Annotated in this window: 58 protein-coding genes (1 of these 58 running past the window's edge); 23 read left to right on the forward strand and 35 right to left on the reverse strand. The window is 59.1% G+C overall.

Annotated elements, in window-relative coordinates; genetic code table 11:
* A partial coding sequence (locus ACO0LO_RS17925) for a helix-turn-helix domain-containing protein (protein WP_422965912.1) occupies positions 1–420 on the forward strand: 420 nt, incomplete at its 5' end.
* On the opposite strand, the gene ACO0LO_RS17930 is transcribed toward ACO0LO_RS17925, so the two are convergent.
* Both ACO0LO_RS17930 and ACO0LO_RS17935 read right to left on the reverse strand, forming a co-directional pair.
* Entirely contained in the window at positions 333–863 is a 531-nt protein-coding gene (locus tag ACO0LO_RS17930) for a phospholipase D-like domain-containing protein (RefSeq protein WP_422965914.1), read from the reverse strand. The genes ACO0LO_RS17925 and ACO0LO_RS17930 overlap by 88 nt on opposite strands.
* A 60-nt stretch (positions 864–923) precedes the next feature.
* Entirely contained in the window at positions 924–1,856 is a 933-nt protein-coding gene (locus ACO0LO_RS17935) for an AraC family transcriptional regulator (RefSeq protein ID WP_422965916.1), read from the reverse strand.
* A 139-nt stretch (positions 1,857–1,995) separates the two neighbouring features.
* On the opposite strand from ACO0LO_RS17935, the gene ACO0LO_RS17940 reads away from it, so the two are divergent.
* Positions 1,996–3,018 carry an SDR family oxidoreductase gene (locus ACO0LO_RS17940; RefSeq protein WP_422965918.1) on the forward strand — a complete coding sequence of 341 codons (1,023 nt, stop codon included), beginning with the start codon at positions 1,996–1,998 and terminating at the stop codon, positions 3,016–3,018.
* Between the two features lie 69 nt (positions 3,019–3,087).
* On the opposite strand, the gene ACO0LO_RS17945 is transcribed toward ACO0LO_RS17940, so the two are convergent.
* The 4 genes from ACO0LO_RS17945 to ACO0LO_RS17960 form a co-directional block, all read right to left on the reverse strand.
* Positions 3,088–3,573: a hypothetical protein gene (locus ACO0LO_RS17945; protein WP_422965920.1), complete on the reverse strand. Its 486-nt coding sequence runs from the start codon at positions 3,571–3,573 to the stop codon at positions 3,088–3,090.
* A 126-nt stretch (positions 3,574–3,699) separates the two neighbouring features.
* Positions 3,700–4,278: a TetR/AcrR family transcriptional regulator gene (locus tag ACO0LO_RS17950; protein WP_422965922.1), complete on the reverse strand. Its 579-nt coding sequence runs from the start codon at positions 4,276–4,278 to the stop codon at positions 3,700–3,702.
* A gap of 144 nt (positions 4,279–4,422) precedes the next feature.
* On the reverse strand, positions 4,423–4,791 hold the full coding sequence (locus tag ACO0LO_RS17955; RefSeq protein ID WP_422965924.1) for a VOC family protein: 369 nt from the start codon (positions 4,789–4,791) through the stop codon (positions 4,423–4,425).
* Between the two features lie 135 nt (positions 4,792–4,926).
* Positions 4,927–5,673, reverse strand: coding sequence for a GntR family transcriptional regulator (locus ACO0LO_RS17960; RefSeq protein ID WP_422965926.1), 747 nt, complete (start codon positions 5,671–5,673; stop codon positions 4,927–4,929).
* A 155-nt stretch (positions 5,674–5,828) separates the two neighbouring features.
* On the opposite strand from ACO0LO_RS17960, the gene ACO0LO_RS17965 reads away from it, so the two are divergent.
* The 4 genes from ACO0LO_RS17965 (at position 5,829) to ACO0LO_RS17980 (ending at position 9,543) form a co-directional block, all read left to right on the forward strand.
* Positions 5,829–7,007 (forward strand): mandelate racemase/muconate lactonizing enzyme family protein, encoded by a 1,179-nt coding sequence (locus ACO0LO_RS17965; RefSeq protein WP_422965928.1) that lies wholly within the window; start codon positions 5,829–5,831, stop codon positions 7,005–7,007.
* 17 nt (positions 7,008–7,024) lie between these two features.
* Positions 7,025–7,387, forward strand: a complete 363-nt coding sequence (locus ACO0LO_RS17970) for a 5-carboxymethyl-2-hydroxymuconate Delta-isomerase (RefSeq protein ID WP_422965930.1) — start codon at positions 7,025–7,027, stop codon at positions 7,385–7,387.
* Between the two features lie 171 nt (positions 7,388–7,558).
* Positions 7,559–8,854: an MFS transporter gene (locus ACO0LO_RS17975; RefSeq protein ID WP_422965932.1), complete on the forward strand. Its 1,296-nt coding sequence runs from the start codon at positions 7,559–7,561 to the stop codon at positions 8,852–8,854.
* Positions 8,855–9,132: 278 nt separating this feature from the next.
* Entirely contained in the window at positions 9,133–9,543 is a 411-nt protein-coding gene (locus ACO0LO_RS17980; RefSeq protein ID WP_422965934.1) for a rhodanese-like domain-containing protein, read from the forward strand.
* A 64-nt stretch (positions 9,544–9,607) separates the two neighbouring features.
* Here ACO0LO_RS17980 and ACO0LO_RS17985 read toward each other — a convergent pair whose 3' ends face one another.
* The 4 genes from ACO0LO_RS17985 to gcvA form a co-directional block, all read right to left on the reverse strand.
* Complete coding sequence (locus ACO0LO_RS17985) at positions 9,608–10,759, reverse strand: acyltransferase family protein (RefSeq protein ID WP_422965936.1); 1,152 nt, start codon at positions 10,757–10,759, stop codon at positions 9,608–9,610.
* 44 nt (positions 10,760–10,803) lie between these two features.
* Entirely contained in the window at positions 10,804–11,178 is a 375-nt protein-coding gene (locus ACO0LO_RS17990) for a hypothetical protein (RefSeq protein WP_422965938.1), read from the reverse strand.
* A gap of 98 nt (positions 11,179–11,276) precedes the next feature.
* Positions 11,277–12,263, reverse strand: a complete 987-nt coding sequence (locus ACO0LO_RS17995; RefSeq protein ID WP_422965940.1) for an MBL fold metallo-hydrolase — start codon at positions 12,261–12,263, stop codon at positions 11,277–11,279.
* A 75-nt stretch (positions 12,264–12,338) separates the two neighbouring features.
* Positions 12,339–13,241, reverse strand: coding sequence for a transcriptional regulator GcvA (gcvA, locus tag ACO0LO_RS18000; RefSeq protein WP_422965942.1), 903 nt, complete (start codon positions 13,239–13,241; stop codon positions 12,339–12,341).
* 193 nt (positions 13,242–13,434) lie between these two features.
* Here gcvA and ACO0LO_RS18005 point away from each other — a divergent pair, with 193 nt between their 5' ends.
* Positions 13,435–14,181 (forward strand): SDR family oxidoreductase, encoded by a 747-nt coding sequence (locus ACO0LO_RS18005; RefSeq protein WP_422965944.1) that lies wholly within the window; start codon positions 13,435–13,437, stop codon positions 14,179–14,181.
* Between the two features lie 139 nt (positions 14,182–14,320).
* Here ACO0LO_RS18005 and ACO0LO_RS18010 read toward each other — a convergent pair whose 3' ends face one another.
* From ACO0LO_RS18010 to ACO0LO_RS18040, 7 genes are all read right to left on the reverse strand, one after another.
* Complete coding sequence (locus ACO0LO_RS18010; protein WP_422965945.1) at positions 14,321–14,689, reverse strand: hypothetical protein; 369 nt, start codon at positions 14,687–14,689, stop codon at positions 14,321–14,323.
* 234 nt (positions 14,690–14,923) lie between these two features.
* Positions 14,924–15,394 carry a response regulator gene (locus ACO0LO_RS18015; RefSeq protein WP_422965947.1) on the reverse strand — a complete coding sequence of 157 codons (471 nt, stop codon included), beginning with the start codon at positions 15,392–15,394 and terminating at the stop codon, positions 14,924–14,926.
* 169 nt (positions 15,395–15,563) lie between these two features.
* Complete coding sequence (locus ACO0LO_RS18020; protein WP_422965948.1) at positions 15,564–15,866, reverse strand: hypothetical protein; 303 nt, start codon at positions 15,864–15,866, stop codon at positions 15,564–15,566.
* 163 nt (positions 15,867–16,029) lie between these two features.
* Complete coding sequence (locus ACO0LO_RS18025) at positions 16,030–16,317, reverse strand: hypothetical protein (RefSeq protein WP_422965950.1); 288 nt, start codon at positions 16,315–16,317, stop codon at positions 16,030–16,032.
* A gap of 82 nt (positions 16,318–16,399) precedes the next feature.
* Positions 16,400–16,801, reverse strand: a complete 402-nt coding sequence (locus ACO0LO_RS18030) for a PRC-barrel domain-containing protein (protein ID WP_422965952.1) — start codon at positions 16,799–16,801, stop codon at positions 16,400–16,402.
* 248 nt (positions 16,802–17,049) lie between these two features.
* On the reverse strand, positions 17,050–17,703 hold the full coding sequence (locus ACO0LO_RS18035; RefSeq protein ID WP_422965954.1) for a CPBP family intramembrane glutamic endopeptidase: 654 nt from the start codon (positions 17,701–17,703) through the stop codon (positions 17,050–17,052).
* Between the two features lie 204 nt (positions 17,704–17,907).
* The gene (locus tag ACO0LO_RS18040; protein ID WP_422965956.1) at positions 17,908–20,064 is read right to left on the reverse strand and encodes a DUF6351 family protein; all 2,157 of its coding nucleotides are present in this window, start codon (positions 20,062–20,064) and stop codon (positions 17,908–17,910) included.
* Positions 20,065–20,288: 224 nt separating this feature from the next.
* Here ACO0LO_RS18040 and ACO0LO_RS18045 point away from each other — a divergent pair, with 224 nt between their 5' ends.
* Positions 20,289–21,182, forward strand: coding sequence for a helix-turn-helix transcriptional regulator (locus ACO0LO_RS18045; protein WP_422965958.1), 894 nt, complete (start codon positions 20,289–20,291; stop codon positions 21,180–21,182).
* Positions 21,183–21,313: 131 nt separating this feature from the next.
* Here ACO0LO_RS18045 and ACO0LO_RS18050 read toward each other — a convergent pair whose 3' ends face one another.
* Complete coding sequence (locus ACO0LO_RS18050) at positions 21,314–21,652, reverse strand: DUF805 domain-containing protein (protein WP_422965960.1); 339 nt, start codon at positions 21,650–21,652, stop codon at positions 21,314–21,316.
* A gap of 42 nt (positions 21,653–21,694) precedes the next feature.
* Positions 21,695–22,510, reverse strand: coding sequence for a PaaX family transcriptional regulator (locus tag ACO0LO_RS18055; RefSeq protein ID WP_422965962.1), 816 nt, complete (start codon positions 22,508–22,510; stop codon positions 21,695–21,697).
* A gap of 172 nt (positions 22,511–22,682) precedes the next feature.
* Between ACO0LO_RS18055 and ACO0LO_RS18060 the strand changes: the two genes are divergently transcribed.
* Together ACO0LO_RS18060 and ACO0LO_RS18065 are read left to right on the forward strand one after the other, a co-directional pair.
* A complete protein-coding gene (locus tag ACO0LO_RS18060; RefSeq protein WP_422965964.1) occupies positions 22,683–23,465 on the forward strand; it encodes a crotonase/enoyl-CoA hydratase family protein in 783 nt (260 codons plus the stop codon).
* A 103-nt stretch (positions 23,466–23,568) separates the two neighbouring features.
* Positions 23,569–25,110: a class I adenylate-forming enzyme family protein gene (locus ACO0LO_RS18065; protein WP_422965965.1), complete on the forward strand. Its 1,542-nt coding sequence runs from the start codon at positions 23,569–23,571 to the stop codon at positions 25,108–25,110.
* A gap of 285 nt (positions 25,111–25,395) precedes the next feature.
* Here ACO0LO_RS18065 and ACO0LO_RS18070 read toward each other — a convergent pair whose 3' ends face one another.
* From ACO0LO_RS18070 to ACO0LO_RS18095, 6 genes are all read right to left on the reverse strand, one after another.
* Positions 25,396–25,887 carry a hypothetical protein gene (locus tag ACO0LO_RS18070; protein WP_422965967.1) on the reverse strand — a complete coding sequence of 164 codons (492 nt, stop codon included), beginning with the start codon at positions 25,885–25,887 and terminating at the stop codon, positions 25,396–25,398.
* A gap of 20 nt (positions 25,888–25,907) precedes the next feature.
* A complete protein-coding gene (locus ACO0LO_RS18075; protein WP_422965969.1) occupies positions 25,908–27,329 on the reverse strand; it encodes a hypothetical protein in 1,422 nt (473 codons plus the stop codon).
* The gene (locus ACO0LO_RS18080; protein WP_422965971.1) at positions 27,326–28,201 is read right to left on the reverse strand and encodes an ABC transporter ATP-binding protein; all 876 of its coding nucleotides are present in this window, start codon (positions 28,199–28,201) and stop codon (positions 27,326–27,328) included. Before ACO0LO_RS18080 ends, ACO0LO_RS18075 begins: the two co-directional genes overlap by 4 nt.
* Complete coding sequence (locus tag ACO0LO_RS18085) at positions 28,198–28,617, reverse strand: GntR family transcriptional regulator (RefSeq protein ID WP_422965973.1); 420 nt, start codon at positions 28,615–28,617, stop codon at positions 28,198–28,200. Before ACO0LO_RS18085 ends, ACO0LO_RS18080 begins: the two co-directional genes overlap by 4 nt.
* A gap of 159 nt (positions 28,618–28,776) precedes the next feature.
* Positions 28,777–30,549, reverse strand: coding sequence for a S41 family peptidase (locus ACO0LO_RS18090; RefSeq protein ID WP_422965975.1), 1,773 nt, complete (start codon positions 30,547–30,549; stop codon positions 28,777–28,779).
* Between the two features lie 167 nt (positions 30,550–30,716).
* Positions 30,717–31,883, reverse strand: a complete 1,167-nt coding sequence (locus tag ACO0LO_RS18095) for a sensor histidine kinase (RefSeq protein ID WP_422965977.1) — start codon at positions 31,881–31,883, stop codon at positions 30,717–30,719.
* A 332-nt stretch (positions 31,884–32,215) separates the two neighbouring features.
* On the opposite strand from ACO0LO_RS18095, the gene ACO0LO_RS18100 reads away from it, so the two are divergent.
* Entirely contained in the window at positions 32,216–35,023 is a 2,808-nt protein-coding gene (locus ACO0LO_RS18100) for a M16 family metallopeptidase (RefSeq protein WP_422965978.1), read from the forward strand.
* Positions 35,024–35,274: 251 nt separating this feature from the next.
* On the opposite strand, the gene ACO0LO_RS18105 is transcribed toward ACO0LO_RS18100, so the two are convergent.
* The 4 genes from ACO0LO_RS18105 to ACO0LO_RS18120 all read right to left on the reverse strand — a co-directional run bounded on the left by ACO0LO_RS18105 (position 35,275) and on the right by ACO0LO_RS18120 (position 38,981).
* Complete coding sequence (locus ACO0LO_RS18105) at positions 35,275–35,895, reverse strand: MlaC/ttg2D family ABC transporter substrate-binding protein (protein WP_422965980.1); 621 nt, start codon at positions 35,893–35,895, stop codon at positions 35,275–35,277.
* 181 nt (positions 35,896–36,076) lie between these two features.
* Positions 36,077–36,880, reverse strand: a complete 804-nt coding sequence (locus ACO0LO_RS18110; protein WP_422965982.1) for a hypothetical protein — start codon at positions 36,878–36,880, stop codon at positions 36,077–36,079.
* Positions 36,881–37,061: 181 nt separating this feature from the next.
* Positions 37,062–38,333, reverse strand: a complete 1,272-nt coding sequence (locus ACO0LO_RS18115) for an ectonucleotide pyrophosphatase/phosphodiesterase (RefSeq protein WP_422965984.1) — start codon at positions 38,331–38,333, stop codon at positions 37,062–37,064.
* A 336-nt stretch (positions 38,334–38,669) separates the two neighbouring features.
* Positions 38,670–38,981 carry a BON domain-containing protein gene (locus tag ACO0LO_RS18120; RefSeq protein ID WP_422965986.1) on the reverse strand — a complete coding sequence of 104 codons (312 nt, stop codon included), beginning with the start codon at positions 38,979–38,981 and terminating at the stop codon, positions 38,670–38,672.
* Between the two features lie 390 nt (positions 38,982–39,371).
* Between ACO0LO_RS18120 and ACO0LO_RS18125 the strand changes: the two genes are divergently transcribed.
* From ACO0LO_RS18125 to ACO0LO_RS18135, 3 genes are all read left to right on the forward strand, one after another.
* Positions 39,372–40,412 (forward strand): fumarylacetoacetate hydrolase family protein, encoded by a 1,041-nt coding sequence (locus ACO0LO_RS18125; protein WP_422965988.1) that lies wholly within the window; start codon positions 39,372–39,374, stop codon positions 40,410–40,412.
* A gap of 1 nt (position 40,413) precedes the next feature.
* A complete protein-coding gene (locus tag ACO0LO_RS18130) occupies positions 40,414–41,193 on the forward strand; it encodes a molybdate ABC transporter substrate-binding protein (RefSeq protein ID WP_422965990.1) in 780 nt (259 codons plus the stop codon).
* Positions 41,194–41,492: 299 nt separating this feature from the next.
* Complete coding sequence (locus tag ACO0LO_RS18135; RefSeq protein ID WP_422965992.1) at positions 41,493–41,795, forward strand: hypothetical protein; 303 nt, start codon at positions 41,493–41,495, stop codon at positions 41,793–41,795.
* Between the two features lie 75 nt (positions 41,796–41,870).
* Here the strand turns inward: ACO0LO_RS18135 and ACO0LO_RS18140 are convergent, their stop codons facing one another.
* Positions 41,871–42,311, reverse strand: coding sequence for a MerR family transcriptional regulator (locus ACO0LO_RS18140; protein WP_422965994.1), 441 nt, complete (start codon positions 42,309–42,311; stop codon positions 41,871–41,873).
* 68 nt (positions 42,312–42,379) lie between these two features.
* On the opposite strand from ACO0LO_RS18140, the gene ACO0LO_RS18145 reads away from it, so the two are divergent.
* On the forward strand, positions 42,380–43,627 hold the full coding sequence (locus tag ACO0LO_RS18145; protein ID WP_422965996.1) for an NADH:flavin oxidoreductase/NADH oxidase family protein: 1,248 nt from the start codon (positions 42,380–42,382) through the stop codon (positions 43,625–43,627).
* 3 nt (positions 43,628–43,630) lie between these two features.
* On the opposite strand, the gene ACO0LO_RS18150 is transcribed toward ACO0LO_RS18145, so the two are convergent.
* Positions 43,631–44,809, reverse strand: coding sequence for an alpha/beta fold hydrolase (locus ACO0LO_RS18150; RefSeq protein ID WP_422965998.1), 1,179 nt, complete (start codon positions 44,807–44,809; stop codon positions 43,631–43,633).
* A gap of 270 nt (positions 44,810–45,079) precedes the next feature.
* Here ACO0LO_RS18150 and ACO0LO_RS18155 point away from each other — a divergent pair, with 270 nt between their 5' ends.
* From ACO0LO_RS18155 to ACO0LO_RS18180, 6 genes are all read left to right on the forward strand, one after another.
* Entirely contained in the window at positions 45,080–46,099 is a 1,020-nt protein-coding gene (locus ACO0LO_RS18155; RefSeq protein WP_422966000.1) for a BMP family lipoprotein, read from the forward strand.
* A gap of 199 nt (positions 46,100–46,298) precedes the next feature.
* Positions 46,299–47,885, forward strand: a complete 1,587-nt coding sequence (locus ACO0LO_RS18160; protein ID WP_422966002.1) for a sensor domain-containing diguanylate cyclase — start codon at positions 46,299–46,301, stop codon at positions 47,883–47,885.
* A 121-nt stretch (positions 47,886–48,006) separates the two neighbouring features.
* Entirely contained in the window at positions 48,007–49,194 is a 1,188-nt protein-coding gene (locus ACO0LO_RS18165) for a hypothetical protein (RefSeq protein WP_422966004.1), read from the forward strand.
* 55 nt (positions 49,195–49,249) lie between these two features.
* Positions 49,250–50,407 (forward strand): hypothetical protein, encoded by a 1,158-nt coding sequence (locus tag ACO0LO_RS18170; protein WP_422966006.1) that lies wholly within the window; start codon positions 49,250–49,252, stop codon positions 50,405–50,407.
* Between the two features lie 24 nt (positions 50,408–50,431).
* Positions 50,432–51,004 carry a hypothetical protein gene (locus tag ACO0LO_RS18175; protein ID WP_422966008.1) on the forward strand — a complete coding sequence of 191 codons (573 nt, stop codon included), beginning with the start codon at positions 50,432–50,434 and terminating at the stop codon, positions 51,002–51,004.
* A 14-nt stretch (positions 51,005–51,018) separates the two neighbouring features.
* On the forward strand, positions 51,019–51,603 hold the full coding sequence (locus tag ACO0LO_RS18180; RefSeq protein WP_422966010.1) for a nucleotidyltransferase family protein: 585 nt from the start codon (positions 51,019–51,021) through the stop codon (positions 51,601–51,603).
* 1 nt (position 51,604) lies between these two features.
* Here the strand turns inward: ACO0LO_RS18180 and ACO0LO_RS18185 are convergent, their stop codons facing one another.
* Positions 51,605–52,246, reverse strand: coding sequence for a LysE family translocator (locus ACO0LO_RS18185; RefSeq protein ID WP_422966012.1), 642 nt, complete (start codon positions 52,244–52,246; stop codon positions 51,605–51,607).
* Between the two features lie 211 nt (positions 52,247–52,457).
* Here ACO0LO_RS18185 and ACO0LO_RS18190 point away from each other — a divergent pair, with 211 nt between their 5' ends.
* Entirely contained in the window at positions 52,458–53,360 is a 903-nt protein-coding gene (locus tag ACO0LO_RS18190) for a phosphatase PAP2 family protein (RefSeq protein WP_422966014.1), read from the forward strand.
* Positions 53,361–53,362: 2 nt separating this feature from the next.
* On the opposite strand, the gene ACO0LO_RS18195 is transcribed toward ACO0LO_RS18190, so the two are convergent.
* The gene (locus tag ACO0LO_RS18195) at positions 53,363–54,373 is read right to left on the reverse strand and encodes a hypothetical protein (protein ID WP_422966016.1); all 1,011 of its coding nucleotides are present in this window, start codon (positions 54,371–54,373) and stop codon (positions 53,363–53,365) included.
* A 199-nt stretch (positions 54,374–54,572) separates the two neighbouring features.
* A complete protein-coding gene (locus ACO0LO_RS18200; protein WP_422966018.1) occupies positions 54,573–54,770 on the reverse strand; it encodes a hypothetical protein in 198 nt (65 codons plus the stop codon).
* Here ACO0LO_RS18200 and ACO0LO_RS18205 point away from each other — a divergent pair.
* Positions 54,769–55,068 (forward strand): Dabb family protein, encoded by a 300-nt coding sequence (locus tag ACO0LO_RS18205; RefSeq protein ID WP_422966020.1) that lies wholly within the window; start codon positions 54,769–54,771, stop codon positions 55,066–55,068. The two genes, ACO0LO_RS18200 and ACO0LO_RS18205, sit on opposite strands and share 2 nt — an antisense overlap.
* Positions 55,069–55,330: 262 nt before the next feature.
* Here the strand turns inward: ACO0LO_RS18205 and ACO0LO_RS18210 are convergent, their stop codons facing one another.
* A protein-coding gene (locus ACO0LO_RS18210; protein ID WP_422966022.1) for a PhzF family phenazine biosynthesis protein crosses the window boundary here: on the reverse strand, positions 55,331–55,739 show its 3' portion. 491 nt of this gene lie beyond the right edge of the window; the window shows 409 of its 900 coding nt (coding positions 492–900); the start codon falls outside the window, past its right edge; it ends in the stop codon at positions 55,331–55,333.

A 55,739-nucleotide genomic window follows, 5' to 3' on the forward strand; every position in this document is an offset into this window, starting at 1 on the left:
GTGATCGACGTGGCATTACTAGGCATTATTCGACGCTGGCACATTCGTGACCAGGTCCCCCTGAGAGAAATCGCCAGACGCTTGGGTATCTCTCGAAACACAGTCCGGCGCTATCTGCGCTCGGAAATCACAGAGCCGGCCTACGCGGAGCGGCAAACAACAAGCGCCATCGACAAATATGCTTTCCAGCTTTCAGGCTGGCTAAAGACAGAGGCAGGCAAAAATCGCAAGCAGCGACGCAGCCTGAAACAACTGCACTTGGATCTAAGGGAATTGGGATTCGAGGGGTCGTACGACCGGGTGGCAGCCTTCGCCAGGCAGTGGAAGGTGGATCAAACTGACCGGGTCAATTCAGCGAGCAAAAGAACACACAGCACTATGACATTTTCGCTGTTCGACGTGGCGGCATCGTTGGTGTAGTTGAAGCTTCCGTTTTGAACGGTACGGTCGTCTGAAACGATGTATTTGTCGTGGTGTATCGCGTAGACCGAAACCGTTCGCACGGGGATTCCTGCATTCACCAACGCCTTAAGCGCCGCAATATTATTTTTCTTTTGATTGCGGCGGCTATCCACAATCACCTTCACATCCACGCCGCGCTTTTTTGCATTGAGCAAGGCATCGGACACGTGTGTCGAATTAAAGGAATATGCGGCGAGCCTGATTGTCGAGACTGAGGCATTGATCACCTTTACCACCAGTGCCTCTGCCCCCTCATCGGGAGAGAAAGCATTTTCAATGGCCGGTGAGGCCGGGCCGGCAAGAATGCCCGTTTCAGCGCCCTTTGTATCTGAAGAAGACAAAGCTTCTATGGGACGTACAGCAGCAAAGACAATTGCCAGGATGAAGATGAGTTTTTTCATGACATTATCGCTTTTTGCATTGATTTTTAAGTACCTTATTAGCGGTCATTTGCTTCGCCGTCATTTGCTTGCCAGGCGCGCAGTTAATTGGTAATTCTTGGGCGCCTTGCCTGTCGCGCGCTTGAACGCCGTGCTAAAGGCACTTTCCGATGTGTATCCCAGCGACCAGGCCAGGGCCGCTACGGAAACGTCTCCCGTCCGCAGCGCCCGTTCTGCAAGGTGCATGCGCCATTGCGTCAAATAGCTAAGCGGCGCAACGCCGACAACTTTTTTAAAGTGCAGCGCAAAACTCGTGCGCGACATTGCAACCGCCTCGGCCAGTTCTTCCAGGTGCCATGCACGGCTGGGGTCGCTATGCATCAGGCGCAAGGCCGGCGCAACACGGTGATCGCCCAGCGCCCTGAGCCACCCGGCGCCAAAGGATTCGGAAGTCTCCAGATGCGCGCGCAGAATTTGTATGAACATGATCTGCGCCAGCTGCGCCGAGACCAGGCTCGCGCCCGGGAGCGTCGATGCCCGCTCATGGACCAGCTGTTCAACGAGCCATTGCAGCTTTGTCGCCTGGGAAGACGCTGCGCGGATATGTATCCAAGGCGGCAGGACATCAGCCAGCAGCCGCCCGCTGGACGGATCCAGCAGCACGTGGCCGCCCAGGTAGCTGAAGTCCTTGCCGTCGCCGACTGTCGCATAGTTGTTGCCCTTGCCAAATAGCTCCATCGCATTCACCGATGCCTCCGGCAGAGTGGCCGAGTCGCTGGCCAATACGAATGACCGCGGCGCGTTCAACAAGAGCACATCTCCCGCAACGGCATAAACCGCCTCCGGCTCGCCCTCAATGCGAATCCAGCATCCACCCTTTGCAACAACGGCAAATTTGATCTTGTCCGGCGCGGGGAAGCGAATCGCCCACGTACCGCCGGCCGCAAAACCCCCGGTAAGCAGGCTTTCGGCATTGACGAGTTTGAGTATTTCAGAGAAAGGATCAATCAGCATCGTCGAACTATGGCGCAAGTTTTATGAATTTTCAAGCATTCATAGTTCAAACAGACGTGGTTAGACTTGCCTGGAACACGTTGGACGTGCTTCACAGCCGCCGGTGCTTTTTTCCAGCAATCTTAAAACATGGGCAGATATGAGTAATGAATTGGTTTTGGTCACGGGTGGGTCCGGCTTTATCGGCGTGCATTGCATTCTGCAGCTACTAAACGCGGGGTATCTCGTACGGACAACCGTCCGTTCATTAAAGCGCGCAGACGATGTGCGCGCCATGCTGAAGGAGGGTGGCTGCGACGCCGGCAACCGCCTGACTTTTGTCGCAGCCGATCTGGGCGCTGACGCGGGGTGGGTAGATGCGGTGGCCGGGTCTACCTATGTGCTGCACGTGGCCTCGCCGACACCGCTGAATAACTACGCGCATGAAGATGAAATGATCATTCCCGCGCGGGAAGGTGTGCTGCGCGTGTTGCGCGCGGCACAGGATGCCAAGGTGAAGCGCGTAGTCCTCACGTCGGCTTATGGCGCGGTCGGCTACGGCCACCCGCGCCAAACGCAGCCGATTGACGAGAGAACATGGAGCAATCTCGACGCCGCTCCCGCCTATCAAAAATTAAAGACGCTGGCCGAACGCGCCGCCTGGGATTTCATTGCCGGCACCGGCACCAGCCTTGAACTCTCCGTGGTCAATCCGGTGGCAGTGTTCGGGCCGGCACTAGGGCCAGATTATTCGCACTCGCTGACGATGGTGCAACGCCTGATGAGCGGCAGCATGTTCGGCTGCCCCAAACTCCACTTCAGCGTCATCGACGTACGCGACGTGGCAAGCCTGCATTTGCTTGCGATGACACATCCTGATGCAAAAGGCGAACGCTTTCTTGCGAGCGCCGGAGCAGACATATCGGTACTGGGCGTGGCAAACATACTGAAGAGCCGCCTGGGAACATCAGCGAAGAAAGTGCCCACAAAAGAACTGCCGAACTGGATCATACGTCTGGCAGCATTACGGGACCCCGTCGCCAGGGCGCTGGTGCCGCATCTGGGATTGACCATGAATGTGACGAGCGAAAAAGCCAGGCGTGTGCTTGGCTGGAAGCCACGCCCAACAGAAGAAGCTATAGTCGCAACGGCTGAAAGTTTTGTCCGGCTAGGCCTGATCTGACGATGAGGAGGCGCCCTGAAGGGAAATTGCGGTGAATGCATTCAGGGCGCGTTCAGATAAATGCCTGGCTTAATTCGCCAATTTCCGCTTCTTGCGTAGCGCCAGTATCTGAGCAGTCACTCCGAGGACGAGTATGACTAGAAGGCCCGCCTGGGCCCCGAGAAGAAGCGGGGATTTCAGGTCGGTGACAAATGGATGCCCGTCTGGAACACGGCGCAGCGTTTCACTCACGGTAGGCACCATCAGCAAAAAGGCCGAGAGGCTGAGGAAAATCGTTTCAATGTAAATGGCCGCTCGTCCCAAAAACTGCATTTTCGCCGCACCATATCCGATCATCAAAAAGAGGATGGTGGCGATGGCAATACCGTAGCTCACCGGCTGATGCGCGAACAGAAAGATCGTTCCCGCGCCAATCAGCATTGAGACAAAGTACACGGTCCCCGCCCTTGTCCGCGGCGTAATCCGTCCGTAACGGGCAAGCATATAGATTGCCAGCGGGATAGCGGGCAGGCTGCCCAGCGTGTGCAACCAGCCTAAAGGTGATATTCCAAACATGTTGATACCCTTTTTAATGAAGTCTTACGAAGATGCGGCAAAAAATTCAAACAGAGCGAAGCTACCAAAAATCTCCCTACTAGTTGATAGAGACATTAAGCGAACTTTCGCATTAATAATTTCGGTTCAGACGGGCAGTAGCCGGCTTGGTAATGCATGGGTAATAACGCCGAAAATATTCGCGTCGCCATAGGCGCGGGCCGACAGCATGGCGCCATGGACCGTAGCCATAAAACCTTCGGCCTCGGTTCTTGCTGACGTTGTCAGCCGCATCTGCCCATGCGCTGCGCCGCGCTCCAGAACAGACGTCAGCCACCCCGACAGGAACCGGAAATGCGCCCGTACTTCAAGTGCCACCTCTTCAGGAAGAATCGGCAACTCGGTTGCGAGTAATGCACAGATACAAAAGGGAGCGGTATTGTCGGAGATGCAGGCTTCCCAATACTGGATATAGGCGCCGAGTTGCTCAACCGGCCCAGGAACATGACGCTCCAGCTCAGCCATGCCAAGCTGCGCTTCTTCCCGATAACGCGTTATGAGCGACCGCACCAGAACGGCTTTGCTTGCAAAATGATGATGAATAGTCGCATTGCTTACGCCCACCACTTTTGAAATGTCGGCATAGCTGAACCCGTTATACCCGCCCAGAACGATCAGGGAACGGGCGCAATTCAAGATTTCTTGAGAGGTGTTGTTTGATTTCATGCTCGCACTCTACCTACTAGTATGTAGAGTGTCAAGGTAGAAAAGATTTTTTCCATTATTCTCAACCGGAAATATATTCCAGGAGCAGCAGGGTGCCGGCAGCGCCTGCTTCCTTATGCGCTACGTGAGGCTTTGCACTTATCCCTAGGGTTCGTGAAAAACCGCTTCTACGTTATGCCCGTCCGGCCCAATGACAAAGGCTGCATAGTAGTTCGCGTTGTACTGCGGGCGCAGGCCAGGCGGGCCATTGTCCTTGCCGCCGGCCGCCAGTGCCGCATGATAGAAAGCGTCGACCTGCTGGCGATTCCCGGCCGTGAAGGCCAGGTGAAGAGGCGCCGGCTTCTCTGCGCTCTGGTACAGGCATAATGAAGTCTCACCCGTTGAGCACAGCTCTACGCCGTAGCTTGGTTCCCCCTCCGCGATGATAGTGACGCCCAGCGGTTCAAGCGCCTTGAGGAAGAAGGCCTTGCTTGCCGCATAGTCGCTGACTCCGAATTTGACGTGATCAAACATGGGTTCTCCTCCAGTGTGCAGGCCCGCGCGAGGCCCAGGGTGCTTTCATTTAATCATCAGCCGGATCTTACCGGGTAATGCAGCAAACACCGGTGGGCACTTTTATGCCGTCGCTGAAAACTGCGCGGCAACGCATTAATTATCCGTCGCCGCTGCCCAACGGAGTTCGCTGAGATAGTCATGCGTGTCCGTTGCCATCCACGACGACCTGAATTCTACCGGCTCGCCGCGCAAATCGTAACCGGTGCGTATCGACAGCAGCACCGGATGTCCCGCGGGCAGCCCGAAATCTTTCGCCAGCTTTTTCGGTAGCAAGCAGGCCCTCAGACGGTCTTCAACGCGGCTCACCGAGATGCCGCATTGCTGCTCCAGAAATGAGTACACCAGGTGGAATGGCGTACCGTCCTCGCCCCACTCCTTTGTTCCCACGCGCGCATAGGGGAAACTGATGGTTTCCAATACCAGCGGCACGCCATCCAGCACACGCCTGCGACGCAAGCGATAGACCAGTTCGCCGGGCTTCAGTTTAAGCGCCGCCTGTTCGTCGGCATCCGCAACTACACGCTCTCTCGACAACAGGGTATCTTCCGGCAACCTGCGCACACCATCGGCGCGGTCCGTCAGCCGGTAGAAGCTGGTGAAGGCACGTTCATTGGTGGCGCGTGTGACAAAGGTGCCCCGTCCGCGATGACGGGTAATAAGCCCCTGGCCGCTGAGCACGTCGAAGGCTTTTCTTACCGTGCCGACGCTGACCTTCATGTCCTGCGCAATGGCCTCTTCGCCGGGCAGCACCTGGCCGGGCAGCCACTCGCCGGCAATGATGCGGTCATGGATATAGCGTGCGAGCCGGACAAATGCCGGGCTGAGATCGATAGGTGTCATTTCTATATTCTATACAGAATATAGAAATAACACTATAGAATTTGATTCCAAACCAACACTCCCCTCGCTATAGTCCTTGTTGTCGATGCCCCTCCCCCAATCCGCCAGGCTGGCGGGCGTCTATATTTTTTCCAATCATTCGTTGAGATATTGCCATGAACAAGCACATCCATCGCATTGCTTCCGTCGAGGCTCTGCACGTAGGCCAATTTCTGTATGCCCGCATCCGCACCGAGGCGGGGCTGACCGGCTACGGCGAAGCAGGCTCCTGGGGCCACATCGAAGCTGCCAAGGCCGCGCTGGAAAAATTCGGCAAGTATCTCGTCGGCCAGGATGCCAACCAGATAGAACTGCACTGGAATGTGATGCAGCGCTTCTCCCACTTCCGCGGCACAGCGGTAAACGCCGCCGTATCGGCGATCGATATCGCGCTGTGGGATCTGCTGGGCAAGCGCCTGCAAGTCCCCGTCTGGCAACTTCTGGGCGGCAGCTACCGCAACAAACTGCGTGTCTATGGCCACGTCTATGCAGAGACGCTGGAAGAAGTCCTGTCTGAATGCCGTCGCCTGCGGGATGAAGGTTTCACCGCGGTCGGCCATATCAATCCCTTCCTGGACGAACCGGAAGGCCAGGAATATTTCCGTTCGCACGCAGGCAAGGTCCGTGACGCCAAGGAGCGCGTAATGGCGTTTCGTGAAGCGGTCGGCCCCGATGTCGATCTGCTGATCGAGATGCATCGCCGCCTGAGCCCTGCCGAGGCAATTGCGATCGGCCAGGTGCTGGAACCGCTGACGCCGATGTGGCTTGAAGATCCGCTGCGCCCCGAATTCTATGCGCAGATGACAACGGTAGGCCATGCGATCAGGGTACCTATCGCCACCGGCGAGCGCTTCTGCACCCCGGCGGAATTCCAGCAGCAGCTTGCCGGCGGCGGTGTGCGCTATGCCCGCGCCTCGGTCTGCGTATGCGGCGGCATCACCGGCGCCAAAAAAATCGCCGCTCTGGCCGAAGCGCAGAACGTCGATATTGCGCCACACAACCCGCTGTCGCCGATCAGCCTTGCGGCGTGCATGCAGGTTGCCGCCTCGGTTCCCAACTTCGCCATCCAGGAATATCCGACCGGGTTTGAAAACCTGGTCCTGAAGTCTGGCCAGACGCTGCTCGGCTCCGACCTCGTAAAAAGCCACCCGGTACCGCAGGCAGGTTTCATCACCGTACCGGACGCGCCGGGCATCGGCGTCGAGCTGGTGGATGATGTTGAGTACAAGCGCGCGCCGCTCTACCGCCCCGTATCAATGCGTCGCACCATCGACGGCGCGCCGCTGGACCAATAAGCGGATCGGATCGCATCGTGCCTCATCTCATCGTTGAATTTTCAGCCGGCTTGTTTTCTCCGGAAAGCCAGGAAGAAACGCTGTTTGAACTGAACACCGCCCTTGTCGGCAGCGGCGCCATCCAGAAGGAAAGCGATCTGCGGTCGCGCATGATTCGCCTGGATGTGACACGCGTGGGAACGGAAGCCGGGCTGCGCGGGTTTATCTATGCGCAATTGCGCATCCTGCCGGGGCGGACGCCGGCAATGCGCGCGGAACTGTCGCAACGGATCGCCGAAGTCATCCGGGCGCGTTGCGCACGCCCCGCCGGCATGGCGGTACAGCTTAGCGTTGAAGTCGTCGAGATGGAGCGCGAGTCCTACGCGAAGGAAGTGCTCTAAACAATTGATCATTGGCAATCGACCTTTGTCGATTGCCCATTACGAATTACCGATCACGAATTAGCAATGCCAGAAAGCGGCAGATCCAGGCCAGGCGCAGAAAAAACTGCGCTGGCACCATGAGACCGCTGGCGTGTTCATCATCAAAGCAAGAATGAAGGAGACTGCAGCATGCAAAACACCTTAAACCCCGAGCTCGATATCGGGCAAGCCGGACAAATAGGACAAAACAGATGGCTGATTATCCTGCCCACTGTGTTCATCGTCTACATGCTCTCGTATTTCGACCGCGTCAATATTGCGATGGCGCTACCGCACATGAGCAAAGAGCTGGGGCTGACATCCACCCAGGCAGGCTGGATCGGCGGTTCTTTCGCCTGGGGCTATGCGCTGACGCAGCTGCTGGCCGGCTACCTGGCGATGAAGTTCGGCGCGCGGCGGCTGGTTGCGGTCTGCCTCATCCTGTTCGGCGCGGCAGCGATGCTGACCGGATTTGCAACTACATTCTGGGAAGTGCTGAGCGTGCGCATCTTGCTGGGGCTGGCCGAAGGCCCCGTGTACGCAGGCACATCGATCCTGCTGGCGCAGTGGTTCATGAAGGCCGAACGCGGCCGGGCATTCGGCATCTGGAATCTCGGCGCACCGCTGGGAGGCTTCCTCGCCGGCCCAATCTCTGGCGCCATCATCTCCCACTACGACTGGCGCGTGATGCTGATTGCGGAAGGTTTGCCCGCATGGATATTCTGCCTGATCTGGTTCAAATCCATCCCCAAAAGCCTGGACACCGCGCGCTGGCTTGCAGCTCCCGACCGTGACGCCATCAAAAAGACCCTGGAGGAAGAACAGGCCTCCCATAAAGAACCGGAAACCGATTCCTGGTGGACGATCTTCAATGAACCTGCGGTCTGGCTCATGACCCTGGGATTCGGCCTGAATACCATTTTGCTATACGGTATTACCCTGTGGCTGCCGACTGTCATGAAATCCTACGGCCAGCTGAGTGAAACCGCGATCGGCTTCTTTGCCGGCGCACCGTTCGTCATGTCGATGCTGGGCATCTATTACATCAGCCGCCGCTCAGACAAGCACGGCCAGGAACGCCGCTGGCATGCAGCAATACCGACGATGATCACGGGCCTGCTGATGTCGGTAGCGGCATTCATCCCCGCACCCTTGTACTACGTGCAGATTGCGCTGTTTATCCTGATCGGCTTTACCCTGAAGATGCTGATGCCGCTGATCTTCTCCCGGCTGACGGAGATCCTTCCACTGCGCAAGGCAATGCCGGCTGTTGCCTTCGTCAGCGGAGTCGGAAACCTGATCGGCCAATTCCTGGGGCCGCTGCTGGTCGGCTACGTCAGATCGATTTCGCCTGACTATAAAATGTCGCTCCTGATGCTAGGTGTAGCAGCATTTCTTGGCGGCGTCGCCATCGCGGTGTCCAAGACGAGGAACGAACGTCACTGAGATTTTTTATGCAGTAAAACAAAGCCCCGCAGTTGCGGGGCTTTGTTTTTCGCTGATTGCTTGCCATTGTCCGTTGCCAGCCCGACCTGACGGCACGTCAAACCGACGCTTATCTTCTGGCGGCCACCGCTGGTCGGTAGACGTTAGAGTGTTTTCCCAACATTAAAATTCCCAATCTCAAGATTGGCGCGATGTTGCCGTTAATTGTCGTTCGCGCCACTTCATCGCCCGCTGCTTCTTCACGATAATGCAAGCTCCTACAACGAAAGGAGCATTCCATGTCACTCGTCACCGCCGTTCCCGCTGCCGACAGCGCACTCGCCCTGCGGCATTTTGAATCGCTACTGGGTTTTGAAACCGATTGCTGGGATGTGCATGATGCGCTCGCGAATGCTCCGCATGATTTTGTGCTGCTGGACGTGCGCAGCCATGCGCTGTTTGAAAAAGGCCATATCGCCGGCGCTGTCAGCCTGCCGCACGGGAAGATCATCGAATCCAAGCTGGCGCCCTACCCGGCCAGCACCGTATTTGTCACCTATTGCGCGGGCCCGCATTGCAATGGCGCGATCCGTGGGGCGATACGGCTGGCCAAACTGGGCAGGCCAGTGAAGACCATGCCCGGCGGCGTGACCGGCTGGCTGGACGAGGGATTTATACTGGAAACCGGCGGAGCAGCTAATTCGGATTGATATCCCGCCGGGAATGATTCCAGCGCCCGATGCACCGGCACGGAAGCACGCTATGCCAGCCCGCTTATTTCGCGTGCATGCCCTGCGCACCGCGGCGACGATTCCAGGTTTCGCCGCCGGGAAATAATTTTCTTCCAAGTTCGATAAACGGCTGTTCGACGATTCTATAAATACCATACGAAACCGCAATGGTGGCCAGCATGGACAAGGTAATGAACGAGTGAGGGTAAGAACGCAAGCCGGAAGACTGGAACCAGAAGAAGAACAGTGGATAGAAAACGACGGGGTGAAAAAGATAAATCGAGTAACTGATTTTTCCCAGAAAAATGCCGACCGCATTGGAGGGCTGATAAAAGCGCGTGCACACAACAAAGATGCAGACCGCGGCCAGATGGGACGCCTGCACCCGCAAGGCCGCCGGGTCGCCGTTCACAAAATTCCGCAGATGCGGCAGCGCGCCGAACGTCAGGAAGGCGAGCATCAAGATCAGTGCGGCCTGCTTTCCGGCTTTTTTGTCTGCTTCCAGTAGCCATTTCCGGTATAGCAGGCCGAAGAACATAAAATCAAGGTAGCGAAAGCTGATCACCAGTTCCAGCGTGTCTTTATCGACGCCGGGAATGATGCGGCAGACCATCTGAAGCGCGAGCATGCACAGCAGAAAAAGCATGATGGCCTTGAAAGACTGCAGGTATCCGGCAGCAAACAACAGGATGCAGGCGCCATAGAATACAAGCTCGAGCGCAAGCGTCCAGTATTGGCCCATGATGTCGTCGAACCCCAGGAAGCTTTGAAGCATAGACAAGTTCGCAACCACCATCTGCCAGCTTATTTGCCACCCCGGCGGCTGGCCGTAGTCCTGCATGCCGAGGCGCCATGAGACAAACACCAGGGCCAGCGGAATGGAAAGCCAGTAGGCCGGATAAAGGCGGAAGAAACGATGCGCGATAAAATTTTTGATCGGCGCACTTTGATATCTGAACAGGCTGAACGGGACGACAAAGCCGCTGATCATCAGGAAAATGCAGACGCCGGTTTCACCCACACCTATCGTCCTGGTAAAAAATTCGATAAGGCTGTTTTCCAGCGGATTGACATGCACACCGGGAGCTGGCGTAATTTCCGCCGTGTGCTGGTAAACAACGAACAGCGCCGCCAGGCCGCGCAGCACGTCGATGTAGGCATACCTTCCGGCAGGAGCTTTTTGCGGCACGGACATGGCGGTGCGTTGGCGATGAATTGGAGATGGGTTGCAGATGCGTATCAGCGCTTTGCCGGATACTTGACACAAAAATCTACCGTCGGTGGCGCGGCCGACTTCATGCAGTAAAGGAAATTAGCGGGAAGATCCGAAAACTCCTTTTTTTCGCCCACGCGCAGCGCAAACGCATACAGGGAGTTGTATTTGCAAGACTTCTGTTTTTGCGCGCCGCCCACCTCCTCACTGCATACCGATGCCACGATCAGATAGTGACACTTACCGCTGGATGATTGGGTGCAGCTGAATTCCGCCGTTTCCGGAGATAAAACGGTATTGGTAACCGCTTGCTGCGCCTGGACGAATCCAGGCAAGAGAAACATTATCAACAACACGCAGCGAAGCATTTTCATGGCGGCAGGCATCTTGGGTTGGGACATAGTGATTATAGCAACAATATTGCATTATTTGCAATCACCAAGCTGACTTTTATTACGCCAATGTTGCGTCAGCTCTCCCCTATCCTCGCTGGCACTGGCTATAACGGCAGATGCAAACCATCTTCTGCAAATTGCAGCGGCCCCTGGTACGCCTGCCGTATTGATGCCGTCACCGTATCGCGTTCTTCGTCCACTGCCGGAGAAATATGGCTCAGCAGCAGCCGCGCAGCGCCCGTGTTCTGCGCAATCTGTCCTATGTCCCTGGGTGCGGTGTGCAGCGTGTACAGCACCTCCGGTGAATCTGGCGGGTCCAGCACCACGGTATTAAACACCAGCAGCTGCGTGTCTTTGGCAATACGCTTCAAGTCCGCGTGCCCATGCGGATCGATATCGCCGCTGAAAGTGATGCTCTTGCCTTTATAGTCCACCCGGTAGATGACGGCGGGCGCATCGCGGTGATGTCCGGCGATGGCGCTGATGACCAGGCCGTTTTCATTCACGATCACGCGCGGCGCGATGCCTGGTTTACGCACCGCAAACAGGTCCGTTGTCTTGAACGACACCGGCGCCGCAAAATCCTGCAGATAGCCGAATGCGCCCTGCTTGCCAAACATCAGGCTGATGAAGCGAGACGTAGACGGAAAGCTCGCGGCCACCTCACCGTCCTTGTCCTTGCCGCCCCTGCTGCCGCCCGGCCCAAAGACATGGAATACGATCTTGCCGCGTGTGCCTACCGCGCGCGCCTTGACCAGGCCCGGCAAACCGCCCGCATGGTCTGCGTGCAGATGCGTCAGCAGCACGATATCCACATCCGCCAACGCCAGCCTCGCCTCCCCGGCACGCACAAAGGTGCCCGGCCCCGCGTCCACCAGTATCCGTGGTTTGCCGTCCAGCAGCACTGCATAGCCGGCGCCCGCACGGCCGATGGCGCCGGGGCCGCCGGAGCCGAGTACCACAAGCTCCAGTGCAGGAGGCTGTGCGGCATCCTGCGCCTCGCTTATGCCGGCGAAGCATGCTAGGAACAAGAACAGCAGGCTGAAAACGAAACGCGGTATACGCTTTATAAATGGGAAGTTGGGACGCATTATTTTTCCTGAATTTAATTTCTATCACAACAGGCGGATTGCCAATAACGCTAGCTTGGGAGGGCCACCTCAGCACTACACTTGCCCCAGCACCCATTCCTTGAATGCCATCACTCCCGGCAGCTGGCCGCCCTCTTTCCGGTGCACGATGTAATAGGCAAATTCATGCGCCTGCGCATCGCCGAAGGGCCTTACCAGCCTGCCTGCGGCCAGATCTTTTTCCACCAGCGAAGTGCGGCCCAGCGCGACGCCGTTGCCGGCAATGGCGGCCTGCACGACGGCGGCGGAATCATTGATCTGCAAGCCGCGCGAGCAGTCCACGCCTTTGATGCCCGCCTTGGCAAGCCAGGATTGCCATGTAGGGAAGCGGCTTTCGTTGCGCATGGAAAGGTCGTGGATCAGCGGATGGTGGCACAGGTCGGCCGCGCTTTTCAGCGGAGGCTTGCCGGTAACGAGGCTGGGGCTGCATACCGGGAAAAATGCATCGCTGAGCAGGCGGGTTGCCACCAGGCCGGCCCAGTGGCCGGCGCCGTAGCGTATACCCACATCTACGCGGTCGGCCGTAAAGTCCACGATGCGGCCATTGGTGTCGATACGCAATTCGTAGGCGGGATACTGGGTCTGGAAGACGTCCACACGGCTGAGCAGCCATTTGTCGGCAAAGGCCGGCGGCACGGTAACGGTGATGGCAGTGCGGGATGCCCCTTCTTTCAGGCGGGCCACCGCAGCGGACAGGCAATCGAAACCGGTTTGCAGATCCGGCAGCGCGGCGACGGCTGCATCTGTCAGTTCCAGCCTAGCGGGGCCGCTCTGCGAGCGGTGGAACAGCGTCACGCCCAGGTTCTCCTCCAGCCCGCGCACCAGCTGGCCGATGGCGGCCGACGTGACGCTGAGTTCTTCGGCCGCGCCGACATAACTCAGGTGGCGCGCAACGGCTTCAAATGCGCGCAAGGCGTTCAGGTGGTGGGGCGCTCTCATGCGTGCTGAAGGTCCGGAAAATTACCGCAAAAGTTACCGAAAAAGTTTTTCCATCTCGCTCCGACAGATCTTCTCATTTGTGGGAAAGCGCGTCAACCGCCATAGTGCAGTCACGGCAAACGCACACACAAGCGCACACAACAGCGCATGCAGAAGCGCCGTTACACCCCACAATTATTTGAGGAGAATCACCATGAAACTAATCGGCAAAACAGCACTGGTTACCGGCGGCACCAACGGCATCGGCCTGGAAACGGCAAAACTGTTTATCAAGGAAGGAGCAAGCGTCATTGTGACCGGCGTCACCGAGGAACGTATTGCGGAAGCACAACGCGAACTTGGCCCGGACACGCTGGTGCTGAAAGCTGACCTGCGCAAAGCCGGCGACCTGGATGCGGTATTCGATGTAGTACAGGCGCGCTTTGCCACGCTGGACATCGTGTTCGCCAATGCCGGCGTCGGCACCGTGGCGCCATTGGCGGCCATCACGGAAGAACAGATCGACAACCAGTTCAACATCAACTTCAAAGGCATCTTCTTCACCGTGCAAAAAGCCGCGCCACTGATGACCAGGGGCGGCAGCATTGTGTTGACGACCTCTTTCCTTAATGAAGTGGGGGTACCGGGATTTTCCATCCTGTCCGCCTCCAAGGCAGCGGTACGCTCGCTGGTGCGCAGCATAGGCGCCGAATTGGCGCCGCGTGGCATTCGTGTCAATGCGGTCAGCCCCGGCCCCGTCAGCACGTCTTTCCATAGCAAACTGGGTCTGACGCAGGCGCAACTGAATGAAGCTGCCGCCGGCATAGAAGCACAGATCCCGCTGGCGCGCTTTGGCGAAGCGGCAGAAATCGCCAATACCGTGCTGTTCCTGGCCGGCGACGATGCCTCATTCATGACAGGTTCTGAAATCGTCGTTGACGGTGGTTTGTCGCAGTTTTAACAAGCCACGGGAAGCAGTGGCACGCTGTGCCGGCCGACACAGTGATCAAACGTAGGGATAGTCCCGCCGTCGATCACATATTCGCTACCGTGAATGGCAGCGATGCGCGCAATGCAAGGAAGGCCGACTGCGAGATGAACTAGCGTTCCACCGTAGGCGGCCTTACAAACTGACGGTCTGGAGGAAAGGGTTCGCAATTATTTTTCTTTGCGGTTCCAGGCGTTAGGTTGGTGGAATCGCAGGCGGCTTTTTGATCTTCCCGCGCCTGGATGCGGCTTTTTGACTTGCCACTGTTGTTGCTATTGATATTGGCGGACGGATTACCCTGCGTGATCAGCGCCTGGCCGACAGGCACCGGCGGCTTGGCCGCATTGTCGTTATGCAGAGGATCGATGACCGGCGAAGGCACGGCAGTGGTAGGCGGCGCGGGCGGCGTTTGAGCATTGGCCGCACCGAAGAAAAACATGCAGCTCAGGGTAAAGAAAAACCGGGGATTGTAGTTGTACATAGTGCCTCCGCTAACTAAGGTAAGCCTGTAAGCCCAATGGCAGGTATTGCGCCGCACGCACCGATTCAAATCCATCGGACTACGGCTCAATGCATGTTGGAAGCTTAAGACACGAAGCGTTGCACGGGCATAAGAAAAACGTACACTGTTGCGTAGGAGTTCAGGAAAAAGAAATTTCGTGGTCCGGTCGCCAGGCCATATCGTGCTGAGCGTGCTGAGCGCACCAAGTACACATCACTCGCCTGGATTATCGGGCTTAGGCCGCAAAAAGGGCCGGAAGCTTTTCAGCGATACCTCAGGCTGTTTAAGTCCCTTTTCGACCAGCAAGGAATCGATCTTGGCGCGCAGGCTGTTGGCCTTGAAGGGCCGCACCAGGTAGGAATCGGCGCCCGCTTGCTGGGCCGACAATACGCTGTCCTTGCTGGCTTCTTCGGTCGCCATCAGGATGGGTGCGCCCTTCGTTTCCGCCATGCCGCGCAGTGCACGTATCAGGTCCAGCCCATCCATGAAGGGCATTGCGCAGTCCGTGATGACGAACTTCACGGGGTTGCCTATGGCAGCTGCCGATTTGATAGCCCGCACCGCCATCTGGCCATCGCTGGCCTCGGAAACCTTGATATAGCCCAGCTCTTTTAGCAGCGACACAATGACATGCTGTATGTGCGGTGAATCGTTGACGACGAGAAAATGTAATTTCGTATCCATAGAGACCTGATGGTAAGCAGAATATGCCGGATGGCGATGATTCAGCGTAATCAGCCTGTGAAATTTCTTCTGTCTGTTGGCGAACTTAGGGGCGGGCGATTTGTGCCTGAGTGTAACGATGTTAAAAGCGGCTCAAGATGGAGGAAGCACGGCAGTCTTTTACTAATCCTTATATTTCGCGTATGGTTTTACGTTCCTGCATATTCCTGGACCTGTCCCCGGCGTTGTCTTCATACGGACCGTCCTGTCTGAAAAAATCGCGATAAGCCCTGACGACAAACATCACCAGCGCGACAACTGCCAGCGCCACAAAAGCCGACCACAGCCAGTCCGGCAGCCGTTCCACGCAAAGATGGGTTTTTCGGCACAGAGCGGGCTCCACGACCCGCAGCAGGTTGATCAGTGCAAATAGCGCCATCGAAAAGACGAAATATTTGAGGCAGCCATAATTTAACGGATATTTCTTGTTCATTTCCTTCACCTGCCCTTCATGAATGGAACCGAAAACCGTGGTCCTGCTACATGCATGGTGGCGCAAGCGAAATCCGGGACGTATCGGACTATTCCTATAGTCGTGTCGGAAGCAAAGATGAGAAAACTCCCCTGACTAGAGCTTAGAGGCAGGCTTGCAAAGCTCAGGCGTGCGCGCCCTGCTCTGCCAGCGGCTCCAGCGTGCTGCCCTTGGGCAAGCCGACGTCGCCATTCTTGACGCACGCATGGCCATGGTCTATGCCTGCCTGCATTGCCTCTTCACTGGACTGGAACACCGTACGCAATTTGTGGCGGATGGCAGGAACCCGGTCGCGCGTATGATCTATGGTTTTTTCAAAAAGCACGGTCACTTCCCATTCACCGTCTTCGCGGCCTACCACCATCGGCGTGAACAGATAACCGTCATCCTCAAAGAAAATAATCTTGGACATGTATGAACCTCAGCATTGCAGAATTCCGGACGAGTATGCGCATCACCCGGCCAGCTAGGCCTGGTGATGCGCAATGAACAGATTACTGGATAGGTTGGGAATAGAAAGAATTTATCCTGTCGTTCCAGCTTGGATCGGCCATGTTGGGCCAATCGTCGGAATCGAAGCCGGGAGCATTCTCAAATTTTTCCTTGGGAACATCCAGCACGAAACGGTGGTTGACGGTATCCAGCCGCAGCGCGCTCCAGGGTACGGCAAACAGCTTTTCGCCTATCGTGAACACGCCGCCGTGTGCCACCACCGCATAGGCCACCTGGCCGGTGCGTGTATCCAGCATGATTTCCTTGATGTCGCCCAGGTGTTCATCCTGTGCGTTATGGACGTGATCGCCGATCAGCGTATTGGCGCCCATCAGTTCCGGCCCGGGGCCTTTGTGCCCGTTATCTTTGTACATGCCGTAAGTGTCGTTGTCGTAATGTGCCATGATAGCCTCCTGTAAGAAGGCTTCAGCATGACTGTGCAACGCAGCGCAGTCAGTTCGGTAGCTCGCTTACTTTGGAGCTACAAGCGGGATATCGGGATAGGCCTTGTTTCTCTTTCCATAAACCGGATCAGTGCGCGCCGGTTTCCGTTTTCGGTGACCAGTGCCAGCGACCTGGTCGCGACGGTACCCGGTAGCCGGTCAAGGCCGGCAAGCCTGACAGATAAGACGTTTCACAGCACAGTGGGCATTTATCTCAGCGCGAAAGGCAAGATGTCCGCCAACATGTGCGCAAACACCGCCGGCCACAGCATATTGGTGCGCCAGTAGAAAATGCCGATGACCAGGCCGTAAGCCACTATCGACAGCGCACCCAGCGGCCCCTGGTACAGGTGGTACAGCAGCCTCACCAGCACCGCCAGGCCAATGGCAAATGAAGGCGCGGCCGCGCTGAAGCTACGCTGCAGATAGCCCAGCAAAAACACTTCTTCATATAGGCCGTTGACCAACGCCAGCGCAAACACATAAGTCAGCGACGGAGTGGCATGGGACATCATCTGCTCTATCGGCTGCTCCGGCATGCCGGTATCGAACAGCGCCGTCACCAGCGAGCTGATCCAGGTCGCTGCGGCATAGGCCAGCACGCCGAGTATGCCGCCGTACCATGTCGGTACAGGCAAGAGCGCGCGCAGCGAATGGCCGCGCAGGCGCAGCACCAGCAATGCGAACGAGCCCAGCGCCAGCTCAACGACAATGAGCGACAGGAAGGACGCATCGGAAAATTCGCCCTTTGCGCTTTCCGAACCCAGCGACAACAACGAGTTGAAGATGAACCATCCAAAACAGATGGCGACAATGGACAAAGCTTCCAGCGGCGTGGCGGAGATGGTATTGGTTTGTTTCATTCAGGGAGCATCAGTTCATCATCCGATTAGTGCGAAGCATGGGCAGCACACTTGGCTGGATGTAATAGATTAATACTATAACAAGACATTGCTTCTTTTTGCAGCTTTTTTGAAGCTTATTTTTTGGCGGGCATCCACTCCTGCGGCACCAAAGAAAAAGGCCCCGCTCGCGCAGGGCCCTTCCTTCCAGGGTCTTATCTCACATCACAGCCAGGTCAGCCACGGTACGTTTGCCTGCTGCCCTACGCCCTGCTTGCTATAGTCGCAGACACCCGCCGGGAAAACCGCCTGCAACTGCGCCAGCTGGTCCGCCGTGACAGCGCTACCGTAATCGCCGACGTTGATGGGTTTCAGCTGGCATTTGATCACCATGTCGGTGATGTCGGAGCCTGCGACAATGCGCGGGTCGCTGTAGTTGGGGTATTGCGCCGCGCAGGTCGCGGCATCGGTGACCTTGCTGCCGCCGATCAGGCAGGCGTCTGCTGCTGCCACAGGCTTGTTGGCGGCGACCTTCGCGGCGGGTGTGCCGGTGCCGGCATCGGCCTCTATCTTCGCCAGCCATTGGTCCATGACGGTAAACGCATCGTCCGCGAAGGTGCCGGGCGAGCCAAGGAAGGTCCAGATCGCCTGGTTCGTGGCATTGCCGTTGGCGGCCATCAGCCGGGCGCGTATTGCCCAGTTGTAGAAGGTGTCATGGAAGATCTGGTTGTTGTAGCTCTGGTAAGCAATGATGGGGGTGCTGCCCAGTTGCCTGGCATCGATGATCTGCCCGCTCTTGTACAGCGGCGCCAGCGCGGCAGTATCCGCCACGGAGCGTTGCGGGATAAAATTGTTGTCGATGTCGATGCCGCCTATCTTCTGGTTCAGGTCGATGAACTGCGCCAGGCTGATAGCGCCGGATTTCAACGCGGCCAGCCCGTACTGCACGCCGACGTTGTCATACGGCCGGTTGGCAAAGCCATCGCCCGCGCGTTTGCCGAGGATGGATACCAGTGCATCCTGTATCGTGCAGCGCACGCCGCCGGGATTGGTCACAGGGTCGTACACGCCGGGCGCCGGCATGGTGCCGCTGAAGGTCGGCGGCGCTGCGTTGTCGGGAAAGGTGCAGCCCATGGTCGGGTCATAGCCTACTTTTTCAAACGCATAGCCGAGACCGAAGAAATTGGTATCCACCGACATGCAGGTGGAAAGGTCGGGCTTGCCCATTGCTGCGGCCTGTTGCGCCGCGCTGCCCCACAGGCCCGGCGAAATGGCACTGAAGTAATTGCGCAGCAGATGGCAATCGGCAAACTCGCTGGCCAGTATCCACGGGTCGGGAAACGACGTGCCACTCATGATGATGCCGTTCAGCAGGCCGGGATAGTTGTTGGCAATGCCGTGCTGCTGGATGGAGCCGCCGGAGCTGCCGTCGCTCAGCGTGTAGCGGATATTACCGTAGGTGGTGGCCAGGTGCGCCTTCACGGTCAGCACGCCTTCGGCGGACAGTACGGTGTTGCAGTGGTTGCCCAGCACGCTGAGGCCCGAGGTTGCCACGGCAAAGCCCTTGCCCAGTGCGTTATAGGCATTGTCGATTGCCTGCGCGGTATTGGCAGACTGCACGTGTCCCGGCGTGCAGCCGCCGCCAAAGCGCCACAGCACCTTGTGGTTCCAGCCGGATTGCGGCGCGGCGGGCGTCCACGGTTTGGCAGGGTCGAACAATACGGCAATGTCGTATACCGAACGGTCAATCACGCCGCGTTCATCACGGACGATAAAGGGCACGGACACGCCCTGGTCGTTGGTAGTTTTGGCCACGTCCGCCGCCGGGTGGCTGGGGTCGTAGGGCAACAAGGCGGTCTTGCTGGCGTCGGTCGATTTATACAGGAAGGAATACACGGTAGGCGCATTGCAATCCACATCGGTGGAAGGCAGCAGGCCGAGTGCTGCTGTCCGGCAGATCAGCGGCTGCAATGCTGCCACCAGTACATTGCTGGTCTTGGATACATTGGTGACAGCCAGGCTGCCGGTATGATTCTGCGTCAGCGCATCATTGGCGGCGGTGACGGTGATCGTGCTTTTCCCCGCAGGCAAGCCGCTGACCACGCCGACCAGCGAACCGGCCTTGGCGCCGGCGCCGAAGCTGGCCGCCACATCGCTACCGTTGACGGAGACTTTTACTTGTGCAGGCGAAATGCCCGCCGGCAGATCCACGCCCAGCAGCACGTTGCCGGCGGTTACGAAGTCTGCCGGCGAAGATAGTGCCTTGACGGAAATATCGGCCAGCGGCGCGGGCGGATTGCTGTTGCCGCCGCATCCCGCCAGCAGCCACGCAGGCCCGGCCACGGCAAGCGCCAGCGCGCAAGCCCTTAAGGTTTGGTTCATGTTTGTCTCCAGATGGTTTTTTGATTTATAGGTGCATCAACGTGCAAAAGCCGTCACGGGCGATGGTAAGCAGGCAGGCGGAATAAAGCTTCCAAGAAACGGCAAACTTCCAAGATCTTGCAGCGGCGGGCGAAAACAGCCCTGCAGCATTTGACAGGGCATGCGGATTCGATTAGCTTAGTTTGATAAAGGGCAAATAATAATGCCCGTTAAAAAAAGGTGGGATGATGGAGACCGTTGCAGAACGCTACGATGTAAAAACCAGGGCACGCGAGAAATTCACGCCCGGCATAATCGCCTTGCAGGACCACAACCGCTGGCCCGGCATACGGCTGGAGCATTGGAAAAGCGAGGCTTCCGACGACCTGCCGGAATCGGTGCTGTTCCAGCATGGCATCACCGTCAACCTGGAAGCGCTGACGTGGTGCGAAACCTACTGGTCCGGTCACCGCCGTGTGGAGTCCAGGTTGCAGCCCGGCGACGTCGGCATTTTTCCTGCAGGCATGGCATACAGCGCCAAATCGCGCGGAAGCTGGAACGGCCTCATTGTCGGCATTGCGCCGGAATACATGCAATCCATCGCGCAGGGCCTGGGTATTGCCCAAGTAGAAATGACACCGCATATCGGCATGCAGGACGGCTTCATGCTGCATGCCGCGCATGCACTGGCGCGCGACATTCGCGAGCATAGCCCCCTGGGGCCCATGTATGGAGAGTCCATTGCCGTGGCGCTCGCCGCACACATGGTGCGCCACTACGCCAGTGATCTGCGCAAGCATGAATCGCCCTCTGCCCTTGCCCTGCATAAAAGGGAACGCATGCGGGAATTTGTCATGGACCAGTTGCAGGAATCGGTCACGCTGGCCGACATGGCAGTCTTCATGCAGATGGACGTGTACTCCTTTTCCCGCTGGTTCAAGGCAGAATTCGGCGTGCCGCCGCACCAGTACATCCTGCGCGCCCGCATAGACCGCAGCAAGGCCTTATTGCAAGCCACCGAGCTGCCGGTCGCCGAGATAGCGCTGCGCTGCGGCTTCTACAGCCAGAGCCACTTCACGACCGCGTTCCGGCGCTACGTGGGACTGGCGCCGCGCGCCTACCGTACAGGCGCCTGGTAAAGCGTTTCAACAAACCCGAAAGTAGCCCGGACGGAGCGTAGCGCAATCCGGGAGCAATCCACAGGCCGCAGGTACGCATCCCGGATTGCGCTGCGCTCCATCCAGGCTACAAAACGTGCCGACTTACGCGCTTACGCCTCTGCGGCGGCTGCACTACTGAAACGATTCGGCTCCACCGGGTCCTGCACGCACCAGATGATCATCACAATGAAACCGATCACCGGAATGATCTCGATCAGTTGCCACCAGCCGCTGCGGTTGGTGTCATGCAGCCGCCTCGTAGCCACCGCCAGCGTGGGCAGGAAGACGGCAATACAGAACAGGTCGCACACCTTGTTGTCGATGATGCCCGCCGCAGCGGAGCCCAGAAAAAGAAACAGCACCCACCACCAGTATTCCGACTTGGATGCCCTGCCGCCGAATTCGGCATATTTGCTGAAGCAGGCCGACACCGATTGACCGAAATTCATACACTCCCCCTTTTTATTTAACTAATTTATTATTGATATTATTTACTCTTGCTCTAAAAAACAACTCCAATAACTGCGCGCCTGCGCCTGATATTGGCGCGCCGCGTCGATCAGCTCATGCCTTTCCTGCGTCGGCATCATCTCCGCCGGCAGCAGCGGGTCCAGGATGATGTGGCGTATCACCTCGCGTCCCACCAGCAGCGATTCACGCGCGGCCGGGCCTTGCGCCAGCTTCGGCAGCGCCTTGCCGCTGCGGGCGAGCAGGTCCAGCAGCGCGCGATAGCGCAGGCGCAGCATGTCCGTATCCCACAGCGCACGGACCGCGGCATCGTCCTGCGGCTCCAGCGTTGCAATCTCAAACAGCAGTGCGCTGTCGATCAAGCCCAGCGCATGCAGCTCGGCCCGGGTCTGGGCCAGCGTGCCTTTCAGGTTGTCCGGCCGCACATACAGGAACTTGCGCAGCGGGCGGAAACCGCGCAGCGCAATCGCCTTGTCATGGCGGCGCCATATGGTCTTGTCGGCACGCGCCAGCGCATCCACATGCACCCCCAGCCAGCGGCCGTTCCAGCTGCGCGCGCGGTTTTCCTTATGCAGCCAGTCATCCACATCGCGGAACAGCGTATTGCCGCCGGGGTTCAGCTGGTAGTTGCCCCTGCCAGTCTTGCCCAGCTTGCCTTGCTGCAGCAGCCGTGTCAGCGCCACGCGCATGCTCTGGCTGCCGATGCCGAACAGGTCGCCAGCCTTGCACAGTGCCTGCGCTGAAAGCTGGTGTTCCGCATGGCCGAACAGCAAGTCCAGCACCACGTCGCTGCTGCTGGGCAGGGCGAGCTCGTCCACCGATATTTTTTTTGTCCTCAAGATGCATCCTATAGTCGATGCCGCCAGCATGCCTGCAAGGGCGGCAAATTTCAACATGAATGTGATGCCGGCCTCTCCAAAAATATTACATGCATTGTCCATTATTAATAATTAATGTAATATTAATTCAAACATCGCCGATAAGAGCGCATGAAAACCTCAAGGAGCACGCATGGAAATGCAGTTTGTTGAATGTCATACCGATGGGCCGGTATATACTATCGTCATCAACCGACCGGAAAAGCGCAATGCGGTGGACCGCCAGGTCGCCGCTGAATTGCGCCGCGCCTTCCTGCAGCTGGAGTCTGATGACAGCCTGCAGGTAGGTGTGCTGTGCGGCGCGGGCGGCACTTTCTGCGCTGGCGCCGACCTGGGCGCCGTGGGCGACCCCGCCCGCGCCAATGAAGTGGAGCCCGACGGCAGCGGCATGGGGCCGATGGGCCCTACCCGCATGGCGCTGAAAAAGCCGCTGATCGCGGCCATCAGCGGCCATGCCGTGGCGGGCGGGCTGGAACTGGCGCTGCTGGCCGACATGCGCGTGGCCGAGGAAGACGCCATATTGGGCGTTTTCTGCCGTCGCTGGGGCGTGCCGCTGATAGACGGCGGCACCATACGCCTGCCGCGCATCGTCGGCATGGGCCGCGCAATGGACCTGATCCTGACAGGGCGTCCGGTGGATGCCGCCGAGGCGCTGGGCATGGGCCTGGTGAACCGCGTCGTGCCCAAGGGAGGCGCGCGCGCGGCGGCGGAACTGCTGGCGCGCCAGATTGCCGCCTTCCCCCAGCAATGCGTGCTGACGGACCGAGAATCCGCCTACCGCCAATGGGATCTGCCGCTGGCGGAAGCGCTGCGGCAGGAAGGCACGCACGGCGCGCGCATCGTCGCTGAAGAAGGCATAGCCGGTGCTGCGCGCTTTGTCGGCGGCGCCGGGCGGCACGGGGTTTTCGGCAGCTAAGCTGGCAACTGAACGGTCAGCCGGACTGGCAATCAAACTGGCAAGTGAGCCGGCAACTCGACAAAAAATATAAACAATAACGCAACATTTGGCGGAGACAGCAATGGGACCCACTTATCTGGATTTGATACGCCAGGGCGCGCTTGCCTATGGTGAAAACAGCGACGGCAATCACGACAGGACAGCCATAGTCTTCGGCGACCAGACCCTCAGCTACACGCAGGTGGACAGACTCAGCAGCCAGCTGGCGCATGCCTTCGGCACACTGGGCGCGGCGCGCGGCACGCGGGTGGCGCTGCTGGTCAACAACGGCCTGTACAGCGTGCCCATCGACTTTGCCTGCGTAAAGGCCGGCATCAACCGCGTTCCGCTGAATGCCCGCCTGTCGTTGGAAGAGCATCAACGCATGCTGGGCGACATAGGGTGCACGATGCTGGTATTCGGCGCCGACCTGACAGAACGCGCCGCCGCATTGCAGGCCGCCCTGCCCGCGCTGCAATGCCACGGCCTGGGCGCCAGCACCGGCAACGGCAAGGACCTGTTGCAGCTGGCCGCCCAACAGCCCGCCGGCGCACCGGATATCCAGGTGCAGCCGGACGATGTCGTCATCACCCTCTATACCTCCGGCACCACCGGCACGCTGAAAGCTGCGCAGCATACGCAGGCGTCGTACGCCGGCATCTGCCGCAATGTGTTGCTGAACCTGATGGCCGTGACGCAGGAGGACGTGATGCTGCACGCGGCTTCGCTGGTGCATGCCAGCGGCGTATTTGTGCTGCCGTTCTGGCTGCGCGGCGGCAAGACCGTGATTTTGCCGGCGTTTGAACCCAAAGCGTACCTGCAGGCGCTGACCGCGCACCGCGTCACCGCCATCAACCTGGTGCCGACCATGCTGCAAATGCTGCTGGATACGCCCGGCTTTGCCGAAACCGATGTGTCTGCATTGCGCCAGGTGATCTATGGTGCATCGCCGATGCCGCGCGCCGTCATCAACAGGGCCATGCAGCACTGGGGCCAGCACCGCTTCTGGCAATACTACGGCCAGACCGAAGTGCCGCTCTGCATTGCCGTACTGCGCCCGGAAGACCATACAGAAGAACTGCTCGGCGCCTGCGGTCGGCCCGCGCTGGATGTGGAACTGCGCCTGCTGGATGAAGCCGGCGAGCAGGTGTCGCCCGGCACGCCCGGCGAAATCGTCGTGCGCGCGCCTTCTGCGGTGGCGGGCTATTACAATGCCGCAGAACTGAATGCGGATACTTTCAAACAGGGATGGGTGCACACGCGCGACATCGGCGTACTGGACAGTCGCGGCTACCTGCATATCAAGGACCGCACCTCCGACATGATCATTACCGGCGGCTACAACGTCTATCCAAGAGAAGTAGAAGACGCGCTTTGCCTGCATCCCGCTATCAGGGAATGCGCCGTGGTCGGCACGGCCGACGACAAATGGGTGGAAGCGGTGACTGCGGTAGTGGTGCTGCGCGAAGGCGTGTCCGCCGGCACGGAAGAATTGACAGACTGGGTGGCGGAACGCCTGGCCTCGTACAAGAAACCCCGGCACGTGATTTTTTCTTCCGACATCCCCAAAACTGCGGTGGGCAAGATCAACCGCAAGCAGTTGAGAGACAGGTTGAAGGAGTAAGTGTCAACAAGCTGCCATCCAAGCCGATTATCCCAAACTATCCAAACTATCCCAAACTCGTAGGGTGCGTTAGCGAAAGCGTAACGCACCAAATGATCCACCAGTATTGAATGAGTCCTCATGGATAGTGGACAATTTTTCAGCAATGCCGACAAGGATCACCATGAACCCGTGCGGTTCGGTGCGGTTCGGTGCGGTGCGGTTCGGTGCGATTCGGTGCGGTGCGGTTCGGTGCGGTGCGTTACGCTGCGCTAACACACCCTACTGCATGCCCCTCTTGATATCTTACCCCGCCTTGAACGGCAAGCTCATCGAGTCATGGTAGGCTACGCCCGCCCATGTTTCTGCAAGCCGGATCGCGGGCTGGTACAGCAAGACCTCTACATCGGCATCCTTAAAGTCATAGGCCGGCTGGTCGCGCGCGTCGCAGGCTGTGGCGGCGCCTTCGATAAAAGCTTGCCTGTCAAAATAGCCGGCCCACAACTGCGCCTGCAAGGCTTCGACAATCGCTTCGGTCTGCGCGGCTTGCTGCTCTATTGCAGCGTTGCCGGGGGTATGCACTTCTTGCATTACAAACTTTGCGCCGGCGCCGCGGGCGACAAGGCTCAGAAAGCCGTGCGCAAGCGGCAATGCAGATTCGACGACGTAGTGCACCAGGTCATGCGGCAAAATTCCCTGCCTGGGCATCTGCGTTTCTTCCGATGAGCCGTCGGCGCGGACGAAACGCAGCGTATCGTGCTTATCGGTCCTCGATTTTTTAATCGCAATAATATCCATGGCAATCACCTTCATCCGGCTCAGGAAAACCGCCCCGCAGGAAACGCCGCCGGTGCGCGCACCATGCCTTTCCAGCGCAGGCCTATCACCAGCGCGGATACCGCCACGCAGACTCCGCCAAATACCGGAATCGGCAAGGCAAACCAGAATACCCGAACGCCGAAGAAAACGCCGGTCAGCAGCATGGGCACGGCAATCGTCACTATCCTGGCGAGTGCAGCGCGGGATTCGCTCAGCGCGGAAAAATCCGCCAGCACAAAACCCGCCACCAGCAGCGATGCAAAGGCGCCACCCAGGCTGAACACGACATATTCAAAATCAATGCTGGCGGCCAGCAGGGCCAGCACGCCGCTTAGCGCGCTGACGGCCCACGCCAGCAGCAGCCTTTTCAGCAATGCCGCGCCCAATAGCCGGTTCAGCGCCTGCCCTTGTGGCATCGCGGGTGCCAGCCTGAGCAGCGCCTGCTCTGCCGTTGTCCTGCGCATGGAGTAATACAGCGAACCGACAAACATCATCACCGGCAGCATCATGTACAGCAGCACCAGGCAGACGATGAGCGGTGTGTAGCCATTGCCCTGCCCCAGGCCGCCCCACAGCTTGAGTCCAACGGCGCACAACAGAAAAATGCAGGGAGTGAACAGCAGCCCGCTCCAGTGGCATTCCACGCCGAACACATACAGGATCAGCCGGCCGGCGGGCGCGCCGTTGCTGCAATCACGCTGCAGCGACGAATGGTACCCCAGGCTATATAGCTTGCCGATGCGGTTCGACTGTCTGGCCTGACTGGAAAGCTTGCCGTTTTTTAATGCCTGCGCAGTGCGCGCCATTTCGCCATGCCATTGCCAGTGGCGGTCGCCGCCGGCAGGGAAAAGCATACGCAGGGCGATCGCGCCAAGCACAATGTCCACGCTTACCCCGAGCGCAACGGCAGACGCATGCCCCATCACCGCCAGGAGCTCGCCCGGGGAAGGCAGTAATTTTTCCAGCATGGCGTGCGAAACCACCCAGGCCAGCGGCAGAAAGTTCATCCATCTGAAGCGCGTAGCAAGGCTCACCAGCAGCATGCCCAGCAGCGCCAATAAAAACGTCAAATCAAAAGGCAGCTTGGTCCATGACAATGTAACGGCGATCATCAGCGGCAAAGCAAGCCACGGCAACAGTATGGTCCGCATCAGGCGCTTGCGCAGGCCGGGAGCAAGAACGGCATTAGCTGGCGTATTCTGGGCAACCACGCTTTTCAGCAACAGCCATCCCCACATGATGGTCAGCATCATCAGGAAAACGCTTACCGCGAAATAGGCGGCATTCGGCGAGGCTGAAAGGAAATAGAAAAGCGTGCCGGACATTACCGCAAACGCCAGCAGCAGCCAGCTCAGCCACAAGGTTCCCATATTGCGCCGTTCCCGCACCGGCTGCATCAGTATCTGCCAGTAGGCATTCATTGCGTCACCTCGACGAACAGGTCTTCCAGGCCTATGGCCTCCACCCGCAGCGCCGACTGCGCATGCAGGCTGGCAAGGTCTTGCACATCGGTCTGGGCGATGATGCTGATGTTGCCTGCCGCATCGGTGCCGCGCGAGATTTCGCCATGCAGTTTCAGCGCGTGGAAATTTTCTGCGGGGCCGGTGATGCGGCGCGCGTTTTCCAGCAATTCGTCCAGCGGCGCCTGCAAGCCTATCTTGCCATCTTTGAGGAAAGCCACGTCCATGGCAATGCGTTCCAGGTCGGACAGGATGTGCGTGGAAAAAATGACCGTGGTGTCGCGCTCTATGACGCCGCTGACCAGTTCGCGCAAAAAATCGCGCCGCCCCGCCGGGTCCAGGCTGGACACCGGCTCATCCAGCACCAGAATCTCCGGGTCATGCGCTAGCGCGCGGATGATGGACAAGCGCTGCTTTTCGCCGACGGACATCTGGCCTATCGCCCTGCCCAGCATCGCAGGCGTAAAGCCCCAGCGCTGCAGTAAGGCATCTACCTTGGCGGTGTTCCAGCGCGGATACATGGCCTTGAAATACTCCAGCATCTGCGGCGGCGTCAGCCATTCAAACAGCTCCGGCTTTTGCGGCACATAGCCGATGCGCGCGCGGGCAGCATCGCTCAGCTGCGTTGCCGGTTCGCCCAGCAGCGTAATGCTGCCGCCTTCGGTTTCGCGCAGGCCCAGCATGCATTCCAGCAGTGTCGATTTGCCGGCCCCGTTGCGCCCCAGCAGGCCCACGACCTTGCCGGCGCCGATATTCCAGTCCAGGCCGCGCAGCACCTGCTGCGATGCGTACCGTTTGCTGATGCCTGTCATTTGCACGATGTTTGCGGTCATTGCTTGTCCTCCAGGATTTTTTTAAATAAGGCCAGTGCCGTTTTTGGATCCAGTTCCAGCTGCCGGGCTTCCGCCGCCGCGCGCTCCAGCGTGGGTTGCAGCAAGCGGATGCGTTCCGCCATGTCGCCGCTGCCTTCCCCCCCGGTGCCGCCGGCTTTACGCCTTTCCGCCACCAGCATGCCCAAGCCGCGATTGCGCTGCAGTACGCCCTCGGCTTCCAGCATGCTGTAGGCCTTGGATACCGTCATCGGGTTCAAGGCCAGCTGCTGCGCCACATCGCGCACCGAAGGCAGGGAATCCCCTGCCGCCAGCTGGCCGCCGGCCGCCAGCCGCCGCACCTGCTCCACCAGCTGGCGGTAGATCGGTTCGGCGGAGCCGGTGGAAATGGAAAACAGGTCGGGCGGATGTTGATTCATTGCAGCTTCTTGCCTACTGTATTAGTTGATTAATACAGTAATACATTAAATACGCGCGGTCAAGCTGTTGGCTGTTTTATTTTTTGGGAAAGGAAAATGGAATGCAGAAGACAGCAAGAGGAAGGCAATGCAGCGGCTCCGTGCCGGGGCCGCATAAAATCAGTGAACGGCTTTGCCTGCCTGTATCGCCGCCACCGCCTGTTCCAGCACGGCATCGCGGCCCGCGCGCTGGTCTTCCACCGTCTGCGCTGCGCTGATATCCGGCGCTATCCCCTTGCCGACAAACTCACGGCCATCTGGATAATAGTCATGCTTGACGCAGATGCGGGCGGTGCCGCCGCCGGGCAGTTTCAACGTCAGGGGCTGGCCGGTGCTGCCGCCGGTGGGCGTGCCGACAATGATGCCGCGTTTCATCGTATCAAAGGACACGAGAAAGTCTTCCGCGGCTGAAAAGGTTTTCGGCCCGGCCAGCACCGCGACCGGCCCATCGTACACTTTAGGATGCGCCACTACATAGGGGGTAGAAAAAGCGTTCAGCTGCGGCCTCAACAGCATCAGGTCTGTCCCCTTTGCGCGCTGGGTATTGCTTTCCTGCCGCTCAAGGCTGAGGGAAACGGGTATGCCTTTTTTGCTAAGGAAGCTCAGTATGTCGTAGCCCAGATTGCTGGAGCCGCCGCCATTGGCGCGCACATCCAGTATCAGACCCTTGGCTTGCAGTATCTGCGGAAAGACTTTTTCAAACTCCCTGGGACCGTTTTTATCCTCAAAGTTGCCCAGCACCATATAGGCGATATCCCCCGGCAGCATCCTGAACTCAAATTGCGGCGGGTACAAGATATCGCGCACCTGGCCGCGCTGCACCGTTTCCACCCTGTCCTTGCCCTGGGCGTCTCGCAGGCCCAGCCGGATATCCGTATTTTTCTCTCCCAACAGCAACTGGTAAGAGTACATGCGCACCTCCTTGTCCTGCGGCGTGGAACTGCTGGCCAGCGGTGCTACCCGCTGTTGCGCATAGTCATGCACAGGCATGCCGTCAATGCTGGTGATTTCATCGCCGGCATGCACGCGGCCGGCGAGGGAACGGTTGTACACGTCCGTGATGAGCACCGTACCGCCGATCAGACTCGTGCGCAGTGCAGGCCGTGAATAATAGATGTCGCTGAGCTTTTCGGGAGGATAGATATTAGTGTGGCCGTCCTGCAGCAAAGGCGCCAGCCGCAGCATGACGTCATAGTATTCGCGCGTGGTTTGCGCCGCCAAGACCTGGGGCAGGAAATCCATGTAGACCTTGTCCCAGTCCAGATCCGGCACGTGGCTGAAATGGACGAAGCTGCGTCTGGCCTCGGCCCAGAACAAAGACAAGCCCGCCACGCGCTCCGCCACGCTGAGCTTTTCCTGGTAAGCGCTGCCGATCACCGACTTATTACCCATGCTTGCCGGCATCGCTTGCTGCTTCAAAAACTGCTGGTAACGCGGCTCGCCCTTCAAGGAATCAAAATTGCTCTTCAACATGGTGTCCAGGCCGGAAATCATCGCCCGGCTGGAAAAGGATTCCAGCGTGTCCAGAGCCGGGCCTGCATTTCCTTCGCGCGCATCGAGGATGGCGGATTCCAGCCGCAGGTCGCCCAGTTTCGACTCCAGGGTATAGACGTTGACGGACAAGTTGCCGATATCTGCCGCTTGCAGGGCGCTGATGCCCTCTGCATATCGCCCGGTTGCGGCGGCGGCGCCGTCCTTGCCGGGCGTATCCTTAGCCAGCTTTGCGGCGGCATTCCTCAACTGGCTGACCTGCTGGCGCGCTGCAAAAACCTGCTTGTTGGCCTCTTCGATCTTGCCGCTGATATCGTCGGCGGCAGACGCGACTGAAAAAACGGTGCTGCCGACCGACAGCAATGCCCAGACCAGAAACACCCTACCCTGACTCATTTTCATCAACACGTTCCCCTAACCTGCCATCCATGCACAGCCCGGAAGATGCCGGGCACAAAACAAAGTAACATTGCCTGTCAGGCAACGCAGGAAGTGTACGAAAGGAAACTGTTTTTGTCCATAGCGCACGCGCCGGCAAGCTGCCGACCCGGTCCGCTACGACGTAAAGATTACAGCGTGAAGATGAACGACGTAGCCTGCTCGGTGGATACCACGTCCAACTTGGCCCTGTGCGAACGTGCTATTTCGGCGACGATGAACAGGCCCAGACCTAGGCCGTCTTGCGGCGCCTTGGCGGCTCCGCGCCAGTAGGGTTTGAACAGCTGGGCAATGATTTCCTGCGGAATGGCAGGGCCGTGGTTGGTGACGGCTATTTCCAGCCGGCCGCCGCTGCCCCTGGCAACCACCCGCACCGGCTGGTCGGACGCGCCGTGGACCAGGGCATTGTTGAGCAGGTTGGACAGCAGTTGGCCCAGCCTAGCCACGTCGCACAGCACGGTGTCGGCAATGGCGATGTCGGCGCGGATTTCCCTGCCGGGGAAAGCACTGCGGACCTCCTCCACCACCTGTTGCAAGCCGGCGGCCAAGTTGCTTTCATGCCGCATGTCCAGCGAGATGCCGCCGCCCATGCGGCCGCGGGTGAAGTCCAGCACATCGTCCACCAGTGTGGAAATGCGGTAGGCGCTGCGGCGTATGCGTTCTATGATGGCGACGGATTTTTCATCCGGCGGACGGAACAGCAGGATGTCGGTGCCGCTGATGATGGATGCCAGCGGCGTGCGCAGGTCGTGGCCCAGCACCGCGATGAACTGCTCGCGCAGCTCCGCCGTTTCGCGCTCGCCGAGCAGCGCCGCATGGGTTTCCTCAAGCTTTTTCTCGTCTTCCAGCTGCAGCGAAATCAACTGCGCAAACAGCGTCATCGTGGCGACCGTGGCCTGGTTGCTGAGATCCGCCGGCTTGGGGTCCAGCCCGCACAGCGTGCCGAAATACTCGCCCGACGGGCGGAACAGCGGAATCGAAAAATAACTCTGGAAGCCATAGATGCGCGGCGTGTGGTGATCGTGGTATTTCACACTGGCACTGACATGGTCGATGATGATGGCGGCGCCGCTATCGCGCACTTCTTCGCACAGCGTGGTCGTGACATCCAGCCCATCGCCGACCTTCAGGCCGAAATTGAGCTTGTCCAGTACGGCGCAGGTGGTCCATGAATCCTTGGTGACGCGGGCCACGGCGGTGAAGCCAAGACCGGTCATGTCCGACAGCGCCTGCAGGATGGTAGGCACTGCGCCGATTGCCTGCACCGCCGAAATATCGGCAGCGATTGCCAGATTCATCTTGTTCCTTGGATGTGCTTCAATTCCGCCATGCAGAACTGATGGTGATGATGGCGATACGTTGCCGGACCTGTAAAGTACCACAGGATTTTATCGAAACCGATGTTGAAATACGAGAATGCCGATGGGATTTTCCCAAGAGAAATAAATGCGTTGTTCAGTCGCACTTTGTCCCATTTGTCTCATTTAGGCGCTGAAAACAGTTTGTATTTTCTTCTGCGCCAATTGATATTATGATAATCAACACGTGCAATGCCACCGGCAAGTTTGCTTGCTGCCCTGGCAGGCCCTGTTGATCCATTTTCACTATCCATCGTTTTTTGGAGAAAAGTATGCCCATGTTTACCCAGCGTCATGCAGCGCTGGCTGCATCGCTTGCCCTAATGTCCGCAGGTGCGTTTGCGCAACAGCCCGCCCCCGCCGCAGAAAAGCCGGCGATTACCGCAACGGCCAAGGCCTCTGCCAAAATGGATATCGCCATCCCGGACATCCCGTACACCAAGTTCGTGCTGAAAAACGGCTTGACGCTGCTGGTGCATGAAGACCACAAAGCGCCCATCGTGGCCGTCAACACCTGGTACCACGTCGGTTCCAAGAACGAGAAGCTGGGCAAGACCGGCTTTGCGCATCTGTTTGAGCACCTGATGTTCAGCGGCAGCGACAACTTCAACCATGGCTACATCAATGCGATGGAGCGCATAGGCGCGACCGACCTGAACGGCACCACTAATAACGACCGCACCAATTATTTCGAGAACGTGCCCACGTCGATGCTGGACTACGCCCTGTTTGCCGAGAGCGACCGCATGGGCCACCTGCTGGGCGTGCTGGACCAGAAGAAGCTGGACCTGCAGCGCGGCGTCGTGCAAAACGAGAAACGCCAGGGCGAGAACCAGCCCTACGGCGTCACGCGGCAGCTATTGACTGAAAACACCTACCCGGCCGGCCACCCCTATTCGTGGACCGTGATCGGCTCCATGAAGGATCTGGACGCAGCATCAATGGAGGACGTGCAGGACTGGTTCAAGACCAATTACGGCCCCAACAATGTGACCTTGGTGCTGGCCGGCGACATCACGCCGGAGGTCGCGCGCCAGAAGGTGGAAAAATACTACGGCGACATCCCGGCCGGTCCGCCGCTGGCCAAGCATGAAGCCTGGATCGCCAAGCGCACCGGCACCCACCGCGGCACCGTACAGGACCGCGTGCCGCAGGCGCGTCTGTATCGCGTATGGAACGTGCCCGGCGTCGGCACCCCGGAAGAAGCGCTGCTGGACCTGGCCGCGCAAATACTGGGCGGCGGCAAGACTTCCCGCCTGTACAAGCGCCTGGTGTACCAGGACCAGACCGCCACCAGCGTCAATGCCAGCAATTACACCAATGAGATCGGCGGCCAGTTCCGGCTGACGCTGACGGCGCGCCCCGACGGCGACCTCAATAAGGTAGAAACAGCCGCCGCCGAAGAGCTGCAAAAACTGCTGAAGAATGGCATCAGCGAACAGGAGCTGCAACTCGCCAAGACCACCATCCTGGCGGAATACGTGCGCATTGTCGAACGCATAGGCGGCTTCGGCGGCAAGAGCGACCTGCTTGCCAGCTGCATCACTTATACCGGCAACCCCGAGTGCTACAAGACCTACCTGAAGCGCATCAAGGAAGCAACGCCGGCCAGCATCAAGAAAGCCGCGAATGAATGGCTGAACGATGGCGACTACGTGCTGTCCGTGCTGCCCTACCCGACCAACCTCGCCACGACAGCGAAGCTGGACCGCAGCAAGGAGCCCGCGCTGGGCCAGCCGGAATCGCTGAAGCTGCCGCCCATGCAAAAAACCACGCTGTCCAACGGCCTGAAGGTGGTGCTGGCCGAACGCCACGCGGCGCCGCTGGTTAATTTCACGATGATCGTCGATAGCGGCTATGCATCCGATTCCAGCGCGCTTCCCGGCGTTGCCAGCCTGTCTTCCCGCATGCTGGAAGAAGGCACACCGACCCGCAGCTCGCTGAAGATCAGCGAAGAACTGGAAGCATTGGGCGCCACCTTCTCGGCCTCCACCAACCTCGACAGTGCCCAGGTCAACCTGAACGTGCTGAAAGCGACGATGCCCAAAGGGCTGGACATCTACGCAGACCTGCTGCTGCACCCGGCCTTCCCTGAAAAGGATTTTGAGCGCCTGAAAAAAGACAGGCTGGCCGCCATCCAGCGCGAAAAAACCACGCCGCAGGCGATGGCGTCGCGCGTGATTCCTGAACTGCTGTACGGCAAGGGCCACGCCTATGCATTGCCCTTGAGCGGCAGCGGCACCGAAGCGGCGGTCACTAAAATGACGCGCAGCGACCTGGTCAGCTACCACGGCACCTGGTTTAAGCCGAATAACGCCACGCTGCTGATCGTGGGCGACACCACACTGGCCGAGATCAAGCCCTTGCTGGAAAAAGCCTTCGCCGGCTGGAAAGCGGGCGACGTACTCAAGAAAAACATCGCGGAAGTCAAGCAGCCTGAAAAAACCGTGGTCTACCTGCTGGACAGGCCGGGTGCGCTGCAAAGCGTCATCGCCGGCGCACAGCTGGCCCCGCCGCGCAATGCGCCGGATGCCGTGCAACTGGAAACCGTCAACGACGTCTTCGGCGGCGCCTTCAGCGCCCGCATCAATATGAACCTGCGTGAAGACAAGCACTGGTCTTACGGCGTCTATTCCGCCATCTACCCAGCCGTGGGCCAGCGCCCTTACCTGAGCTGGTCGCCGGTGCAAACCGACAAGACCAAGGAAGCGCTGCAGGAACTGGTGAAGGAATATGCCGGCATCACCGGCGCCACGCCCATCACCGCGGAAGAGCTGAAAGACGCGCAAACCAACGAAACCCTGGGCCTGCCGGGATCGTTTGAAACCGCCGCCCAGCTCAGCAGCGCCTACGCCAAGATCCTGCAATACAAACTGCCGGAAGACTACTACAACACGTACACGCAAACCGTGATGGCGCTGACGCCCGACCAGGCCAACGCCCTGGCCAAACGCAGCATCCTGCCCAAGCAGCTGATCTGGGTCGTGGTAGGCGATATGAGCAAGGTGGAAGCAGGCATCCGCGAACTGAACCTGGGCGAAGTCCGCAAGATAGACGCCGACGGCACCCCGGTGAAGTAATGCCGTAAGCGCCATAAAAAATCCCCGCCTGAGCGATCAGGCGGGGATTTTTGTTTGGAACTGCACAGCAACTTCATTTGCAGGCGCATCCAATAACACCTTGCATATCGTAACCCCCGTAGCCTGGATGAAGCGCAGCGCAATCCGGGAATGCTCCACAGGCTATTTGGTACACATCCCGGATTACGCTACGCTCCATCCGGGCTACCGATACATCACACAATCACACAATCACAATCACACAGCAAATACTACCCCGCCAATGCCTTGTTCTTGTCTGCCAGCGTCTTGATCAGGCCGTTGACGCCGCCCTTGGCGATTTCGCTCTCAAACGTGCCTTTGTAGGTTTCCACCAGCCACGCACCGAGGATGCTGATATCGTAGATTTTCCAGTTACCGTCCACTTTTTCCATGCGGTAGTTGAGGCGGATCACATCGCCGCGCGGCTGCACGACCTGTGAGCGCACTTCCACGCCGTCCGTCGCCGCGGCATCACCCTTGAACGGTGCAAAGGTGATCTTCTGGTCTTTCACCTGCGAGATGACGCCAGAATAGGTGTACACCAGCAGGCTGCGGAATTCCTGGATCAGCTGCGTCTGCTGCTCAGGTGTCGTATCGCGCCAGGCCGGGCCGGCGGCCAGCGAAGTCATGCGCTGGAAATCGACAAAAGGCAGGATTTTTTGCTGCACTAGCGCCAGGATTTTTTTCTTGTCGCCGGCCTGGATTTCCTTATCCGCCTTGGCCGTATCCAGCACATCGGTGCTGATGCGCTTGATCAGTGCATCCGGCGCTTCCTGCGCGGCGGCAATATTAATGAAGCCGGTAGCGGTCAGCGTGAGCACCAGCGCGAGAAATTTATTCAGCATATTCATAGGGGGTCTCACTTATAAGCGAAGTTGAAGGGCGCAGCCCGAAGGCAGTGACGCCACAGTATCATAGTATTACCGCCAGCGATGTCAAGTTCACCATTCGTTACACGCTGGCCGGTTTCTTTACATTTGGCCGGATGGACGATAGCCGGACACGGGACTGCACTGACAAGCGCATGCCAAGTCAAGCCGGCACAAATATCGTCCTCAAAGTCTCTGTAATCGCCTTGTTCGGCAAAGTGGAAAGATCGGCCCTGACCTTTTGCTTCCGCTTGAAGGTCCAGTCGGATATAGGGATACGGGCTTCTTCATAATCGATCTGCAATACGGGCCGTGAGTCGGGGCGGGCATTTTTTGTGCCGTCTTCGGAGACCGCCAGCGAGCGTACTGCCAGCGGTTTCGCGGTGGCGCAATCGATCAGCGCTACCTTGGCAATGACGTGCATCGCGGCGATTTTCAGGAAAGGCGTGCCTCTGGTGTAAATGCCGGCGCCGGTCATTTCCTGGTTTGTCCTGCCGAGGAAATCGGTGGATTTATCCTTGGCCACCAGCAGCAGCGCATCCAGTGCGGAGGCCTTGCAGTATTTGCGCACAGCCGGTTCTGCGGCAGCCCAGTTCGGACCCGGATTGCCGCTGCTGGACCAGGAACTCAAGATCTCGTTGGCGGGTTCGAACGCGCTGGCGGCGTAGGCAGCGTGCACCACATTGAGCCGGTAGCGCTGCTGCAGCTCTTGGCTGAACTGCTTTTCATATTGCTCGTCTATCTTCCAGCTCGCAATATTGATCTCTTCGGTTTCATTTCCAAATGCCGTCATCCCCACATACTGCTGCGTGAACGATCTGGCAAGCACGGAGACCACCGCCACGCGCTTCAGCTTTGACAAGGCATCGGAGCTCAGCGGCACCTGCCGCGACGGCAGCGTGGAACAACCCGCTGCAACGAGACTGATGGCGACGATACCGGGCAAGCGCAAAGGGAACAAGGTCATGAACAGTGAGCGTGGAGGAAAACGCTAATGTGAGGTAATTTTTACCCCTTGTCAAACTCGCCTTCAGATGGTCACTGTAGTGGCCATTTAGTGCTCATGACAAAGGCCGGAAAGACCAGGGGCCATGACAGCGCTACTCCACTGCCATGGCCCCCAGGTGCGGGCGTGCAAATGCCGCGGCTTATTTCAGCGCCGGCAGCAACGGCGCAACATTGCCGTCATTTGGCAGTGGTTTCACGCCGATCAGCGACATCAGCAGCGGATAGACGTCCACGTTGTCGAAGGAGTTCAGCGTCACATGCCTGAAGGCCGGGCCGGAGGCCAGGAACAATGCGCCCATTTCCGGCGCGGCATTGTCGTAGCCGTGTGCGCCACCCTCGTTCGTGCGCTCCTCGCCTTTTTGGTCCGGTACGATCATCCAGCCGACTTCGGCCAGGCACAGGAAGCTGGAGACGCGGGCATTATGGCCGAACACAAAACGTGCAGGGATATCGCCTTTGCGCCAGCACTGCATGTGCTCGTGCGGCGCCAGCAGGGCGGCTGCGAGCGCGGCCTCCTGGCCGGGCGTCGCTTCTATGCCGGCATAGGTGCCGCTGGTAATCGTGCGGAAACTGTCTTCCGGGGCCAGCTTGTCCAGGCGCACGACGCGCTGCTTGCTGATGGCGGCCATACCGTGATCCGACACGACAACAATATTGGCGTTGACATTGCGCGCCTTGAGGCCATTCAGCAGCCTGCCGATGGCGGCATCCACGTGCGCGGCGGCCTCCGTGGTTTGCGATGCATCCGGGCCGAACTCGTGTCCCGCATGGTCCACATCATCAAAATACAGCGTCATGAAACCGAATGGCGATGCGGGCGCGGTGGCGCCATCTAGCCAGCCCAGCAGGGTATCCACTCTCGCCACGGGCGGCAGCTTGCCGTCAAACGGCAGCCACTTTGCGGGACGCACGCCCTGGATATCGGCTTCCGAGCCGGGCCAGAACATGGTGCCGGTGCGCACGCCCTGCTTTTCCGCCGTCACCCAGACAGGCTCGGCCTCATCCCACCAGCGGCGGTCTGCCACCGCGCCATGGTCGCTGAGCTTGAAGCGGCCATTGGGCTGTATCCTGGGATCTTCCATGGTGTTGCCGACGATGCCGTGGTGATCCGGCCGCAGGCCTGTCACCAGCGTGTAATGGTTGGGGAAGGTGATGGACGGGAAGGAAGGCCGCATCGCTTCCGCCAGCGCGCCGGTCGCCGCCAGTGCATTCAGGTTGGGCGTGACGCCGCGGTTCAGGTAATCGGGGCGAAAGCCGTCGATGGAAATGAGGATCACCGGCGCATAGCCCTGGTCTTGCCTGACAGGCTGCGCGCAACTGGCAAGCAAGCTGGAAACGGCGACGGCAACAGGGACTGCAACGAGCATGCGCGCGACCAGGCGCAGGCGGCTTGAAAAGGTAAGGCTGTTCACGGTGAATCCTATGAAGGTGGAATGTGGTGGCACATCATCGGCAAAGGCCGGCAGCTGGCTGCATCGTCCGCAGCCTTCTACGTGCTGTGCAGGCAAAAACCGCGTCAGCTTACGCAAAGAAAATGGGATTGTCTATTGGCAATATGTAGCATTTCGTATAGCGGAGATTACCTGCCTGCGGGTCATCAGGGCGACACAATAATCGGTTAGGGAAATACGATTTTTTAGGGCGGGAGAGAAAGCGGCAGCCGTTCAGGCGTGAAAAAAAAGGGGGAGATTTTGAAGCCTGGGCCGATGCGATATCGGCCCAGGTGGAAGCTCACTACTGGCCATTGATTACTTCAGCCGCATATCGTTTTTGACCGACTTCACGCCCTTGACGCCCTGCGCTACTTCCACCGCATGCTTGATCGCCGCTTCGGAAGTCACGAAGCCGCTCAGCTGGACCACGCCTTTGAAGGTTTCCACATTGATCTCCGTCGCCTTCAGCATGGAGTCGCCGAGGATGGCCGCTTTTACCTTGGTGGTGATGGCGGTGTCGTCGATATATTCGCCGGTGCCTTCGCGCGTCGGCGTGGGGGCGCAGCCGAACAGCGTGGCCAGGGTCAGTGCAAAAAAGAAGGAAGCGAACAGTTTGGATAATTTCATGGCGATACTCCTTATGGGTCAGTGAAAGACAATTTCGACAGAGCAAGGAAAGCAGAAAGACTGGATCGTTATTGTTGTGCCGGTGCTGTAGCAGCAGGTTCACCAGACACGCAGCCGGCGCCATGGGCAAGACCTGCCGCGCATTGACTGTATCGCTCATTGCGGCTGTAGTCAAATCTGCCTGCGCGAACAGTGGCGCAAACCGCAAAACTGGGCCTGTGGAACACCACGCCGCAGGCTTTGCAGCGCGCAAAGCAGCTTCTCTCCAGTTAGCACATAATAGCCGCTGGCACACGTCGCGAAACTGCTCTATATAAAAAAACGGAGACAAAGGCGTTGGCTGATCCATGGACAATTTTTGCAACGCTTTTTAATAAAAAAGGACGCACCATGACTACACGACGTGAATTCCTGGCTTCTACCGGCGCCGGGGCCGCAGCAACTGCTGTTACCGCAATCGGCGTCGCCGGCGACGCATCTGCCAAAGAGATGCACGCCTCCGGCAAGTTCAAGGGCCCGCACGAAATGCCGCGCAACCTCACGCTGGCCGCCATTGCCAACAAGGACGGCAGCGAAACCCTCGCCGTAAAAACCGATGCCGGCCTGCTGGATGTACGCGCCGCGTCGCAACTGCTGGGCATTGCCGCACCGCTGACCATGGAAGAGCTGCTGAGGGAAGGCAACGCCGCCGGCCTGACCAAGCTGGTTGCCGCCGCCAGCGCCCCCAAAGCTAAGGCTGCGTGGCTGGATGAATCCAAGATCACGTATGGCCGGCTGTTTACCCATCCCGGCAAGATCGTCTGCGTGGGGCTGAACTACCGGCAGCACGCCAAGGAAGTGGGCATGCAGGAACCGCGCGTACCGCCGCTGTTTAACAAATACAATAATTCGCTGGCCGCGCATCAGTGCACCATCACGCTGCCGCCCAAGGATGTCGCCTACAAGTTCGACTATGAGACCGAACTGCTGATCGTCATCGGCAAGGCCGCCCGCAATGTGTCGGAAGCGGATGCGCTGAACTATGTGGCCGGCTATTGCACCTCCAACGATTTCTCCGCGCGCGACCTGCAGCTGGAAACGCCGTCCGGCCAATGGATGATAGGCAAAACCCTGGACAACTTCGCCCCCATCGGCCCCTACTTCGTCTCCGCCGACCGCGTGGGCGACCCCAACAAGCTGAAGATAGAAACCCATGTCAACGGCGAAGTGCGCCAGTCATGGACTACCGGCGACTTCATCTTCAATACCCAGCAGATGGTGTCCTATATCTCCAAACACTGGACGCTGGAACCGGGCGACATCATCTTTACCGGCACGCCGCAGGGCGTGATTGCCGGCAAGCCGAAGGAACAACAAGTCTGGCTGAAGGCCGGCGACGAGATCACCAGCACGATAGAAAAGCTGGGACAGCTCAAGTTCAGGCTGGCATAGCATGGGGCGCGCACCTGCCATCCGCATGGCGGCGCGCCTGGCGGGCGCGCTGCTGGTGTCTGCCACACTGGCGGCGGGCGCCAGCCATGCCGCCGGGCTGACGGTCTACAGCGCCGGCGCGGTCAAGGCTGCGCTGGCCGAAGCGGCCGCCAATTATGAGAAATCCACCGGCCAGCATGTGGCGGTGGACTATGTGCCGGTGGGCACGCTGATGCGCGGGCTGGAGCAAGGCGCGCAGCAGGATGCGATTGTGCTGTCTGCCGAACAGATGGCGCAGGCCGAGCAAAAAGGCTGGGCCATGCCAGGCAGCAGCTTCGCACTGGGTACAGTTGCCGTGGGTCTGGCCGTGCGGGAAGGCGCCCCCATCCCGGACATTTCCACACCGGACAAGCTGAAGCAGACCCTGCTCGCCGCCCGCTCCATCACCTACGTCGCGCCCGACAAAGGCACCAGCGGCAAACATTTCGCCGGCGTAGTGCAGCAAATGGGCATTGCCGATGCATTAAAAGCCAGGACCGTGCTCGCCGACGGCGGCTATGCGCTGGAACCGGTGGCGCGCGGCGAGGTAGAGATCGGTGTGCAGCAGATTACCGAGATCCTGCCGGTAAAAGGCATAAGGCTGGTCGGTCCGCTGCCCGCACCTTTCGGCAAGACCACCGTGTATGCAATCGCACTGTCGGCCAATGCAAAAAGTGTGGCGGAGGCGACTGCGTTTTTTACCTATCTGCGCAGCGCCGAGGTGCGCAGGATTTTTGTGGCGAAGGGGTTTCAGGTTCCTTGAGTTCAGCGTACGGCATTCAACGCCCCCAAAAAAGAGAAAAGTAGCCTGGATGCAGCGAAGCGAAATCCGGGAGCAAACCCGAATATTGAACAGATACCGACACACATAAAAACGCACTCGACGGTCGAGAGCCGAAAGGCGCTCCACGAGGCATGACCCAGGTTGCGCTAGGCTCCACCCAGGCTACATTCATTCCACCCGCAAATCGATGCCAGAGGTGCGTTACGCTCCGCTAACACATCCTACGGCGATCACAGCGCTAAAATATCCTCATCTCCTCATCTCCACAAGGAACCACCATGCATTATCTCGCCAACTTCTTTGCCGGCGCCTTCCTCTGTAACTGCATCCCTCACTTGGCGGCGGGCTTGCAGGGCCTGCCCTTCCCCACGCCGTTTGCGACGCCGCGCGGCGTAGGAAATTCATCGCCTTTTATCAATGTGCTGTGGGGGTTTTTCAATACCCTTGCCGGCTTATGCCTGCTGGCGTCTTTCCCGGTCAAGGTCTCGTTCAGCGCGGATTTTCTGCTTGTGCTGGCCGGTGCGCTCGCGCTGGGCGTGTACCTGTCTCTGCACTTCGGCAAGGTGAGGGGCGGCGAGTAAGTCCATCTGAGCCCGTCTGAGCCCATCTAAGCCCAATAAGCCCTGGTCAGCTTTTATCCATAGCAGACTCTCCCCTCAACGCACCTTCTCTCGTTTTCCGCGAGGCGCAGAATCCAGCTTCTTGCCCATACCCTGCGCCAGGTTATCCGCGCTGAGGCATGCCCCTGCATCCCAGCTTTCACGCAGCGTGGTGCGCAGGCTGCGCAGGTCTTCGCGCTGGGTACGCAGCAGGGCGATGGCTTGGTCAATCTCCTTCAGGCGGCCGTCGAGCTTGACGAGGACGTCTTCTTTTGGAAAACCCTGGTCCCTGATGGCAAACAAACTGCGTATCGCATCCAGCGGGAAGCCGAGGTTTTGCGCCAGCTGGATCACGCGCAGCCTTTCCAGCGCCGCCTCGGAATAGACGCGGTAGCCGTTGGCGCCGCGCGTCGCGGGCGGCAACAGTCCGCTTTGCTCGTAGAAGCGGATCGCCGAGGGGGCGATGGCCGCTTTTGTTGCCAGCTCACCAATTTTCATCGTGCTTGACCTTCAAGTTGACTTTAAACGTAGTATAGGCACTTTCCATTCATTCGACGATGGCGGCCATGACTTCTCCCCTGTTCACCCCCCTATCCCTGCCCAATGGCAGCAGTCTGCCCAACCGCATTGCCAAGGCGGCCATGGAAGAGAATATGTCGGAGCCGGGACAGCTGCCGGGCGCTGCGCTGTACCGGCTGTACCAGGCTTGGGCTGAAGGCGGCGCCGGGCTCATCATCACCGGCAATGTGATGGTGGACGGCCGCGCACTGACCGGGCCGGGCGGCGTGGTGCTGGAAGCGGGCACGCCGCTGAGCCCTTTCACGGAATGGGCGCGGGTAGCGCGCAAGAACGGCGCGCAGGCGTGGATGCAGATCAACCACCCCGGCCGGCAGGTGCAAGCGGCAATGGGCGGCAATGCCTGGGCGCCTTCCGCCGTGGCGCTGGACATGGGCAAGCACAGCAAGCTGTTCAGCCAGCCGCAGCCCATGAGCGAAGCCGACATCCAGGAAACCATACGCCGTTTCGCCGATACCGCACAGGCCGCCGAACAGGCCGGCTTCACCGGTGTCGAGATTCATGCGGCGCACGGCTACCTGGTATCGCAATTCCTGTCGCCGCTGACCAACCGCCGCGATGATGGCTGGGGCGGCAGCCTGGCCAATCGCGCGCGCCTGCTGCTGGACATCGTAAGCGCCGTGCGGGCACGGGTGGCGCCCACCTTTTGCGTAGCCGTGAAACTGAACTCTGCCGATTTCCAGCGCGGCGGCTTCTCGGAAGACGATGCCCGGCAGGTGATCCAACTGCTCAACGAACTGCCGGTGGATCTGGTGGAACTGTCCGGCGGCAGCTATGAAAGCCCGGCCATGCAAGGCGACACCGCCGACGGCCGCACACTGGCAAGGGAAGCCTACTTCCTGGAGTTTGCGCGGGACTTGGCAAAGGTGGCGCGCATGCCGCTGATGACCACGGGCGGCATCAGCCGCCGCGCCGTGGCGGAAGAAGTGGTGGGCAGCGGCGTGGCGGTGGCCGGCATTGCCACCGCACTGGCGCTGGCGCCGGATTTGCCGCGCCAGTGGCAGGCCGGCACCGACAGCACCGCACAGGCGCAGCCGGTAACATGGAAGGACAAGACGCTGGCCGCGCTGGCGAGGATGGCCCTGGTCAAACGCCGGCTGCGCGCGCTGGGCGCGGGGGCCGGCACATTACATCACTACTCCACGGTGTTCACGCTGATCATCGACCAGTTGCGCAGCAAGCAGCTGACACGCCGCTACCGCGCGTGGCTGCAACAGCGGGCATCTTCTGCGGCATAAACCTTAGGCGCAGGCCTGCAAAAATTCCAGCAGCAGCCGGCTTACCTGTTCCGGCTGCTCCTGCTGCACCCAATGCCCTGCGCCTTCGACCAGATGGCAGCCCAGCAAACGCGTGCACATGGATTGCTGCATGGCCTTGAATTCTCCCGGCTTCTGATGGATGCCCCAATCGCTGGCGCCGGCGATAAAGCACGAAGGTACATCCAGCGTGCGGCCGGAAAACAGCCGCAGCTCTGCCATCAGCGCCGCTTCCGTCAGGCAGCGGTACCATTGCAGCGCGCCCTGGAAACCTGTTCTTGCGTATTCATCGCAATAGACCCGCAGTTCTTCGTCGCCCAGCCACTTGCACGCTGCGATCGCATCTGCGGAAGGCATGTCCGGTGCGACGGTTTCCGGCATGGTCTTGTCTTTTTCCATCACGTAGTAAGTGGGCAGCTTGCCGAGTTCTTCTGCATTCCACGCAGCCAGCGGGGACGGCGGCTTGTCCTTAAAGTCTGCACTCTTGACGTGGTAATAGGCCCGCAAAAAATCATGCAGCCCTTGCGGGCAATCTAGCATGTCGCCTTCTGCCGCGCGGGTGGAGTAATACCCTTGATAGTGCTTGCGCGGCGGCGTCAGCGCTGCCAGCTCTTCATGGATGCCGGCAACGGCCTGCTTCGGCCCCCGCGCAGGCTGGCCGGCGGTATCGAAAGGGAAAGACGGCACACTACCGAAGGGCGCACTCAGCAAGGCCACCGCCGGAAACATGTCCGGCCGCATCAGCGCGCAATAACCGGCCACCGGCGAACCAAAATCATGCCCCACGACAGCAGCAACGGCATGAATGCCGAGCGCCGACACCAGGCCGACAATGTCGGTAACCAGATTCTGCATGCGGAAAGAAGCGAGGTCGCCGTCATAGCTGCCGTCCCAGCCGGTAGTGCGGCCATACCCCCGCTGATCCGGCGCCACCACATGGTAGCCGGCCGCGGCCAGCGGCAGCATGATCTTGCGCCAGCTATAGGCCAGCTCCGGAAAACCGTGCAGCAACAGCAGCACGGGACGCCCGCCAGTTTCAAACCCGCCGCCGCCTTCAAACCCGGCTTCCAGCACATGCATGTCCAGCCCGTTATGGTTGTTCACGAAGCGTGAACGTATGCCCGCCGGAAGCTGCGCTTCCAGGCGCCCGCCTGTCATGTCCATGTGGTGTCTCCTCTTTTTTATAGATGCAGTATAGGCATATTGCGCTGCACAGGAATGTCGCTTTTTTAACAATCGCCGCACCAATCAGGACAGCATTTCACCAGGCGCGCACTGCAATGCAGCAGGCAGAAGCCTGCATTCCAAACGCTTGTAAATGTGATTGCCTTGCTTAAACTTTCGTGGCACTCTGAATAATTATTCGCGCCTGCTTCACGTATTTGCTTCATGGTTTTGGGCAGCACATCCACCCTCCACAGGAAAGAACCGGCAATGAAATTAAGGAATATCGGCATCAGTCTGGCAAGCGTATTGACCGCAACCGCGGCAGCAAGCGCCATCACAGCAGCAAGCGCGAGCGCTGCCGACCTCAAGCTGGCGATAGTCTATGACGGCAGCAAGTTCGACAGGTCATTCAGCCAGTCTGCCTCCGACGGCGTGGAACGCTTTAAAAAAGAAACCAAGGTGCCGGTGCTGGAAGCGCAGGTCAATAGCACGACGCAAAGCGAGCAGGTGCTGCGCAGCCTGGCGCGCAAGAATGTGGATATGATCGCGGTCATCAGCTTTGCGCAGGCGCAGGCCGTACAGACGGTAGCCGCTGAATTTCCCAAAGTGAAATTCGTGCTGATAGACGGCATCGCCACCGGCCCCAATGTCAAGTCGGTGCTGTTCAAGGAAGAGGAAGGTTCCTATCTGGCCGGCGTGGCGGCTGCGCTGGCGACCAAATCCAAAAAGATAGGCTTCATCGGCGGCATGGATATCCCGATGATACGCGCCTTCGGCTGCGGCTATGCGCAAGGAGCCAAGGCAGTGGACGCCAAAGTGGAACTGACGCAGAACATGGTGGGCAATACGTCCGCCGCGTGGAATGATCCGGCCAGGGGCGGTGAACTCGCGCGCTCGCAGTTCGACCGCGGCGTGGACGTCGTCTTCGGCGCTGCCGGCGGCACCGGCCTGGGCATCCTGCAAACTGCCAAGGAAAAAAACAAGCTCGCCATCGGCGTCAACTCCAACCAGAATTACCTGTACCCGGGCACGATGCTGACATCGATGCTGAAGCGTGTCGATAACGCCGTCTATACCAGCTTCACCGAATTGAAAAACGGCCACTTCCAGGCCGGCACCACCAGCATGGGCCTGAAAGAAGGCGGCGTGGACTGGGCCCTGGACAAGGACAACCGCACACTGGTTTCAGACGCCGCCGAGAAGCGCATCAATGCGGCGAAGCAGGACATCATCTCCGGAAAAATCAAGGTGGTGGATTACCGGGCGGGCAACAGCTGCCCGGTGTAAAAGGGAGTGTAAGAGGACCCACGCGGCAATTGGGCTGACAAGCTCAGTCCCATTGCCGCACCGCTATTCCGCAAAGCAACATCGCTTGTCTGCAACATTCACCGATAATTCTTATATAATCGACATCGACTTGCTAGATGTCGAGCAATGCCGCTTTCCCAGGCAGCATCCGGATGCACACCCTACTTCCTGACACCCCATGAGCCCACAAGGCATATTGAAGCGGTCGACAGATTCTACAACGCACAACAGGCCTGACACGCGCAGCGCACCCATCACGCTGCTGGCGGTGTTCTTTGTCGTGCTGGTATGTGCATCGCTGGCATTTATCGACGGCTGGCGCAGCTGGGCCGCGCGCAAAAACCAGCTGGCGGAAGCACAGATCGCGACGGCCAACATGGCGCGCTCCATCGCACAGCATGCGGACGACACCATCAAGGGCGCCGATACCAGCCTCCTCGGGCTGGTGGAACGGGTGCAGGCAGACGGCACCGGTCCTGCCGCCGTCGCGCGGCTGCACAAGCTGATGGCGCTGAGGGTGGCCGAGCTGCCGCAGCTGGCCGGCCTGTTCATCTATGGCGAAAACGGCGAATGGATCGTGCATTCCCAAGCCGCCACGCCGGCCAACGCCAACAATGCCGACCGCGACTATTTCATTTACCACCGCACGCATGCAAGCACGCTACCCTTCATCGGAGAGCCGCTGCGCAGCCGCTCCAGCGGGCAATGGATACTGACGCTGTCGCGTCGCATCAACCATGCAGACGGCAGCTTTGCCGGCGTGGCGCTGGCCACCATCGGCATCGACTATTTCAACACCTTCTACGACAGCTTCAACATCGGCAAGGCGGGCGCCATCGTGCTGGGCTCGGACCAGGGCATCCTGCTGACACGCCGCCCGCTGCTGGCCGATTCGCGCGGCAAGAGCCTGCTGAACACGCCGCTGTTCAGGCACACCAGGCAACAAGCCGGCGGCTCTTACACAATCGAGTCCGCGCAGGATGGCGTTAACCGGCAGAACAGTTTCCTGCACCTCAGTAAATATCCGCTGTTCGTATCAGCGGCCTTATCGGAAGAAGAAATCCTCACCGACTGGCGCGCGGACACCTATCTGCATTCCGCCGGCGTCGGCGTGCTGCTGCTGGTGCTGGGTTCGATAGGCTTTTACCTGGTGGGCCAGATACGCCGTCGCCTGGAGGCGGAAGAGGAAATCCTCAAGGCCAGGGATGCGCTGCAGGCACTGAACCAGACGCTGGAAAGGCTGTCCCTGCAAGACAGCCTCACCGGCCTGGCGAACCGTCGCCATTTCGACATGGCGCTCGGCGAAGAATTCAACCGCGCGATGCGCAACGCCAGCGCGCTCGCACTGGTCATGATCGATGTCGATAACTTCAAAAAATACAACGACGCCTACGGCCATGCCGCCGGTGACGAATGCCTGCGGCAGATTGGCGCCGTCATCAAGGCCGGCCCCTACCGCGCAGGCGACCTGACAGCCCGTTACGGCGGCGAAGAAATGTGCGTGCTGCTGCCCGGCACCGATGTGCAGGGCGCGCTGGTCGTCGCCGACCGCATCCGCGCCGCCATCCGCAGCCTGGGGCTGCCGCACAGCGACAATGAAGCCGGCGTCGTCACCATCAGCGCCGGCGTACACGCCATCGTGCCGCTGCGCGGCGACAACCTGCCGCTGGAGCTGATCGAATCCGCCGACAAGGCGCTTTATGCAGCCAAGCACGCCGGTCGCGACAGGGTGTGCAGCTATGCGGATTTGCCAAGGCAGGGGTGAGCCTGCCCATCCGCCTTTTCATGTAGCAGGCGGTTACAAGATCGCCGAAATAAATTATTGCTTTGCCAATTCCTTCATGGCAGCATAGGCGCTTTCCATTTGCGCTTTTTCCCCTTCCCCCATGATGCAGCTCCGCCGTTTTCGTCCGATTCGCCTGTTTGCCGCTTTGGCTTTTTCCTCTGTGGCGATGGCTGCCTCCGCATTGCATGCTCAGACTGTCGGCGCACCGCCGGCGCAGTTGGCGGCAAGGCTGCAACTGTCGCCGGTGTATGTCAAATACATGGATGTGGGAGGCCTGCCGGTGGTTGCCTCAGCCAGGGTATCGGACTATGCCGTGGCGGAAGCCGCCTACCTGATTAACAAGATGGTCGGGCAGCGGCCCGACATCCTGCAGGCGATTGCGCAAAAGAACGTGCGCTTCGTGGTCATGGCGCCGGGCGAGATGACGACTGACATTCCCGAATACAGCGACCTGACGCCCAGGGATTACTGGGACCGCCGCGCACGCGGCCTGGGCGCCACGCCAGCACGCCCGGCCACCAGCGCCGGCGAGGAAAACCTGTTGAACCTGCCCGGCGACCCGTATTTTGAAGAAAATATCCTGATCCATGAATTTGCCCACACCGTCTACGAAATGGGCATGATGACGATAGACTCAAGCTTTGACCGCCGCCTGCTCGCCGCGTATGAACATGCCAAGGCAAAGGGGCTGTGGCAGCACACCTACGCGATGACCAACCGCACCGAATACTGGGCTTCCGTCGCGCAATCCTGGTTTGATTGCGCCCGGGGGGCGGACAGCGAGCATAACGACATCAACACCCGCGCCAAGCTGAAGGCGTATGATCCGGAAGTGGCCGTTTTGCTGAAAGAAGCCTTCGGTGACGGCGAATGGCGCTATATCCGCCCGGCACAGCGCGCCGCCGGCGAGCGCACGCACCTGGCCGGCTTCGATCCCGCCAAGGCCGGGCAGTTCTCATGGCCTGCCGCCGCAAACACCCAACCCGGCCAAGGCAAGGCGCTCGCTTGGCTGCCGGCAAAACCCAGGATAGCGGCGTCACCGCCCGTCTCTAATGAGCCCGGCAGTATTGTCTTTATCAACCACCTGCGTTCCAAAGTGTCTGTGGACTGGCTGGACTTCAAAGGCCAGCGCAGGCACTATGCCGACGTCAAACCCGGCGACACTTATTTCCAGAACACCTATGCAGGCCATGTCTGGCGTATATCCAGCAACGGCAAACTGCTGGGTCTGCTGGCTGCCACCGCAGATGCAGGCTATATCGATATTACCGATGGCCCCGTGCATTAAGCCGGCATAGAAACCACATTGATGCCGCATTGATATATAGTCCAGGAAGCCCTCCATGCCTTACTGCCCTGCCCTCCAACATCTTGCCGCCATCTCGCTGCTGGCCCTTGTTTCTTCATCCGCTTTTGCCGTTGCCGGCGGGCCTTACGGCCCTTACCTCGGCAAGCTGGCCGGGAAGGAAATCGTCCTCTCCATCAACGGCGGGGATACCGCCAAGGAAGCCGCGGGCAACTATTTCTACCGCAATATAGGCCTGGACATCACGCTGTTCCAGGCGGCCGGCAAGGACCAGTTCATCGAATGCCCGGCCACCTGGGCCGATGAAGTCTGCAGCAAACCCAGCGGCTACTGGAATATCACCTTTACCGACGATGCCGCCAAGGCGCTATGGCGCAAGACCCCGTCATCCAAGCCCTTGCAGGTAGATCTGGTCAAAGCACCGGCGGACACCAGGCCGGCCTCTGCCAAGGCAACGGACAGTACAACAGACCGCTGGGTCGAAGCCTTGCGCGTAGCAGCGCCCGTCGCCACCGGCAAGGAAGAAAAAAACGGAACCGTGCGCTGGCATATCGTTACCGACAAACGTTCCGGCGTGCATATGCCCTTGCTGACCGTGGCGCCGAATGCTGCCGCCATGGCAAAGATCAACGCCACGCTGACAAAATACTTCAACGAACAGGTATCTTCGGCGCTGTATGCGCAAGCCCGCCCGAATGGCGATTTCGATGAAGAGAACGCCGTCTATTTCGCCAATGAGCGGTATTTCGCCATCGGCGGCGGCGCAGGCGGCTACTCCGGCGGCGCCCACCCCCAGTTCGGTTTCGGCGTACGCACCTACGACTTGCAGACGGGCGATCCGGTGGAGTTTGAACGGTTCTACCGGGTGGCCCCAGCCACCAAAACTGCCTTCAACGTCAAAACCGATAAGAGCCTGGTTGCACAGGCGCTGAAGCAATACATTACCGAAGACAAGGCGCCCGCCGGCGAAGACAACGACTGCTGGGCCGCCGTCGCAGCCAGATACGATTGCAAGGATGCGCAATGCACCGGCAGCAACGACAAGTCCTACGCCCAGGTATTCCCCACCAAAGAGGGACTGGGCATCGTGCTGGACGTATATTCCGAAGCAGAGCGCCCCTGCCGTGCCGAGTACCGTACGCTGCCCTGGAAAGAGGCCAACCGGGCGCTGTTGAAACAGGGCAGCTTCCCTTAAGCGTAATTTCTCTGAAAGCCACCAATGAAATTCCCGCTACTGCTTTTATTGCTCGCCGTATCTGCCCACGCAGCGCACGCAGCCGATGCAGCAAGCCCTGCGCCGTCAAAACTGATGACGGAAATTGAAGGCGTCTACAAGCACCGCTTCAAGAGCGGCATCATCTCGCCGGGCAAAGCGCCAGGCGAAGCAGATGAAATTTACGAGACTGAAGACATCGTCGAAATCGTGCCTTACGACGCCTCGCATATCTACCTGCGCGCGGAGCTGCAGTTCTATAACGGCCACTCCTGCAGCATCTCCGGCATGGCCGGCTACGACAACGGCGCCTTCATCTACCACGACCCAGAAAAACCGCTGGAAGGCGAGCCGCCCTGTGAGTTGAAGATCAGCCAAACGGGCAAGAACCTCGTCCTCACCGACCGCGCCACGCCCGACGCCATCTCCAGTTGCAGAATGCACTGCGGCGCGCGCGGCAGCTTGTCCGGCTATACCATCGCCATGAGCAGCAAACGCAAGATCCGCTATCTGGACAGGCTGAAGGCTTCTAACGAGTATGCGCAGGCGGTGAAAGAGCTCAAGGAATCCGGCCGCTAGAGAAAACACCCTCCATGCACTCTTCTTCCTCGGAACTGCACGCCCGCCTCATTTCCATTACACGCGCATCACCGTGGTTCATGCCCGCCCTCCACGCAGTTCGTGCACTGGAACTGGCGTCCTGGTGCATAGGCGCCGGAGCAGTGCGCAATATGGTGTGGGATGCGCTGCATGGGTTTGCGGCGCCGTCGGCCTTGCCTGATATTGATGTGGCCTACTTTGAGGCATCCGGCTTGGCGCCCGCGAACGAAGGTGCATTGCAAGCCCGTTTGGCTGCCGGCATGCCCGGCGTCCCTTGGGAAGTGACGAACCAGGCGGCAGTGCACCTGTGGTTTGAAAACTATTTCGGCCATGAAGTTGCGCCGCTTGCGTCGCTGGAACAGGCGGTTGGATCGTGGCCTGAGTATGCAACTTGTGTGGGGCTGGCGCTGAATGATGATGCGATACAGGTCATCGCGCCGCACGGCCTGGATGACCTTTTTTCCTTGACGGTGCGGCATAACCCGGCGCGGGCCAGTGTAGAGAATTACCACCAGCGCCTGGAGCAGAAACGCTATCGCGAACGCTGGCCGATGGTAAGGATTATTGAGCCTTCTTAAGCTATGCCGCTGGTCGGCGCAGCGCCAGCAGCAAAGTGCCGAAGCCGATGAACACGCTGCCCACGATGCGGTTCATCCATTTGGCAAACAGGGGTTTCAGTAGCAGGTTCCTGGCGCGCGAGGCCAGCAGCGCGTAGCTCAGGTGGGTGGTGTACGACAGGGCCATGAAGATGCCGGTCAGCGTAAAGAATTGCGGCGCCAGCGGGTCTTGCGAGCTGACAAACTGCGGGAACAGCGCGGTAAAAAACAGCACGGCCTTGGGATTGGTCACGGCGGTGAAAAACGCTTCCATATACAGCTTGCGCGGAACGGGCGGCGTGCTGGTTGCATCCGCGCTGGATTCGTAGGCAATTGCCGATGTCTTGTTGAACAACTGCTTGACGCCGATATAAAACAGATACAAGGCGCCCAGCACCTTGACGACCGCGAACAATATCGCCGACGACTTCAGCAGCACGCCCAGGCCCAGTATCGCCGCGGCGGACAGGCAGAACACGCCGGAGATATTACCGAACGCGGACCACAGCACCGAGCGCGCGCCAAAGCTGGCGCCATTGCGCAGGCTCAGCAAGATGGAAGGCCCAGGGCTGACAATGGACAAGGCGGCGATGGCCGCATAGGCGGCAAGGGTGTGGGTTTGCATGTGAATGAGACCATGTGCGCCGGTATCGGCGTAATTTGACGAAGCTTCATGCTACCACGCCATGCCAGGGGGTGCGGCATAACAGTGTGGCACATACCGAAGCGATACAGCGAATAGGCTCCTTCGAATACTCGGTCTCTCTCATGCATGACTGTGCTTTTATCGGGCGCCATGTTAAATTTATATTTTTTGCAACGCCCACACTCCCTTGATGGACATTCTGCACGATATTACCTGGGTACTCCCTTTCCGTTCACCGGCATTGACGTCACTGGCCTTTGCGCTTTCCTTCCTGGGTTACTCCACCTTCATCATGTTCTTCATGGCGCTGGGCTACTGGGGCTGGAGCAAGGCCATCTTTTTCCGGGTGATGCTGCTGATCACCTTCAGCGCCATGTTGAACGCCTACGTCAAGGACCTGTTCCAGGACCCGCGCCCGCCGCTGTCCTTGCGCCTGGACGACCTGGTCGGCGCCAGCTACGGCCTGCCCAGCGGGCATGCGCAAATGTCGGTCGTCATCTGGATGTGGCTGGCGTACGAGCTGAAACGGCGCTGGGTATGGGTGCTGTGTACGCTGATTACGCTGGGAGTGATTCTCAGCCGGCTCTACCTGGGCGCGCATGATCTGGAGGATGTGCTGGCCGGCGCGGCACTGGGCGCGCTGACACTTGTGGTGTTTGCCCGCATCAAGGGCCGCCGCTGGTTCTGGCAAACCAATCTGCTTTGGACCGTGGCGCTGATCGCCGTGGTCACGTCGGCCGCCTTGCTCAGCTGGCCGGACAAGGGCATCGCACCGGACTATGTGCCTATCGTCGCCGGCTGGATGGCCGGCGGCATCATTGGCCGCTACGCGGATGAACGTACACTAGGGTATTCGCTGTCGCCCCAGTGCTGGCGCAGGCTGCTGGCCACGGGTGTGGGCGTAGTCGCCTTCCTGGCCTTGCAAAAACTGCTGAAGTATATCGACGCTTCACTCAACCCGCCATCACTGGCCTGGCCGGTGGCGAAAGGCTTCATCATAGGATGCTTCATCGCCTTGCCGGTGCCGTGGCTGCTGGTAAAACTGCGGCTGGCCTCCTCAGGAAGCGGAACGGGAACGGATAAGCGGGGATAGATCTAGGGCCCGCGCAAGAACAAGCTGATCCCCCCCGCTATTGCCTTCAATTGTTCCATCACTATTCCACGTATCTCCGACGCCGGCAAAGCCCCCATCTGCGCCGGCGTCATGTTTTTACCAGCGCGCTCTGCAATAGCCAAGCCGATCAGGTAGCCGCCGCGTGCCGGAATGTCCCCGTGGTAGCCGATGCTGAAAAAACGCTCCATGTCCGCATCGCTGTTTGAATCCAGGTGTTGCAACAGATCCGTGGCGATGGTGCGCATCATCGCGGGGCCGGCGGCGGCCAGGTGCGCGTCGTCCAGCAGCACATGCAGGCGCGTGGCGCCAGGCGTCAACAACTGGCTCATATAGGTAGCGACGCCTTCCATCCACAAATTGACGTAAATCGGCGGCGCCGGGTCCAGCATCATTGCCGGATTTTTTTGCCCCTGGTACAGGTGGAACATCTCGTGGTTCAGCAGCACCGTCAGGTCTGCCTGCGCGCCGTGGTAATAGACGATGCCATCCAGCCCCACGAACAGCGGCAGCACGCCTTTCCACGGCTGCAGATGGCCGTCGAACTGGAACAGCGAGGGCATGAAATACACCGGTGCAGCGGCGCTGTCAAAATCCGGCAGCGCAGCGCAAAAACGCTCCAGCTGCCTGGCATACGCGGATGGAACCGTGGCGGAAAGTGCGCGCACATCGTCGGCCATGGGATCGAACTTCTTCAGCCAGCCGGCAACCTGCTTCAGCGAAACCTTGACACCCGCGCCGGACATCAATTCCTGCTGCGGCAGGAAGAAGCCATCCAGCAAAGCCTGTGCCCTGTCATTGCCGGTACTGTCCCCTGCCCCGGCCAGATCGTAGGCTTTCCAGAATTGCGGCATGAGATTATTGCCGGCTTCTGTTGATGCCGTTGCCAGCGTCGGCAGCAAGGCCGTACCTGCTGTTGCGACGAGCAGGCACAGGATGCTGCGACGGCGGACTTCAACTACGTCAGCAGACTTGTTTGCGATATGCGTTGGCATGTATGTTCTAACCCTGATAAAAATGCATTGCAGTTTAAATCCCTGGAAGAAAAATAGTCGCATGAAGCAGGTGACAAGCTGCATTTTATCGTCAATTGAAAACCTTGCCTTTTAAATATTTTCGTGCAAGGATTCAGCATCCGCTAGATAGCAAAACATGACGCACAGTTTTCGACGATGCCTTGGCACGCTGGCTTTTTTATGCTCTTTCAGCGCGTATCAAATCACGGCGGAGCAGGAGGTTCCGGCGGAACAAAATACCTTCACCCATTTTGTAGCTGAAAAAATCCGGAAAGAACTTTCTGCCAGCCGGTTTCAAACAGCGGAAACGGAAACGTAATACCATAATAAATTCTTCGCTGCGCCGTGTATCGTTCCACATAGGAAAAATAAACATGACTATCCGCCACATCATACTTTTGCGCTTCAAGGAAGGCACTTCCGCCGGTGAGCTGGCGCATTGCATGGAAGCCTTTGCAAAGCTGCCTGCGCAGATACCCGGCATCACAGGGTTTGAACACGGCCCCGACGTCAGCCCGGAAAACCTCGCTAAAGGCTACAACCATGTTGCCGTTGTCAGCTTCACCGACGCCGCAGCGCGCGACGCCTACCTGCCCCACCCGGTACACCAGGCGTTTGTCGGCGTGCTGAAGCCTTTACTGGAAGACCTGCTGGTGTTTGACTACGAGGTCTGAATAAGGCGAATGCCGTAGGTAGAGTGCGTGTTGGGCAGGTAAAGCGTTTGCCCAACCTGCGAAGCTATCCGACATTGCCAGCAACGCGTTCGGCGTTTCTTCAAAAAAGAGAAAAGTAGCCTGGATGCAGCGCAGCGAAATCCGGGAGCAAACCCGGACGCTGGAACAGATGCCGTCGTAGAAACCATGCCCCGGGTTGCGCTACGCTCTACCCAGGCTACCGTCACCGCAAAAGCAATAGCTTGGGCGGATAAAATTCTCCTCAGCTATGACGCTGAGCATGCTGCCCCTCCGCCAGCACCACCCTGCCCCCGACAAAACATCCCACCGGCGCAGCCGCACCCGGCGCCAGATCAAAACGCACATGGATGTCGGACGGGCAGCCCATCGCGCGGCCCTGGTGCACCAGCACCGGCTGGCCATTTAACTTTACCAGGCCGTAGTGCAGCAAGCCGAAGGCCAACGCTGCCGCGGCGATGCCGGTGGCGGCGTCTTCCGGGTAGCCGGACGATTTTGGAAACTGGCGCGCATCGAACTTGCGCGGCACGCTGCTGTCCGGCGAGAACAGGTAGAGGCCGGTGGAATCGATCTGCTCGCATAGCTGCTCTATGCGCGCGGAATCGGGCCGGGCTGCGTCCAGCCTTGCGGGGCTGCGCACCGGGATCAGCGTC

Origin of the sequence: Undibacterium sp. TJN25, assembly GCF_049339885.1 — a bacterium.
In the GTDB taxonomy this organism is placed as follows: Bacteria; Pseudomonadota; Gammaproteobacteria; order Burkholderiales; family Burkholderiaceae_D; genus Undibacterium.

Coding starts and splice junctions, on each gene's coding strand:
- ACO0LO_RS17980 (WP_422965934.1), top strand. CDS start 9,133: ATGTCACTCGTCACCGCCGTTCCCGCTGCCGACAGCGCACTCGCCCTG.
- ACO0LO_RS18020 (WP_422965948.1), bottom strand. CDS start 15,866: ATGAACAAGAAATATCCGTTAAATTATGGCTGCCTCAAATATTTCGTC.
- ACO0LO_RS17930 (WP_422965914.1), bottom strand. CDS start 863: ATGAAAAAACTCATCTTCATCCTGGCAATTGTCTTTGCTGCTGTACGT.
- ACO0LO_RS18150 (WP_422965998.1), bottom strand. CDS start 44,809: ATGGACATGACAGGCGGGCGCCTGGAAGCGCAGCTTCCGGCGGGCATA.
- ACO0LO_RS18205 (WP_422966020.1), top strand. CDS start 54,769: ATGACTATCCGCCACATCATACTTTTGCGCTTCAAGGAAGGCACTTCC.
- ACO0LO_RS17985 (WP_422965936.1), bottom strand. CDS start 10,759: ATGTCCGTGCCGCAAAAAGCTCCTGCCGGAAGGTATGCCTACATCGAC.
- ACO0LO_RS18080 (WP_422965971.1), bottom strand. CDS start 28,201: ATGACCGCAAACATCGTGCAAATGACAGGCATCAGCAAACGGTACGCA.
- ACO0LO_RS18050 (WP_422965960.1), bottom strand. CDS start 21,652: ATGAATTTCGGTCAATCGGTGTCGGCCTGCTTCAGCAAATATGCCGAA.
- ACO0LO_RS18005 (WP_422965944.1), top strand. CDS start 13,435: ATGAAACTAATCGGCAAAACAGCACTGGTTACCGGCGGCACCAACGGC.
- ACO0LO_RS18170 (WP_422966006.1), top strand. CDS start 49,250: ATGCCTTACTGCCCTGCCCTCCAACATCTTGCCGCCATCTCGCTGCTG.
- ACO0LO_RS18145 (WP_422965996.1), top strand. CDS start 42,380: ATGACTTCTCCCCTGTTCACCCCCCTATCCCTGCCCAATGGCAGCAGT.
- ACO0LO_RS18125 (WP_422965988.1), top strand. CDS start 39,372: ATGACTACACGACGTGAATTCCTGGCTTCTACCGGCGCCGGGGCCGCA.
- ACO0LO_RS18100 (WP_422965978.1), top strand. CDS start 32,216: ATGCCCATGTTTACCCAGCGTCATGCAGCGCTGGCTGCATCGCTTGCC.
- ACO0LO_RS18110 (WP_422965982.1), bottom strand. CDS start 36,880: ATGACCTTGTTCCCTTTGCGCTTGCCCGGTATCGTCGCCATCAGTCTC.
- ACO0LO_RS18070 (WP_422965967.1), bottom strand. CDS start 25,887: ATGGATATTATTGCGATTAAAAAATCGAGGACCGATAAGCACGATACG.
- ACO0LO_RS17995 (WP_422965940.1), bottom strand. CDS start 12,263: ATGCGTCCCAACTTCCCATTTATAAAGCGTATACCGCGTTTCGTTTTC.
- ACO0LO_RS18200 (WP_422966018.1), bottom strand. CDS start 54,770: ATGTTTATTTTTCCTATGTGGAACGATACACGGCGCAGCGAAGAATTT.
- ACO0LO_RS18010 (WP_422965945.1), bottom strand. CDS start 14,689: ATGTACAACTACAATCCCCGGTTTTTCTTTACCCTGAGCTGCATGTTT.
- ACO0LO_RS17965 (WP_422965928.1), top strand. CDS start 5,829: ATGAACAAGCACATCCATCGCATTGCTTCCGTCGAGGCTCTGCACGTA.
- ACO0LO_RS18065 (WP_422965965.1), top strand. CDS start 23,569: ATGGGACCCACTTATCTGGATTTGATACGCCAGGGCGCGCTTGCCTAT.
- ACO0LO_RS18160 (WP_422966002.1), top strand. CDS start 46,299: ATGAGCCCACAAGGCATATTGAAGCGGTCGACAGATTCTACAACGCAC.
- ACO0LO_RS17950 (WP_422965922.1), bottom strand. CDS start 4,278: ATGAAATCAAACAACACCTCTCAAGAAATCTTGAATTGCGCCCGTTCC.
- ACO0LO_RS18180 (WP_422966010.1), top strand. CDS start 51,019: ATGCACTCTTCTTCCTCGGAACTGCACGCCCGCCTCATTTCCATTACA.
- ACO0LO_RS18185 (WP_422966012.1), bottom strand. CDS start 52,246: ATGCAAACCCACACCCTTGCCGCCTATGCGGCCATCGCCGCCTTGTCC.
- ACO0LO_RS18060 (WP_422965964.1), top strand. CDS start 22,683: ATGGAAATGCAGTTTGTTGAATGTCATACCGATGGGCCGGTATATACT.
- ACO0LO_RS17975 (WP_422965932.1), top strand. CDS start 7,559: ATGCAAAACACCTTAAACCCCGAGCTCGATATCGGGCAAGCCGGACAA.
- ACO0LO_RS18090 (WP_422965975.1), bottom strand. CDS start 30,549: ATGAAAATGAGTCAGGGTAGGGTGTTTCTGGTCTGGGCATTGCTGTCG.
- ACO0LO_RS18015 (WP_422965947.1), bottom strand. CDS start 15,394: ATGGATACGAAATTACATTTTCTCGTCGTCAACGATTCACCGCACATA.
- ACO0LO_RS18165 (WP_422966004.1), top strand. CDS start 48,007: ATGATGCAGCTCCGCCGTTTTCGTCCGATTCGCCTGTTTGCCGCTTTG.
- ACO0LO_RS18095 (WP_422965977.1), bottom strand. CDS start 31,883: ATGAATCTGGCAATCGCTGCCGATATTTCGGCGGTGCAGGCAATCGGC.
- ACO0LO_RS18155 (WP_422966000.1), top strand. CDS start 45,080: ATGAAATTAAGGAATATCGGCATCAGTCTGGCAAGCGTATTGACCGCA.
- ACO0LO_RS17945 (WP_422965920.1), bottom strand. CDS start 3,573: ATGTTTGGAATATCACCTTTAGGCTGGTTGCACACGCTGGGCAGCCTG.
- ACO0LO_RS18130 (WP_422965990.1), top strand. CDS start 40,414: ATGGGGCGCGCACCTGCCATCCGCATGGCGGCGCGCCTGGCGGGCGCG.
- ACO0LO_RS18120 (WP_422965986.1), bottom strand. CDS start 38,981: ATGAAATTATCCAAACTGTTCGCTTCCTTCTTTTTTGCACTGACCCTG.
- ACO0LO_RS18195 (WP_422966016.1), bottom strand. CDS start 54,373: ATGCCAACGCATATCGCAAACAAGTCTGCTGACGTAGTTGAAGTCCGC.
- ACO0LO_RS17935 (WP_422965916.1), bottom strand. CDS start 1,856: ATGCTGATTGATCCTTTCTCTGAAATACTCAAACTCGTCAATGCCGAA.
- ACO0LO_RS18035 (WP_422965954.1), bottom strand. CDS start 17,703: ATGAAACAAACCAATACCATCTCCGCCACGCCGCTGGAAGCTTTGTCC.
- ACO0LO_RS18105 (WP_422965980.1), bottom strand. CDS start 35,895: ATGAATATGCTGAATAAATTTCTCGCGCTGGTGCTCACGCTGACCGCT.
- ACO0LO_RS17940 (WP_422965918.1), top strand. CDS start 1,996: ATGAGTAATGAATTGGTTTTGGTCACGGGTGGGTCCGGCTTTATCGGC.
- ACO0LO_RS18175 (WP_422966008.1), top strand. CDS start 50,432: ATGAAATTCCCGCTACTGCTTTTATTGCTCGCCGTATCTGCCCACGCA.
- ACO0LO_RS18030 (WP_422965952.1), bottom strand. CDS start 16,801: ATGGCACATTACGACAACGACACTTACGGCATGTACAAAGATAACGGG.
- ACO0LO_RS18085 (WP_422965973.1), bottom strand. CDS start 28,617: ATGAATCAACATCCGCCCGACCTGTTTTCCATTTCCACCGGCTCCGCC.
- ACO0LO_RS17960 (WP_422965926.1), bottom strand. CDS start 5,673: ATGACACCTATCGATCTCAGCCCGGCATTTGTCCGGCTCGCACGCTAT.
- ACO0LO_RS18140 (WP_422965994.1), bottom strand. CDS start 42,311: ATGAAAATTGGTGAGCTGGCAACAAAAGCGGCCATCGCCCCCTCGGCG.
- ACO0LO_RS17990 (WP_422965938.1), bottom strand. CDS start 11,178: ATGTCCCAACCCAAGATGCCTGCCGCCATGAAAATGCTTCGCTGCGTG.
- ACO0LO_RS17955 (WP_422965924.1), bottom strand. CDS start 4,791: ATGTTTGATCACGTCAAATTCGGAGTCAGCGACTATGCGGCAAGCAAG.
- ACO0LO_RS18135 (WP_422965992.1), top strand. CDS start 41,493: ATGCATTATCTCGCCAACTTCTTTGCCGGCGCCTTCCTCTGTAACTGC.
- ACO0LO_RS18075 (WP_422965969.1), bottom strand. CDS start 27,329: ATGAATGCCTACTGGCAGATACTGATGCAGCCGGTGCGGGAACGGCGC.
- ACO0LO_RS18025 (WP_422965950.1), bottom strand. CDS start 16,317: ATGTCCAAGATTATTTTCTTTGAGGATGACGGTTATCTGTTCACGCCG.
- ACO0LO_RS18040 (WP_422965956.1), bottom strand. CDS start 20,064: ATGAACCAAACCTTAAGGGCTTGCGCGCTGGCGCTTGCCGTGGCCGGG.
- ACO0LO_RS18045 (WP_422965958.1), top strand. CDS start 20,289: ATGATGGAGACCGTTGCAGAACGCTACGATGTAAAAACCAGGGCACGC.
- gcvA (WP_422965942.1), bottom strand. CDS start 13,241: ATGAGAGCGCCCCACCACCTGAACGCCTTGCGCGCATTTGAAGCCGTT.
- ACO0LO_RS18190 (WP_422966014.1), top strand. CDS start 52,458: ATGGACATTCTGCACGATATTACCTGGGTACTCCCTTTCCGTTCACCG.